This is a genomic window from Telmatospirillum siberiense (assembly GCF_002845745.1).
Classification (GTDB): Bacteria; Pseudomonadota; Alphaproteobacteria; order Rhodospirillales; family Magnetospirillaceae; genus Telmatospirillum; species Telmatospirillum siberiense.
In genome coordinates this window covers 1-56,274 of the sequence record NZ_PIUM01000033.1, presented here as the reverse complement: position 1 = coordinate 56,274, position 56,274 = coordinate 1, and the positions used below count along the sequence as shown (strand labels likewise).

Sequence of the window (56,274 nt, the reverse complement as noted above, 5' to 3'; positions counted from 1 at the left end):
TTCCCCGATCTGAAGACGCTCAAAGGGTGAGGGGGGCTCAATGCGCTAGCTTAACCCTCGCCCCTTGCGGGAGAGGGTGGTCGCTTTAGCGGCCGGGTGAGGGGTGAGCGCGTCCGCGCGACATAAAGACTTGCTTGTTTCTGCACGCTTTTTCCGCGCTCCCGCGCGTAAGTCCCCTCACCCAACTCGCTTCGCTCGTCCCCTCTCCCGCAAGGGGCGAGGGGAGATTTTTCTTATGCTAGCGCCAATGGGCAGGGACTTTTTAACTTCCCCCGCCCGTTTCCGTCATTTCAAGCCGTTTTCACCGGCCGCATGGTGCGGGCCATGGCGATGGCGGCGATCATGTTGTCGGGGTCGGCGACCCCCTTCCAGGCGATGTCGAAGGCCGTGCCATGGTCGACCGAGGTGCGCAGGATGGGCAGGCCGGCGGTGACGTTGACCGTTTCATGCCGGCCGATCAGCTTGGCCGGAATATGGCCCTGATCATGGAACTGGGCGACCACCAGATCGTATTTTCCGTCCACGGTCTGCTGAAAGACCACGTCGCCGGGGACCGGGCCGGCCACATCGAGGCCCTCGGCCTTGGCCTGGGCGATGGCCGGGACCACGTAGTCGTCATCCTCGCTGCCGTAAAGTCCGCCTTCGCCGCAATGGGGATTGAGGCCGGCGACGGCGATCCGCGGGTGCTCGATGCCGGTGCTTTGCATATGGGCGTGGCCGGCGCGGATGGTCTTCAAGATCGCCTCGACGCGGCAGGCCTCGGCCGCCTTGGCCAGCGACACATGCGTCGAGACATGGATCACCGTCATCTGCGGACAGGCCAGCACGGCGTAGGATTGCTTCACCCCGGTGAAGTGGGCGAGAAGGCCGGCATGTCCGTTGAAGGGATGCCCCGCGGCGCGCAGCGCGGCCTTGTTCATCGAGGCGGTGACGAGAACGTCGATCGCGCCGCCCAAAGCCAGTTCGACGCCCTTCTTGACGCAGCGGTAGGCCGCCTCTCCGGCGTCCGGCGACAGGACGCCGGGCAGGATGGCGTCGCGGTTGGGCGCGTCGATGGCCAGAAGGCGGACGGCGCCCTCGGGCACCGGTTCCGTGCCCTCCGGCACGAAGGCGAGGCCGGCTTTCACCAGCCTGTTCGCCCGCTCCATGAACACCGGATCGCCAATGACCAGGGTCGCCGACTTTTCCTGCGGCGTCATGCGTGCGATCGCCTTGCAAATGACCTCGGGGCCGATTCCCGCGGGATCGCCCATGGTGATGCCGATGCTGTTCATTCCTCTCATCCCGAAAATTCCTTCTCGCCGCCGCTGCCCGCCATCGGAAATCCGTTGACACCGTGCAGACTATCTCACAATTATCACATAAAACATGTTACATTTCTTTCAATAAGATGGTGCGAAATATCTTTCGCGATGTGTCGCCTGTCCGATCCGCCGTGGCGCGGGGCTCCGGACATCAACGGGAATGGACGGTCATGGACGAAAAGACGGACATCTCCAGCCGCTTGGCATTGACCTTCTACGGCGACGATTTCACCGGATCGACCGATGCCATGGAAGCCCTGACCATGGCGGGCATTCCCACCATATTGTTCCTGGCTCCGCCGTCGCTATCCGATCTTGCCCGCTATCCGGGCGTGGCCGCGGTGGGGGTGGCCGGCACCAGCCGCAGCCGCCCGCCGGAATGGATGGATGAGGAACTGCCGGGGGTTTTCCGGCGCCTGAAGGCCCTGGGGGCTCCCTTCTGCCATTATAAGACCTGCTCGACCTTCGATTCCGCGCCCAATGTCGGCAGCATCGGCCGGGCGGCCGAGATCGGCCAGGATGTCTTCGAAGGCCCTGTCCTGGTGGTGGTCGGCGTCGCCCGTCACAAACGTTATGTGATGTTTTCCACCCTGTTCGCCTCGGCGGCCTTTTCCGGCGGCGACGAGGTCTTCCGCATCGATCGTCATCCGACCATGAGCCGTCATCCGGTGACGCCGATGGGGGAAGCCGATCTGCGGCGGCATCTGGGCGCCCAGACGGCCCGCCGGATCGCCGGTTTCGATTTCCGGCGGATGCTGGCCCCCGACGCCGACGCCGCCATGGCGGCCGAATTCGCCTCCGGTGTCGATATTCTGATTCTCGATACCTTCGATTCCGCGACGACCTTGGCCGCCGGCCGCCTGATGGTCCGCCATGCCGAGACGGCGCCGCGATTCCTGGTCGGCTCGTCGGGTGTCGAATACGCCCTGGCGGAGCATTTCGCGGCGACCGGCCGGCCCATGGTCCCCCCGCCCGCCGCTAGGGGGGCCGCGGATAAGCTTCTGGTTCTGTGCGGGAGTTGCTCGCCGATTACCGCCGAACAGATCGGTTGGGCCGAAAGCCGGGGATTCGCCCTGATCGCGCTCGACACGCCGCGACTGATCGCCAGCGGTGGCGGCGACGGTGTCCGCGACGATTTGATCGCCGAGATCGAACGCGCCCTGGCGGGAAGCGCCGGCGTGGTCTTGCATTCGGCTCGCGGGCCCGCCGACGCCCGCATCGCGCCGACCCGCGCCGCGCTGGACCGCCGGGGATTGTCGGGGCAGGACAGCTCGCGGGTTCTCGGCGGCTTTCTGGGCGGGGTGGTTCGCGATGTGCTGGCCAGGGGCGGGCTCGGCCGGATCCTGCTGGCCGGTGGCGACAGTTCGTCCTACGCGGCGGAGGCCATGGGGATCGAGGCCTTGCAAGTCGCCGGACCGCTGTTGCCGGGGGCGCCATTGTGTCGTATTCACGCTCCCGATCCGGCGATCGACGGCGTCGAGGTGGTGCTGAAGGGCGGACAGGCCGGCGGGACGGACGCCTTCGGCCGCGTGATGGCCGGACGATGACGATGGACGGTTCCCTCAACGACAGGCATGACGGTGCGAAGATGACCCCTTCCGAGCGGAGACGCGAAATCGTCAATCTGGTGATGGCCGAAAGGACGGTCCAGCTCGACCAGTTGGCGGACCACTTCGGCGTGAGCCGGATGACCATCCACCGCGACCTCGATCTTCTGGAGGAGCGCGGGTTGCTGCGCAAGGGACGGGGCGGGGCGACGGCCGAAGGCTCGCTGCTTTTCGAAAGCAATTTCCATTATCGCATGCAAACGGAAGTCGCCGAAAAACGCGCCCTGGCCAAGGCGGCCGGCGCCCTGGTGGAACCGGGGAACGTCGTCATGATCGATGACAGCACCACCACCCTGATGCTGGCCGAGGAATTCGAATCCATCGATTTCATCACCATCATCACCAATTCCCTGGCCGTGTGCGAACGTCTGCGGGGGCGCCCCAATATCCACCTGATCCTGACCGGCGGGACCTATAACGACACCTTCCAGGGTTTCTACGGATTGGTTTGCGAACAATCGCTGGCGAAGCTGCGGGCCGACTGGGCGTTCCTTTCGGCATCCTCGGTGATCGGCACGTCGCTTTATCACCAGGACCAGGAGGTGGTGCGCATGAAGCGTGCCTTGATGAGTTCGGCGGAGCGTTCGGTGTTGTTGCTGACCCATTCGAAATTCAAGGCGCGCGCCCTCAACCATTTCGCCGACCTGTCGGAATTCGATCGGGTTTTCATCGGCGCGCAACTGGATGCGCCGGCGGCGCAAAGGCTGCAGCAGGCCAACATCGCGTTCGAGTTGGTTTAAGGCCAAGTCTCGATGAGGATGACTCATCGAGACTTGGCTGGCCCATTGAGGGCCCGCGCCATCGTTGGCGCGAAGCCAAGGGATACGGATGTATCCCGCCCGGCGATTGAGGGCTCGGTGATCGGTTTCGATCACCGAGAGTTGGTATAAGGGCCTGATGAACAGACCCTAAAGGGAGGTACCTCTCATGTTGGCTACGGTAGGAAAACAGCGGCGCCTGTCGCGTCTGATCAATCCTCAGACCGGGCGCGGATTCTGCATCGCCTTCGACCATGCGCTGCAACTGGGGCCGGCACCGGGGCTGACCCATCCGGCGGAGACCTTGCGGATGATGGCCGAGGCCGGCGTCGACGCCGTCATCCTGCCGCTGGGATCGGCCATGCATTTCGGCCGGGAACTGGCCGCGAAGCGCGGGCCGGCGCTGATCCTGCGCCTCGATCAGACCACCATGTGGCGGGAAGGCTCGCCGCTGGCCTACCGTGACGGGCATACCCGCCTGATCGCCTCGGTGGAGGACGCCGTGGCGCTCGGCGCCGAGGCGGTGATCACCTATCTGTTCGTCGCCCCCAACGATCCGGCCCTGGAGACGCGGTCCTTCGAGGACTGCGCCAAGGTCAACGAGGCCGCCCGCAGATACGGCATTCTCCATATCATCGAGACCATGGGGGCGCGCAACGCCCTGGCCAAGGACGTCTTCGATCCCGACTTCGTCGCCTTCCATGCCCGTATCGGCATCGAGATGGGGGCCGACATCGTCAAGACCGACTGGCCGGGCAGCGCCGAAGGGCTGCGGCCCGTCACCGAATCCTCGCCGGTGCCGGTGCTGATCGCCGGCGGCAGCAGCCGCGGTTCCGACATCGGAGTGCTGGAACTGGTGGCCGAGGTGATGGCCGGCGGCGCCGCCGGCATTCTGTTCGGCCGGACCATTTTTCAGGCGAAAAATCCCCCTGCCGTGATGCGGGGCTGCCGGCTGATCATCCATGACGGCCTTTCCGCCGCCCAGGCGGCGCGATCGGTCGGTCTTTGAGGCGTGGCCTCCAAAGGCGGCACCCTATTCGTTCTTTGAGCTTTGACAAGCGGGGTCTCCGGGATTACTGGAGGCCCTGCCGGCATTTTGGCGTTCCGGGGTGCCTCCGCACCCCTTGGCTTCGCGCCAACGCCCCATGCGCTTCGCGCACGTTCCCGATAATTGCCGGTAAGGCCGGCGGGGGCCGGCCCAAGTCTCGATGAGCAGCACTTATCGAGACTTGGTACTAAAAGTAGAGGAGGACTGATGAACCGGTTCGTATTCGCCGATCCCATGAAGTGCATAGGATGCCACACCTGCGAGATAGCCTGCGTCGTGGCCCATGCCGGCGGCGCTTCCGGGGAAACGCCCTGGGCGCAGGATTTCATGCCGCGCCTGAGGGTGGTGAAGTCGGACCGCGTCAGTGCCCCGATCCTTTGCCACCACTGCGAAGACGCCCCCTGTGCCAGGGTGTGCCCCAACGGCGCCATCGTCTATCGCAACAGCTCGGTCCAGGTGATCCAGGACCGGTGCATCGGTTGTAAAACCTGCATGTTGGCCTGCCCATTCGGGGCGATGTCGGTCGTCACGGTGGCGGCGCAAGAGTCGTCCTCCGGCCGGCGGATCAAAACGGAAGCCCGGAAATGCGATCTTTGTGACGGTCGCGAAGAGGGCCCCGCCTGTGTTTCCGTCTGCCCGACCAAGGCCCTCGATGTCATCGATCAGGCGATGATGGATGCCAGCCTGCGCAAGCGCCGGATTTCGTCGGTGACGACGGTGTTGGTTTAAAGCCCGAGCGGAAGCCTTAGGCTCTGGGCCGAAACAATCGCTCCAGAGCCTAAGGGTTTATATGATGCCTGCGCCTCCGGCTTCGGCCGGCTCATGCGCCGCTCGGGCTTCAGGGCTTGGAGCGATCATTTCGCCCCAAGCCCTTAGGCTCTGTGGACATTCATCATGGGGGGCTTAAGGCTACTCTCGTTTCCTCTGGTTCCCCAATGGCTTGAAAGGAACCCCCGGATATTTTGAACCACCAAGACACCAAGTCACCAAGGCGTCTTTCGGATCAGTCGGTGGCGGCCAATCTGCGCCGCAGGCATTCGGCCGACAGCCGATGACAGGACGGGAAAATGCCTGTGGCACACTCCGCCACCTTGGTGACTTGGTGTCTTGGTGGTTCATCAAAAGCCGGAGCGCACAGGAACGATCAAGAGGACGAACCACATCCGGCCAATCGCCAATTGTCCTCAGGCCCTAGGCCAGTTCCGACAACTGGGTGGCCAGCAACCGGGCCTCGTTGATCAGGGCGGCGGTGAGCGGGGGTTGCGGATCCCGGATCGACACCACCATGCCGATCAGGGTGCTCATTTCCGGCGCGACGATGGGAATCGTCCGCAGATGGCCTGGAAAGTCCAGGGGTTCCGCCACGATGCGGGGCATTACCGTCGACCACAGTCCCGTCTTCAGATGGGTGGCGAGTGCGATCAGCGAATTGGATTCCAGGATCGGGTCGACGTGGACGCCGACTTCCTTGAAGATGTGATCGATGATCCGCCGGTTTTGCGTGTCGGGGCTGAGCAGGCAAAGCGGCAGGGTGGCGACTTCTTCCCAGGTTACGCTCTGGCGCTCGCTGAACGGCCCGTTGGGTCCGGTGACCAGATGGTAGCGCTCGCGGTAGAGGGGGATCTCGACGACTCGTCCCACCGGCTCGTTGTCGAGATAGGTAATTCCCGCCTCGGCTTCGAGGTTGTCGAGGCGTGACAACACCTCGGTCGAGGTATGCGAGGAAATCGTCAGTTTGACCCCGGCATGCTGCCTCCAGAAGGCGGCGGTGATCTTCGAGACGATCGGCAGGGCGGTCGGCACGACGGCCAGCCGCAAATGTCCGGTCAGGCCCTGCTTCATCGTCTCGATGTCGGCATGCATGGCCCGCGTATCACCGACGATGCGTCGCGCCCATTCCAGCACGCGCTGGCCTTCGGCGGTGAAGCCGACGAAGCGCGATCCGCGGTCGACCAGGGGAACCCCGAAATGCGCCTCAAGCTGCTTGATCGCCAGCGAAAGATTGGGTTGCGACACGCCACAGATTTGGGCGGCCCGCCCGAAGTGCTTTTCTCGGGCCAGGGCGATCAGGAATTCGAGCTTGTCTTGCATGCTAAAGGTCCATTCGGGTCGGGCTTGCTCAGGCGCACGTCACAAATCCGAGCGTCGCCCGTTCTGGTCGCCGCATCCGAAGCGTATCCGAATGTGCCCCCGGGGAAAGTGTAACATTGCCGTCCAACGCGGCAAAATGCTGCATGGGGAAACATCAGGGGAACGTCGGACCGTCGGCGCCATCGTCGAAATCCGGTCGGAGATCGTCGCTGGCGACGGGCCGGCCCTCCATCGCCGCGAAGACGGCAAGCCGGGAGCGGGCTTCCCGCTCGTCCATCAGCGAAAGAACGAATCCGGAATGGACCACCGCCCAACGGCCGAGCAGATCGGCCCCGGCGGCCGTTTCGTCGGCGACGAGGGCCGCCGAAACCTCGTCCTGTCCGCCGGCCCCCTCGACCAGGACGAGGGATTTCCCGGCATCGAGGATGGCGACGATCTTGACGGGAAGGGCGATGCACATGCGAGGCGTCCTTGAGAAATGGATCGGGTGATCAACTGGGGGAGCTTGGCCTTGACCCCCCTGAGGCGCGGCGTCCGGTCAAACGACTTCCATTTCGACGAAACGCATCCCGTCGCCGCCCACCGTCTTCAGCCGTCCGCCCTTGCAGGCGGGACAGTCGTCCTGCCGGGAGGTGATTTCGACCTCGGCGCCACAATCGAGGCAAACCGCCCGTCCGGGAGGCTGGTCGATATCAAGGACGGCATGTTCCAGAAACGTCTCCCGGCTGATGATGCCGAAGGCGTAGCGTAGCGTGTCGGGATCCAGGCAACTGAGGCGGCCGATTTCCAGGCGGATTCTCTGGACGCGGGCGAAATGCCGGGTATCGCGTTCACTGGCGATACGCTCGAGCAGGGCCTCGCAGATGGTTAGTTCGTGCATGGATGCGGACTCTCCCTCGACGCGTGAGGCGATTTTAAAGTTCCGGCATCCTCGTCGCCAGCGATTTCAGGAACTTCAAAAACGGAGCATTCGTTCGTCGGCCGGCGACCGGTGAACCGGAACCACCAGGGGCGGTGATTCCGGTCCGTCCGTCCTATCCCGCTCAGGCGTAAGCGGGAACCCTGCTGCCTTCCTTGCTCAGGGACCCCTTGAGCTTGGCATATTCCTGCTGGACGTAGTTTTCCGCCCAGGTCTGGTCGGCGATCGCCTCCAGACGCACGGCGCTGAATTTGTACTCCGGCGTTTTCGAGATCGGGTCGACGTGGTGTACCGTCAGTTCGTTGCAGGCGCCGATCCACCATTGATAGGTCATGTAGACCGCGCCGACATTGGTGCGCTCGGTGATGCTGGCCCGTGCGATGACTTTGCCGCGGCGGGAGGCGACCCAGACCAGTTGCTGATCCCGGATGCCCAGTTCCTTGGCGTTTTGCGGATTGATCGTCACATAGCCGGGTTCGTCGGCCAGGGTCTGCAGGGCCACGCAATTGCCGGTCATCGATCGGCAGGAATAATGGCCGACCTCGCGGACGGTGCAGAGGCCCAGAGGATATTCGGCATCGACCTTCTCGAGCGGCGGACGCCACTCCGAGGCGAACAGCAGCGCCTTGCCGCCTTCGCGCTGGAAGACGTTGCCTTCGTAAAGATAGGGAGTGCCGGGGGCGTCGAGCGTGGTGCAGGGCCATTGAATATAGCCCAGGCCATCCAGCTTCTCATAGGTCGCGCCGTAATAGAGCGGGCAAAGCTCGCGCAACTCGTCCCAGATCTCCTTGGTGTCCTTGTATTTCATCGGATAGCCCATCTCCGTCGCCAGCAGACCGAGGATTTCCCAGTCATGCTTGACGTCGCCCTTGGCATCGACGGCCTTGGTGAACCGTTGGAAGCCGCGGTCGGCGCTGGAGAAGACGCCATCATGTTCGCCCCAGGAGGTGGCGGGCAGGACGACGTCGGCGAACATCGCCGTTTTCGTCATGAAAATGTCCTGCACGATCATGAAGTCCAGCTTTTCGAAGGCCTTGCGGACCAGATTCAGATCGGGTTCGGTCTGCGCCGGATCCTCGCCGAAACAATAGAACGCCTTGAGCTTGCCCTCTTCGGCCATGTGCGGCACGTCGGTGATGCTGAGGCCGATCTTGTCCGGCAGGCTCTCGACGCCCCAGGCCTTGGCGAACTTGGCGCGGGCCTCCGGACTGGTGACGCTTTGATAGCCGGGGAAGACGTTGGGCAGGGCACCCATGTCGCAGGCGCCCTGAACGTTGTTCTGGCCGCGCACGGGGCCGACACCGACGTTCGGCCGGCCCAGATTGCCGGTCAGTACCGCCAGGCTGGACAATCCCTTCACCACATCGACGGCCTGACCCCATTGGGTCACGCCCATGCCCCAAAGAATGGTTGCCGACGGCGCCGCGGCATACATGCGCATGGCTTCGCGGATTTCCTTGGCGGACAGGCCGGTGATGGATTCGACGTATTCCGGCGTGTATTTGGCGACGGTGGCCTTGTATTCCTCGAACCCTTCCGAGAAATTCGCCACGTAATCATTGTTGTAGAGGCCTTCCGTGATCAGAACGTTGGCGAAGGCGTTGACCAGGGCCATGTTCGAGCCGTTCTTCATCTGCAGCCACATGTCGGCGATGCGGGCCGTCTCGATGCGGCGCGGATCACAGACGATGATCTGCGCGCCTTTCTCCTTGGCCTTGATGATCCGGCGGGCGACGATCGGATGGCTGTCGGCGGCGTTGTAGCCGAATACCAGGATGCATTTGCTGTCCTCGATCTCGCAGATCGAGTTGCTCATGGCGCCGTTGCCCAGCGTCACCATCAGGCCGGAGACCGACGGGCCGTGGCAGACGCGGGCGCAGCAGTCGACATTGTTGGTGCCGACGACGGCGCGGGCGAATTTCTGCATCACAAAGTTGGACTCGTTGCCGGTGCCGCGTGACGAACCGGTAAGCATGATGGAATCCGGACCATACTTGGCCTTCACCGCGGCGAGTCGGGAGGCGGTGAATTTGATGGCCTCGTCCCAGGAGACCACTTCGAACTCGGCGTCCCGGCTGCGGCGGATCATCGGATGCTTGAGGCGGGGCGTCAGGATCTTGGTGTCATTGATGAAATCCCAGCCGTAATAGCCCTTGAGACAGAGCTCGCCCTCGTTGGTCACCCCGTTCAAGGGTTCGGCGCCGACCACCTTATTGTTTTCGACAAGTAAATTCAGCTTACAGCCAGACCCGCAATAGGGGCACACGGTCATATGCTTTTCCATGGTTTACCTCGCAATCTCAAAAACGAAGGGGTGGTCAAACGGCCAAGGCGTTGCCCACCAAGCTATCGACCGCGCGTTCCTGGCGCAGGCGGAGCGTTTGATCCATTTCGGCCCGGCCCACGGCCTGCAGGGCCTTGGTCGGACAGACGGAAACGCAGGCCGGTCCGCCGTCGCGGCCGATGCACAGATCGCATTTGTGCGCTTGCGCCTTCACTCCGGCCGCGAGCGTGACGCCGGCGAATTGGCGGGTCGCTGGGACCGTGATGACGTTCATCGCGCCAAAGGGGCAGGCGATCATACAGGTTTTGCAGCCGAGGCAGCGTTCCTGATCGACCTGCACACTGTTGTCGCGATAGGAGATGGCGGCGCTCGGACAGGCGTTCACGCAAGGGGCGTCCTCACAGTGATGGCAGGTTACCGTCGTGCTGACGGTCCTGGTTTTGACCACGGTGAGGCGCGGCATGAAGGTGAGGCCGGAAAGCCTCTCGACGCTCGCGTCGCCGGCATGAGCCAGCACGCAGGCGACCTCGCACGTCCGACAGCCGATGCACTTACTCGGTGTTGCAGCGACAAAGCGGTTCATTCCTAGCCTTCCTTCTCCAGATTGGCGCCAGTCATCCACCCGATATCACAAATAATCGTGACGATAAGTGAATCTTATCGCTCAATATTATTTACATATCGGTTTAATAAGGAATTCTGATGTCGTCATATCGTCAGTAAATCGGAAACAAATCTAACATTTAGCAAGTGAGATCATAAAAAAATCACCTTTACTCATTTGTGTCAATTCGTATATCGTTTTGTCTCGTTAACAATGAACCGATGCGTACGCTGAACAACGAAAAACTGCATCTTTATGTATTCTAAAATGACGAAATTCCGCAGTTTTTCAGGAAAAAGTAAGGGCAATAAATCTAGTAATACTTATTTTTTATTGTCCAATAAGTGTTGTTTATCGGATTTTTTTGAGCTGACTATGCGGCAATATGCATGCTCGGAGGTACGGAAATGAACCGCTTCGTCATCGCGGAGCCCCAACACTGTATCGGGTGCAACACCTGCATGGCCGCGTGTACCGCGGTGCATAAGGCCGAGGGCCTGCAGTCCCATCCCCGTCTGACGGTGACGCGGACGATGGAGAGTACCGCCCCCATTCTTTGCCGCCATTGCGAAGACGCGCCCTGCGCGCGCGTCTGTCCGGTCAACGCCATCGTCCACGGCGACCAGGCGATCGTCCTCGACGAGAAGACCTGCATCGGCTGCAAGATGTGCGCGCTGGCCTGTCCCTTCGGTGCGATCACGCCGAGCGGGACGACCACGGCCGGCGTGGCCGGCATCAAGACCGGCACCCCGAATCACTCGGCGGCGTTGAGCCCGCTTCTGGTCTGGGAGATCGGCGTGCGCAGCGTCGCCGTCAAATGCGATCTCTGCGCCTTCAGCCCCGCAGGCCCGGCCTGCGTCAGCGTCTGTCCGACCAAAGCCTTGTTCGCCGTCGATCAGGGAGTTCTCCAGCGGGCCAACCAGGTCAAGCGCCAGGGCGAGGTCGTCTGGCAGCGGCCCGGTATACCCCTGACTATCACCGAGGAGCAGGAATGACCATGATCCCTCTCGTTTCCCTGCACGATCCTCTGCATCTGCTGTTGCTGTCCCTGGCGATTTCCGTCTGCGGCGGCGTGGCCAGCCTTCTGCTCCGCGCCTGTGACGGCGCGGCGATCCGCGTGGCCGGCCTGGCAGGTATCGCGGCCGCCGTCGCCGGGCTTGGCGCCAGCTTGCCGGCGCTGTCGGGCCCGGCGCTGGTCTTCGAGGCCGCCGGTCCCTATCCTTTCGCCCATTTCGTGCTGAGGCTCGATCCCCTGGCCGCTCTCCTGATCGCCGTGATATCGCTCCTCTCTCTGGTGGCGTGGATCTATTCGCTGGCTTATGTCAGGGAATATGCGGGCAAGGGTGTCGGCGCGATGGGATTCTTCATGAATCTCTTCATCGCCTCGATGGTTCTGGTGGTCGCGGCCGACAATGCCTTCTGGTTCATCATCTTCTTCGAGATGATGTCGCTCACCTCCTACTTCCTGGTGATTTTCGACCAGGATGAGGAGGCGGTTTCCGCCGGTTTTCTCTATTTCCTGGTCGCGCACGCCGGTTCGGTGCTGATCATGGCCGCCTTCTTCATCATGGCCAATTATGCGGGTAGCTATGATTTCGCGGCCTTCCGCACGGCCTCGGTGCCGGCGCCGCTGAATTCGGTGGTGTTCTTGCTGGGCTTCCTCGGCTTCGGCGCCAAGGCCGGCATGATTCCGTTGCACATCTGGCTGCCACGAGCCCATCCGGCGGCACCATCCCACGCCTCGGCGCTGATGTCGGGCGTGATGATCAAGATCGGCGTCTTCGGTATCGTCAAGGTCGGCATCGATCTTCTGGGAGCCAGCGGCGGCGTCCTTTGGTGGGGGCTGCTGGTTCTGGTCTTCGGCGCGGTGTCCTCGGTCCTCGGCGTGGTCTATGCGCTGGTCGAGCACGACATCAAGAAGCTGCTGGCCTACCACAGCGTGGAGAACATCGGGATCATCCTGCTGGGCGTCGGGGTCGGCATGATCGGCATCGGCATCGGTCAGCCGATTCTTGCCGTGCTGGGTCTGATGGCCGGTCTCTACCATCTGGTCAACCATGCGATCTTCAAGGGCTTGCTGTTTCTCGGCGCCGGTTCGGTCATCTATCGCCTCCATACCAAGGATATGGAGAAGATGGGCGGCCTGGCCCGCACCATGCCCTGGACGGCCTTCTCCTTCCTGATCGGCGCCCTGGCCATTTCGGCGATCCCGCCGCTCAACGGCTTCGTCTCCGAATGGTACACCTACCAGTCGCTGTTCGCCGCCGCCTTCTCCGGTTCCTGGCTGGTCAAACTGGCCACGCCGATCGCCGCCATGCTGCTGGCCCTGACCGGCGCGCTGGCCGTCATGTGCTTCGTCAAGGCTTATGGCGTGATTTTCTCCGGCCCGTCCCGCCATGCGCATCCCGATGACGTGCGCGAGGTTCCGGCGACGATGGTGATCGGCATGGTCATCCTCGCCATCGCCTGCGTCGTGCTGGGGCTGGCCGCCCCGGTCGTCGCTCCGGTCATCAGCGGCATCGCCGCCGCCACGCTCGGGGCGGCGACGATCACGGTCGCCGACGGCGTTCTGCTGATCCCGGCCGACGCCCATCAGGCCGTACTTTCGACTCCACTGATCGCCGTCATGCTGATCGGCGCGGCCGTGCTGCCGCTGCTTCTCAAGTCCGCACTGTCCGGGAGCCTGCGGCTGCCGGCCCGGCAGGCGGCGGCACCCTGGGCGGCCGGCTACCTGCCGGATGCCCACATGTCGGCGACGGCGGGCGGCTTCGCCCAGCCGATTCGCATGTTCTTCGGACCGCTTTACGAGGTGCGCAAGAGCATTGCCGCCGTTTGGAGCAAGGTGACCTTCGGTTTCGAGCGCTTCATCTCCTTCGCCCGGCGGAGCGAGCCCTGCTGGGATCGCGCCCTGGTCGATCCGGTGGGCGAGGGGGTCGTTGCCTCGGGCCGGCGCCTGCAGGCGATTCAAGGTGGTGATTTCCGTGTCTACTGCCTCTACATCGTCGCCGCGCTGGTCATCCTTCTTGTCCTGACCGTTCGATAGGAGACCCGCCGTGCCTGATCTCAGCCACCTCCTTCTTGCCGTTCTGCAGGCCCTTCTGCTGCTGGCTGCGGCGCCCCTGGTCTCCGGCATGTCGCGTGTCGTGCGCGCCAAGATGCATACCCGCCACGGACCGGGACTGCTGCAGGATTACCGCGATCTGTTCAAGCTGATGCAGCGCCAGGACGTCCGTCCGCCGTCCGCCGGTCCGGTGTTCCGCACCATGCCGATCATCATGATGGCGTGCATGCTGGTCATCGCCACGGGGACGCCGATTCTGACGCGATTTTCGCCGATTTCCGCCTGCGGGGACCTGATCACCACCATCTATCTGTTCGCCCTGGCGCGGTTTTTCTTCGCGCTGTCGGGGATCGATAGCGGCAGTTCCTTCGCCGGTATCGGCGCCAGCCGCGAACTGACCATGGGCGTCCTCGTCGAGCCCGTCATGATGCTGGCCCTGTTCATGGCGGCGCTGCTGGCGGGTTCGACGGATCTCGGCGCCATCGGCGCCGCCGTCGCCAGCGGCCGGGTTCATTCCCTGACGGCGGTCATCGTCGCCGGCCTGGCCTTCGCCTTCGCCGTGTATATCGAACTCGGCAAGTTGCCCTACGACATGGCGGAGGCCGAGCAGGAACTTCAGGAGGGGCCCCTGACGGAATATTCCGGGCCCTCCCTGGCGCTGCTCAAATGGTCGCTGTCGCTGAAGCAGGTCGTGGTCATCGCGTGGTTCGTCGGCGTCTTCCTTCCCTTCGGCAGCTCCCTCGACCTGTCGGTGGGCGGGGTGCTGCTGGGGCTCGTGGCCTTCGCGGTCAAGCTGGTTCTGATTTTCCTCGCCGTCGGCATCGTCGAGAACAGCGTTTCCCGGACCCGCTTCCGCCTGACGCCGCAGCATAGCTGGCTGGGCGTCGGCATCGCCTCGCTTTCCTTCGTCTTCTATTTGGTCGGCTTGTGAGCCGCGAAGGGCAACATGATGATCTCCCTCATCTCAAACACCATGATTACCCTCGCCTTGGCGATCGTCCTTCTGCCCTTCCTCGGGGCGGCGGCGATCGGCTTGGCGCCCCACCGGGCGGGGAAATGGCTGTGCCAGATCTTCGCGGCGGCCACGCTGGCCCTCATGCTCGATCTGGTCGCCCGTTTCGTCGCGGCCGATCATGCGGGCGCCTCGGCCAGCCTCATTGCTCTCGGCCACGCCGAAATCTTCGGGCTGGCCGTCGATAGCGTCAGCGTGCTCATCGCGCTCGCGGTCGTCGCCATAGGCCTCCTCGTCGTGGTCTATTCGGCGGCCTATCTCAACGCCGGCAACCGCGAGCATCCCGATACCGGCCGGAAACGCTATTACGCCTTCCTGTTGTTGTTCATCGGCGCGATGAGCGGCCTGGTTTTCAGCTCGACCATCACCGGCCAGCTCGCCTTCTTCGAAATCACCGGCGCCTGTTCCTGGGCCCTGATCGGCTACTACGAATCGCCCAAGGCGCTGCGATCGGCCGCCAAGGCCCTGATCATCACCCATATCGCCTCGCTGGGTCTTTATGTCGCCGCCGCCCTGTTGTTCGTCGATACCGGTACCTTCGCCCTTTCGGCCATCGCCCAGCTGACCCCTGCCCACAAGGCGGCGGTGCTGCTGACGATCCTGGTCGCCGCCTGGGGCAAGTCGGCGCAATTGCCCATGCATATGTGGCTGCCCGATGCCATGGAGGCGCCGACCCCGGTCAGCGCCTATCTGCATGCGGCGTCGATGGTCAAGGTCGGCGTCTATATCTTCGCCCGCGGCCTGATGGCGGCCGACGGCGTCCCGCATATCGTCGGCTGGGTCGGCGCCACCATGGCCATCATCACGCTGATCTACGGCTTCATCATGTATCTGCCGCAGGTCGATATGAAACGCCTGCTGGCCTATTCGACGATCACTCAGCTTTCTTACATCTTCCTGGGTCTGTCCCTGTCGGTCTTCGGTTCCGACCTGGCCTTCAAGGGAGCGATCGCCCACATCTTCAATCACGCTTTCGCCAAGACCCTGTTCTTCCTGGTCGCCGGTACGCTCAGTTACACCGCCGGGACCCGTATGCTGCCGTCGTTGCGCGGCGTCCTCACCAAGATGCCGATCCTGGGCGTGTCCTTCGTGGTTGCCGCGCTGGCCATTACCGGGGTCCCGCCCTTCAGCGGTTTCTTTAGTAAGTTCGCCATTTTCGGCGGTGGTTTCGCGGTGTCGCAGCAGAACCTTCTGCTGTTGCCGATGGTGGTGATCGCCCTGGCCGAATCCGTCGGCTGCTTCGCCTGGTTCCTCAAATGGATGGGTTATACGGTCCCCGGCAAGCCGTCGGATGCGGTGGCGGCGGCGTCTCCGTTGCCCGCGGGCATGACATTCGTGCTGAGCGTCCTGGTGGTCATGGCCGTCTGTTCCAGCTTCATCGCCGCGTCGTGGCTGGGTTGAGGAGAAAAGGTTATGGTTGGCTTTCAACTGATTAACGGTCTCGCCGGCCTGCTGATCATCACCTCGCTGTTGGTCATCCTGTCGGACCGGCCGGGCAATTCGGCGCGGTTCTACGCGCTGCAGTCCCTGGTCCTGGTGGCGTTGTTCCTGGCGTTGGCCGAGGCAACGGACTCGCACGAACTTTATCTTTGGTCGGCATCGGCCTTCGTGACCAAGGTGGTTCTGGTGCCCCTCATCATGTACCGGGCTTTCAGCAAATTGTCCGATCCCAAGCTTGGCTCCGGCGCGGTTCTCTCTCCGGCGCTTTCCGTGGTGCTGGCCGCCCTGGTGGTCATTCTCTGTTACTCCGTGGTCTCCGGCGTCTCCTTACCGGCGGCGGCGGCCATCAAGCCGGCGCTGGCGGTGTCGCTCGCCCACTTCTTCCTCGGCCTGGCCTGCATCGTTACCCAGCGCAATATCCTGAAACAGGTTTTCGGATACTGCCTGATGGAGAACGGTTCTCATCTGACCCTGGCCCTGCTGGCGGCCAAGGCGCCCGAACTGGTCGAGGTCGGCATCGCCACCGACGCCATCTTCGCCGTGGTGATCATGGCGGTGCTGGGAACGAAGATTTTTCTCACCCTCCATACGCTCGACGCCCGTCAGCTCACGACTTTGAAGGGATGACCAAAATGGTATCCTCGAACCTGCCCCTCCTGATCCTCTGTGGGCCGCTGGCCGTCGCGGTGGTTATCTTCCTGCTGCCCGCCCGCGGGCTTTCCACGAAATGCTTCGAGGCGATTCATCTGGCGTCGACGATCTTCGTGCTCGCCCTTTCGATCACCGTCGCGGGTCATGTGATCGCGGGCGACAGCCTGACCGCCTTCGGCGACTGGTTCTACATCGACTCCCTCGGCTGCATTTTCGTCAGCCTGATCGGCATCGTCGGTTTTCTGACCGGCCTTTATTCGATCGGCTATATCCGCCACGACCTCGAAAGCGGTTTGCTCGATCGCGGCAAGGTGAAACTGTATTACGGCTTCTTCAGCCTGTTTCTGTTCACCATGCTGCTGGCGGCGACCTCCAACAACATCGTCGTCATGTGGGTGGCGATCGAGGCGACGACACTGGGCTCGGCCTTCCTGGTCGGCCTCTACGGCCAGAAGTCCTCTCTCGAAGCCGCCTGGAAATATGTCATCATCTGCACCGTGGGTGTCGCCTTCGGCCTTTATGGCACGGTGCTGGCCTATGCCAACGGCAGCGAGGTTTTGGGCAATTCCGAAGGCGCCATCCTGTGGACGACCCTGGCCGCCCATGCCGCCAGCCTCGATCCGACCCTGGCCAAGCTTTCCTTCGTCTTCGTCCTCATCGGCTTCGGGACCAAGGCCGGTATCTTCCCGATGCATGCCTGGCTGCCCGACGCGCATTCGGAAGCGCCCAGCCCGATTTCCGGCCTGCTGTCCGGCGTCCTCTTGAAATGCGCGATTCTGGTCATCATCCGCTATTACATCATCACCCTGAAGGCGGTCGGCCCGGAATTCCCGCAGACCCTGCTGCTGACGCTGGGCATCCTGTCCATCGCCGTCTCGGCGTTCCTCATCTATGTGCAGCACGATTTCAAGCGCAAGCTGGCCTACCACAGCGTCGAACATATCGGTCTGATCGTGTTGGGTCTCGGCATCGGTGGTCCGCTCGGCATCGGGGGGGCGTTGCTGCACACCGTCAATCACAGCCTGACCAAGGCGCTGCTATTCTGCGGGTCGGGCAATGTCTTGATGAAATACGGCACGCGTGATCTCCAGTCGGTCAAGGGGATCTTGCGGGTGGCGCCGGTGACCGGCCTGCTCATCATGGGCGGGGCTCTCGCCTTGGCCGGATTCCCGCCCTTCAACGTGTTCGTCAGCGAATTCCTGATTTTCGCCGCCGGCGTGAAGCAGGGATATTATGTGCTGATGATCGTCTGCGCCCTGCTGTTCACCATTACCGTTGCCGCCCTTATCCAGATCATCGCCGAATCGGTTCTCGGAAAAAGCCCCGAGTCCATGCCGAAAAGGGACGTCGGCTGGTTGTCGCTGGCCCCGATGGTGATTCTGCTCGCGCTTGTTCTGGCCATGGGTGTCGCCGTCCCGCAACCGGTGTCGCGGTTGCTGCAAAGTGCCACCAACGTCGTCCTCGACGATCATTCCGCGGTGGCCATTACCGCGCCCTGGCAGACGCCGGCCGCGGCCACGCCGCAATCCGGCGTCCAGGGCGGCCCCGTCGCGCTGGTGACCGATACCCCCTCGCACTCGGAGACAAATCCATGACCGCAACCACCGAAACCCGGATCGGTCAGCCCTATCTCGCCGCGTTGCGCAAGAAATTGCCGCACGCGGTATTGGAGGAGCGCTGGCAGACGGACGATCAGGTGACCGTCACCGTCAAGCTGGGGTCACTGCCCGAGGCCGTCGCCACTCTCTATTACGAGCATGACGGCTGGCTCTCGACGATGGTCGGCAATGACGAGCGTTCGCTGAACGGCTGCTTCGCCCTTTATTACGTGCTGTCGATGGAAGGGGCGCAGAAGTGCCATGTCATCGTGCATGCCCTGGTCTCGGCGGATGACTTGGAATTCCCGTCGGTGACCCCGAAAGTGCCGGCGGCCGTCTGGTACGAGCGCGAGGTGCGCGACATGTTCGGCTTGCGGCCCGTGGGCCTGCCGGACGAACGCCGCCTGGTGCTGCCCGACGATTGGCCGGACGGGCTCTATCCATTGCGCAAGGACTCGATGGATTATCGCTTCCGTCCGGAACCGACGGCCGACAACGAGACCTACAAATTCGTCAACGACAGCAAGGTCGAGACGACGGTGGTGCCGCTGGGGCCGTTGCACATCACTTCGGACGAACCCGGCCATTTCCGCCTTTTCGTCGATGGAGAGACGATCGTCGACGCCGACTACCGCATGTTCTACGTGCATCGCGGCATGGAGAAGCTGGCGGAAACCCGCATGGGCTACAACGAGGTGACCTTTCTGGCCGATCGGGTCTGCGGTATCTGCGGCTACGCCCATTCCGTCGCCTATGCCTCGTCCGTCGAGAATGCGCTCGGTATCCGCGTGCCCGATCGCGCCCAGGCCATTCGCGCCATTCTCCTGGAAACAGAACGGATGCACAGCCATCTGCTCAATCTGGGGCTGGTCTGTCATTTCACCGGTTTCGACACCGGCTTCATGCAGTTCTTCCGGGTCCGGGAAAAGGCCATGACCCTGGCCGAGATGCTGACCGGTTCGCGCAAGACCTACGCCATCAACCTGATCGGCGGTGTCCGGCGCGATATCCTTGGCGAACAGCGGCTGACGACCCTGAAGCTGATCGGCGAATTGCGTGCCGAGGTGAAACGGTTGATCGATATCCTGGTCTCGACGCCCAATTTCGAGGGACGCGTGAAGGGGGTGGGGCTTCTCGACCCCCAGGTGGCGCGCGACTATAGCCCGGTCGGGCCGGTGGTGCGCGGCAGCGGGCATCGCCGCGATACCCGTGCCGATCACGCCTTCGCCGGCTACAAGCTGATCGACATGCCGGTTCATACGCAGGCCGGTTGCGATATTCTTTCGCGCACGCTGGTCCGGATCGCGGAATTCTTCGACAGCATCGCCATCATCGAGAAATTGCTGGAAGACACGCCCACGGGACCGATCCTGACCGAGGATTTCGCCTACAAGCCTTACAAGTTCGCCCTGGGCTACACCGAGGCGCCGCGCGGCGAGGATATGCACTGGAGCATGACCGGCGACAACCAGAAGCTCTATCGCTGGCGGTGCCGGGCTTCGACCTACAACAACTGGCCGGTCCTGCGCTACATGCTGCGGGGCAATACGGTGTCCGATGCGCCCCTGATCGTCGGCAGCATCGATCCCTGCTATTCCTGCACCGATCGCGTCACCATCGTCGACGTCAACAAGGCGCGTTCCAAGACCATCGCCTATAAGGAAATGGAACGTTACTGCCGCGAAAGAACGGACTCACCGTTGAAGTAAGGAATTGGGGGCGACTTATGCTTAAATTACTAAGGGAAGTCTTCCGCACAGGTGAGGCTACGCACAAATATCCTTTCGCGCCCCTGGAGGTCGCCAAGGATTTTCGCGGCAAGCCCGAGCATAACGCGGTGTCCTGCATCGCTTGCGCCGCCTGCACCATCGCCTGTCCGCCCAACGCGATTTCCATGGAAACGGACGTCGCGGCGGGAACCCGCACCTGGTCGATCTCCTACGGCCGCTGCATTTTCTGCGGCCGCTGCGAGGAGGCTTGTCCGACGGGGGCGATCGCCCTGTCGCCGGACTTCGAACTGGCCGTCGCCCGCAAGGAGGATCTGACGAAGAGGGCGGTCTTCTCGCTCGCCGCTTGTCCGTCCTGCGGCGAGCCGTTGGCGGCCGCGAAGGAGGTCGCCTATGTTCTGGACATCCTGACGCGGTCCGCCGCTTCGCCGGAGGAGGCGGAACGCGCGCGTTTTCTCGTCTCGACCTGTCCGGCCTGCAAACGCAAACATGATGTCGAGCAACTGGCACGGATCGGTGTCGAACGGCAGATGGAGAACCGGTGATGAGCGCCTTCATTTCCCCGAACGACCTCACGGTGCAACCGGGCGGGCTTTCCATGGCGGCCGATGTTGCCCGCATGAAGGGAAGCCTGCTGAACAACATCCGGCGCTCGGCCTATGTCTACCGGGTCGATTGCGGCGGCTGCAACGGCTGCGAGATCGAGATCTTCGCGGCGATCACGCCGCTTTTCGACGCCGAGCGCTTCGGCATCAAGGTGGTGGCATCGCCCAGGCATGCCGATATCTTGTTATTCACCGGCGCGGTGACGCGGTCCATGCGGATGCCGGCTTTGCGTGCCTATGAGGCGGCGCCCGATCCCAAGATCGTCGTGTCTTACGGCGCCTGCGGCTGCTCGGGAGGGATCTTCCACGATCTCTACTGCGTCTGGGGCGGCACCGACAAGATCGTCCCGGTCGATGTTTATATTCCCGGCTGTCCGCCGACTCCGCCGGCAACCATCTACGGGTTCGCCGTGGCCTTGGGCCTTCTCGAACAGAAGCTGAAGGCCGAAACCCATGTCGAGGCCGAGGGCGAGGCCGCGCCGCTCGCCCATCCGTCCATTCCCTACGATCTGCGTGTCCAACTCGAACGCCAGGCCCGCCAGATGGCCGGCTATCGTCAGGGACGGACCATCGTCGAGGAATTCCTGTCGGTTCTGGAGGCCCGTGACGCCACTCCGGTGGAACGGCGGATCGCCAAGCTGGCCGGCGGCGAGGGCGATCCCCGCCGCGCGGAGATTTTCGCCGAGTTGGCGGGAACCTTTTCGAGGATGCTGACGGGCGGGACACCATGACGGCCGGCATCGTCTTCTACCAGTTGAACGCGAAATTTCTGGAGCGTGCCGAGGACGTTCCGGAAGCGTCGCAGCAGGTCGTCTATTATTCCCTGGCGATCGGTCACCATGTCGGGGTGTTCGACTGTTTCAAGCCGGTGCTGCGATGTTCCAATGCGCTTTACGACGGCATCCTGGCCTCGTTGCCCAGTGACGGCGAGGCCCGGCGCAAGATGGCCGGCCTGCTGCGATTCGGCGAAATCACCGTCGATCGCAGCCATACCGCGATGCTGAGGCCGGCCGTCGCCCAGGCCCGTATCGGGGCCGAGCCCGAAGCGGCAGCCTGGCTCGACGGCTTCGATGCCTCGCTTGCCGCCATCGAACAGGAGCCGGTCATCTATCTGATGGGACGACGCCTGTCATGACGAACGTCATTTTCACCGTCGGCAACGACATGCGGGCCGATGACGGTGCCGGGCCGTTCCTGGCCGCGCTTCTCGAAGCCGACCCGGCCGCCGGCTGGGAGGTGATCGACGGCGGCGCTTCGCCGGAAAACCACACCCATCGGATCAGGGCGTTGTCGCCCAAACGGGTGGTCATCGTCGACGCCGCCGACATGGGACTGGCCCCCGGGGAGGTCCGCCGGATCGACGAGGATTGCGTCGCCCGGCATTTCCTGATTACCACTCATGCCATTCCGCTGAATTTCCTGATCGACAGCTTGCGGGAAACGGTTCCCGAGATCGTCTTTCTGGGAATCCAGCCTCGCGAGATCGTTTTCATGGCGCCGATGACGGACGATGTCCGCCGGGGCGTCGCGGCGTTGCATCGGACTCTGGTGGATGGTGTCGGCATCGACAGCTTTCCGGGTATCGCCGAATAGGGGGCAAGGCCGTCGTTCCGTCGGCGGCCAAGGGGATTCAAGCCAAAAAAACAACGTGGAACGAACAAGGTTTAAGGAGAATTGCTATGGCCATTGGTGAAGCTTCTTCGAAAACGGAGATAACGGGCGTGGATGCCTACACGCCGGCCGAAATGGAAGAAAAGGCCGAAAAGACCGGCATCAAGAAGGCGACCATGCCGGTGCTGCCCAGTTTTCTGCTCGCCGTCATCGCCGGTGGCGCCATCGGGTTGGGGGGCATGTATTTCTGCATCGTGTTGGCCGATTCCAGCCTGTCCTTCGCCGTGCAGCGGGTCCTGGGCGGCTCGGTCTTCGCCCTCGGTCTGGCCCTTGTTCTGGTCGGCGGCGCCGAATTGTTCACCGGCAGCACGCTCACCGTCATGTCCATGGCGAGCGGCCATATCTCCGTCGGCCAGGTCCTGCGCAACTGGGTGGTCGTCTGGTTCGGCAATCTGGTGGGCGCGCTCGGCCTGGTCTTCCTGGTTTTCATGTCTCATCACATGGAAATGAACAATGGTGCCGTCGGCGGCGCCGTCCTCAAGCTGGCCATCGGCAAGATCCAGCCCGATGCGGTCACCATTTTCTTCAAGGGCATCCTTTGCAATCTGATGGTCTGCCTTGCCGTCTGGCTCGCCTATGCCGGCCGCAGCGTCGCCGACAAGATCATCTCGATGATCCTGCCCATCGGCCTGTTCGTCGCCGCCGGTTTCGAGCACTGCGTGGCCAACATGTATTTCCTGCCGATGGCGTGGCTTCTGACGGCGACCGGACATGTTCCGGCCGGCCTCGACGTCTCGGCCATCACCGTTCCGGGCATCCTGCACAACCTGGTATTTGCCACCTTGGGCAATATTTTCGGCGGCAGCGTGATGGTGGGAGGCATGTATTGGCTGATCTATCGCAAGGGGTTGGGTGCCGGAGCGTCGCGGGCGGCGTCTTCCGGCGAGGTCGGCAAGCGATATTCGGCGACGTCGCGGTGATGGAGGAGCGGGTGTCGGTGTTCCCCTTTCGGGAGGGACGCCGCCGCCCGCCAGTCGCGAATTTTTTACGATTTCCCCCATGCATAGGGGCCAGGGTATGAACAAGCAGGGCGCCGCGGCGGCCGACTGGACGGGACTGACCGACGGCTTCGGCCGCAGGATCGACTACCTTCGTGTTTCGGTAACCGACCGCTGTAACTTCCGTTGCGTCTATTGCATGGCCGAGGATGTGACGTTCCTGCCCAAGCGCGACGTCCTGACCCTCGACGAGATGGATCGGCTCTGTTCGGCTTTCGTCGGTCTGGGCGTTCGCCGCCTGCGGCTGACCGGCGGCGAACCGCTGGCTCGCCGGAATGTCGTCGGCCTGATCCAGGGCTTGTCCCGGCATCTCCGGTCGGGGGCGGTGGACGAGATCACCCTGACCACCAACGGCGCCTTGCTGGCCGAACATGCCCGGGCCTTGAAGGGGGCCGGGGTTGAGCGGGTCAATGTCTCGCTGGATACCTTGAATGCGGAAACCTTCCGGGCGATCACCCGGCGCGGCGACCTTGGCCGCGTGCTGGGCGGCATCGAGACGGCCCTGGAGGAAGGGCTCAGGGTCAAGCTCAACTGCGTCGTCATGCGGGGAGTCAACGAACGGGATCTGGAACCGTTGATGCTGTTCGCCCATGGCCGGGGCATGGATCTGACCCTGATCGAGACCATGCCGATCGGGGTCGTCGGTCAGGACCGCAGCGACTTCTATCTGCCGTTGTCGGTCGTCGCCGAGCGTCTGGCCGATCGCTTCACCCTGGATGAAACCAGCGAGCGCCAGGCCGGCCCGGCCCGCTATATGCGGGTCCGCGAGACGGGCGGCCGGCTTGGCTTCGTCACGCCGATGTCGCATGGCTTCTGCGGAGACTGCAACCGTGTCCGGGTGACCTGCACCGGACAGTTGGCCTTGTGTCTGGGCCGTGACGTCTTCATCGATTTGAAGACCCCCTTGCGCGCGTCCGAAGGGGATGATCTTCTGCGTCGTGCGATCGGGGACGCCGTCGCCGCCAAGCCGGTGGGGCACGATTTCGCTCCGGCGCAGCTTGGACGCCCGGTGGTCGTCCATCCGATGAGTATGACGGGAGGCTGAGAATGCAGCAGGCGAACGGGACCGCGGAAGGCCATGCCGGATCCCGCCAGATCGAGGCGGTGCGGTTCGCCGCCGCCGACGGCGGTCCGCGCCGGGAGTTCATCGCCGAAGAGGTCCCCGTCGCTCTCGTCTATAATCGTTTTCCCTTCGCCGTGATGCTGGCCACGCCGGCCGATCTCGAGGATTTCGCCGTCGGCTTTTCTCTGACCGAGGCGGTTGTCGGCGACGCAGCCGAGATTTCCGACGTCAGGACCCGCGAGGAGGAAAGCGGTGTCGAGGTGCATATCGAGATCACCAAGGACCGTTATATGCGGCTGCGCGAGCGTCACCGGCGCAACCTGGTCGCCGGCAGCAGTTGCGGCCTGTGCGGCAGCGACAGTTTCGCCGAGGCCTTGCGCCCCCTCGATCCCCTGCTCTCGATGAGACGTTTCGCCCCCCAGGCGATCAGCCGGGCGATGGCCGAACTGCCGGCCCACCAGATCTTGAACCGGGGGTTGGGGTCGTTGCATGCCGCCGCCTTCGCCACGCCCGACGGGGCTATCGTCGCGGCGCGTGAGGACGTCGGCCGCCACAACGCCCTCGATAAGCTGGTGGGGTTCCTGGCCCGCAACGGTATTGATCGGGAAGCGGGATTCGTCGCCGTCTCCAGCCGCTGCTCCTTCGAAATGGTGCATAAGACGGCGGCGGCCGGGGTGCCCCTGATCGCCTCGATCTCGGCGCCGACCTCGCTGGCCGTCTCCTTCGCCGAGGAAACCGGGATCGGTCTGGCCGCCTTCGCCCGTGACGGGCGATTCAGCCTTTACGCCACGGCGTCGCGAATCGCGGAGTGAATACGCGCCGGAAGGCACGTCGTCGGGGTGGACGAAAAGTTCCGAGGAGTTTGTCATGAGTGACGTCAAAGCGGTTGGCAACGATGTTTTCAAGGCGCCGGACGCCCTGATCTCGGTCGATCGCGCCCTGGCCTTTCTGGCCGGGCAGGTATCGCCGGTGGTCGGCGTCGAGACCGTGCCCCTGGCCGAGGCCTGCGGCCGGATTCTCGCCGAGAATGTCATTTCTCCGATCGATTCTCCGCCCTTTGCCAGCGCCGCCATGGATGGGTTCGCCTTCCGTCACGCCGATCTGCCCACCGCCGGCGCGGAAGCGACGTTCCGGGTGAGCGCCCGCATCGCCGCCGGCAGCCGGGAGCGCCTGACCTTCGGCGCGGGCGAGGCGGCGCGCATCTTCACCGGCGCTCCGGTGCCGGCGGAATTCGACACCGTGGTCATGCAGGAAAACTGCCGTGTCGAGGCCACCGCCGCGGGCGAGGTGGTCCACATCCCGGCGACAGGCACACCGGTCGGCAAGCATGTTCGCCAGATCGGCGAGGATATCCGCTCGGGCGCCGTCGTTCTGCGGTCCGGGCATCGGCTGCGGCCCCAGGATGTCGCCATGGCGGCCACCGTGGGCAGAACCGGACTTGCCGTCCATCATCGGCTCAAAGTGGGTGTTTTTTCGACCGGCGACGAGGTGATCGAGCCCGGTCAGCCGCTGCCGCCCGGCGGCATTTATTCCTCCAATCGTTTTTCGCTGATCGCCCTGGCCCGTGGTCTGGGCTGCGAGGTCGGCGACCTGGGGAACCTGCCCGATCGCTTCGACGCCACCCGCCAGGCCCTGGCCGAGGCCTCGGGCCGCTACGATCTGCTGATCACGGCGGGCGGCGTGTCGGCCGGCGGCGAGGATCATGTGCGGCCCGTCGTCGAATCCTTAGGCGTCATTCATCTGTGGCGGCTGGCCATCAAGCCGGGCAAGCCGACGGCGTTGGGGCATGTCGGCAAGGCGGCCTTCATCGGGCTGTCGGGTTATCCGGTGGCGGCCCAGGTCACCTTCATGATTCTGGCCCGTCCGGTGATCTTGCGCCTGTCCGGGGCGCTGGCCGAACCGATGTCGCCCTGGCGCTTTCCCGTTCCGGCGGCGGTGGATTTCGTCAAGACTCACGGCCGCCGCGAATTCCTGCGTGTCCGACTGGAGGCCGGCCCCGACGGCCGCCCGCGGGCGAGACCGCACGCTTCCCAGGAATCGAGCGCCGTCGCCTCGCTGGTGGACGGTCAGGGATTGGTCGAGATGAAAGAGGATGTGCGGTTCGTCAAGGCCGGAGACCTGGTGGATTTCATCCCCTATCCGACGGTGCAGTGGTAGGCGTTCTGACCGATGGCGGGGGGCGCCTAAGGGCTTGGGGCGAAGTTATCGCTCTTCCGGTATTTTGGTTTGGCGATTCAATCAAAAGACGTCATGCCCGGCCTTGAGCCACGGCTGTCCAGCATGGATTTTCCCCTCGATATTCAGGGAAAATTACGCCCGGTTTATCTACCAAAGGCCGTCATGCCCGTGCTTGAGCCGGGCATCCACGTGCCCGAACAAATCCCCCGCCTTTGCGCCCGTTCACTGCAACTGCTCTTTGCGGGCGGCCTCGCAGGCTTGCCGGTGGGCGTGGCGCCAGCCTGAAATATCGGCGGGCCAGAGGGTTGGGCGCGCCGTGATGTCGACGCTGCCGGGCAGCGGAAAGGTGATGCCGGTTCGCGCCTGGATCTCGGCGATGCTGGCCACCCAGCGACCCAGGTCGCCTTTGGCGATATAGCGCTGCGGCATCAGGAAGCCGATGGCCTGACCTTCGGCCGGATCGTAAATCACCTTGAAAAAGGCGATGGGAACGGCGACGCCGCTGGCGCCGATGGAAGGGGGGGAGGGGGTCAGGACCGGTCCCGAAAAAATGATCACCGAGCCGCGTGTCCAGGCCCAGGCCCGCACGGTCTGTTCCAGCCTTTCCCAGCCCTCGCGGTTGAGACCCGGCAGTTGCGGCACCGCATTGACCATGCTGAAACTGTCGTAGGTCTGCTGCAGGTCCCAGGTGAAATCCTCGGCCGGGGCCTGATGGCCGCGATCGAAGCCCGACCGCCGGTAGTCGTCCGGTTCGGCCCGCCGCCCCGCCGGGAGGGCCCCCTCGGCGTGAAATTCGCCGGACAGTTTTACGCAGCCCAGGGTGTGCAAGGTGGTCAGCCGATAGGCGACCCAGCGGGGGATCAGCAGATCGTCGTCATGCAAGGCGGCATAGCCGGCATGGCAGACCGGCGTCACATGCGCCCCGGCGGCCAGCAACGGATGTCCGGTTTCGGAAAGGACGGGGCAGTCGGCGGCAAATGCCGGCTGGCCGAGCAATAATGCCAAGGCAAGGATGAACAGTCGGACCATTGTCGCCTCTTTATCGGGAACTCAGCCTAACACATCGACTAGTCTTCATCCATGCCTGGGAGGGCTCCGAACTCGGGTTTCGATTTTGTCAACATCGGCGTCATGGCCGTGCTCGTCTGCGCCCATCTGAGTTCATCTGTGTTTATCTGTGCTCCTTTTGACAAGTCCCCGGTCCCGGACCGGGCCTTCGGGAGCAGCTCGATTGGCCCCGGGATAACCCGCCGGAATCGATCATAAGGAAACACGGATCAGCTCCGATGAACGAAGATTTGGAAAAGCATCTTGTGCCGGTGTGGCGAATTGGCGATAACGGTCGCGATCCGCGAGCCAAGGCAGGGACGGCGTAATTCGCGGGCTTTTCACGATCGTGGTGGGGTGATCGCGCAATTTCGTGAAGGCGCGTTCCGTCATGTCGTCCGTCCAACGGCCCCCGGCCCTGTTTCTGCACAGCGCCTTTCGTTCCGGCAGCACCTGGTTCTGGAACCGTTTCCGCAAGGCGGCCGGCACCTGCGCCTATTACGAACCCTTCAACGAGGTGCTGGCCTCGCTCGATCCGCAGATGGTGGCCGACCATCGGCCGGACACCTGGCCGGCCGGGCATCCCGCGCTCGACGCCCCCTATTACGCAGAATATGCGCCGCTTCTGCGGCCGGACGGCGGGGTTCGCGGTTATCAGCGGCGTTTCGCCTATCAAAGCTATTTCGATGACGGAAGGGACGAGGACCAACTCCGCTATTTCGCCCTGCTGACCGACCATGCGGGGCGTTCCGGTCTGGTGCCGGTGTTGGGTTTCTGCCGGTCATTGGCCAGATTGCCCTGGCTGCGCCGCCATTGTCCCGGCCTGCATCTGGTGACGTGGCGCAATCCCTGGGACCAGTGGGCGTCCTACCATCATCTGGCCTTGTCTCACCAGTCCTCCTATTTCGAGTTCCGTGCCTTTCTCATCGCCAGTTTCGGCAGATGCCATGAACGGTATCGCGATTTTTTCGCCGATTTATATCTGCCGCCCTTGCTGGCCTATACCTCGGGCGACAACGAGGCGTTTCTCGATTTCTTCTTCCGGGCCAGCCATGTCGATCATCGCTTCCGCATCTTCCTGCGGGTTTTCATGTTCGACATGCTGAATGCGTTGCCCCATGCCGATGTCGTCGTCGATCTCGATCGGATGAGTGCCGAGGCGCCATATCGTCAAGCCATGACGGAAAGCCTGCGGATACGAACCGGCCTTCCCGACCTCCGCTTCGACGATTGCGCCCTACCGCGCCACGGCTGGCTGGATGACGGGGCCTATCTGTCCGGTTTGGATGACGCCCTGGACTTTCTCGGCGATTGGGAAAAGCGCGCGTCGGCGGCGGGCATCGGCCCCGCCGCGATAGACGATCTCAAGGGCCGGTTGACGCAGTGCCGGAACGATATGGCGGCGGCGGCCCGGGCCGGCGGAACGTCGGGAGAGTTGGTGCCCGGCCAGAGCGATCTCGATCGCTATACCCTCTGTCAGGTTTTGTTCGCCATCGGCCTCATGGTGCGGCCCGGCGGATCGCCGGAGGATGGGCTTGCCCACCTCCGGTCGGTTTTCGGCGCGGATTTTTGTTCGCTGCGCGACGATCTGCTGCGGGCTTTGGATCTTGTCGAGGGGTTGAGCGAGCCGTCCCGCCAGGAGACGCAGCGACTGGCCGCTCGACAGCTCGGACGGATGCTGACCGGCGAAGAGGTGGGCCCGCAGGGCATTTGAGCGCGCCGTCAGCGTTTCCGCGATTTCCCCCGGGGGGCCGATCGCGGCGCCCCGGGTTTGGGGGCCGGACCGTCCTCTCCGGCCTGGTCGGAGAGGACGGACAGGGGCCATGTCCGCCGGCATTTGGTGCACCAACCGACGGTTCGTCCGTTTTCCGATACCAGTTCGAAGACATGCAGCACCGACGCCGCCGGGCAAATCGCGCGGAAAGTCTGTCCCATCGGCTAACCTGCCGTCCTCGCGCTCCCATTGGCCGCCTTGCGGGGGCGGTCCTTGGCGGGGGCTTTGCTTTTCCATTGCGGCTTGGCGGCCGGACGGTTGGGGCCGGCGCGGTCTTTCCGGCGTGCCGGCCCGGCCGTCCGCGGTTCGCTGCTCTGTTCGGGCTCGCCGGCCAGCGCCTCGATGCGGGTGTCCGGGCGTTCGACCTGGCGGACGGCGGCGGTGAAGCGTTCGGCCACCCCCTCCTCGATTTCGAAGGCCGTCTCCTGGTCGAAAATGCGGATCGTCCCGATTTCCCTCTTGGTGATTCCGCCCTGCCGGCAGATGAGGGGGATCAGCCAACGCGGATCGGCGTTCTGCTTCCGTCCGATATTGAGGCGGAACCAGGAATGGTTGGCTGCCGGCCGGACGGGCCGCCGATCCTCGGCGCGAATCTCCGCGAGGTCTTCGGCCGCCGGCAAGCCCGAGCGGTAAAGCCGGACGAGGGCGGCGGCGATGGTTTCCGCCGGATGTTCGGCCATCAGCCGCTGGGCCATGGCCAGATCTTCCGCGTCGGGTGTCTCGGTAAGGCAGGGGCTGCTCAGCAGGCGGTCCCTGTCGAGGGCGCGGATGTCCGATGCCGAGGGGGCGTCGCTCCAGGCGGCGGTGACGCCGGCCGTCTGTAAAAGACGCTCGGCCTTGCGCCGCCGCGACGACGGCACCAGAAGCGCGCTCACGCCCTTGCGGCCGGCGCGTCCCGTGCGGCCGCTGCGATGCTGCAGGGTCTCGCCGTTCTGCGGCAATTCGGCGTGGATCACCAGGCCCAGGTTGGGCAGATCGATGCCGCGCGCCGCCACGTCGGTGGCCACGCAGACCCGCGCCCGGCCGTCGCGCAGGGCCTGCAGCGCCTGGTTCCGTTCATTCTGGCCCAACTCGCCGGACAGCGCGACGGCCGGAAAACCGCGTTCGCCCAGGTCGCTTTGCAAACGGCGGACGGATTCGCGCGTGTTGCAGAAGACCATGGCCGTGGGTGAATCGAAAAATCGCAGAAGATTGACCACCGAGGGTGCCGTCTGGTCCGCCGCCACGCGGATGGCCCGGTATTCGATGTCGGCATGGCCCCGCTGTCCGGCGGCCACATTGATGCGTTTGGCGTTTCGCTGATAGCGGCCGGCCAGGGCGGCGATGGCTGCCGGCAGGGTCGCCGAGAACAAAAGGGTGTGCCGTTCGGCCGGCGTCGCTTCCAGGATGAACTCCAGATCCTCGCGGAAACCCAGGTCCAGCATTTCGTCGGCTTCGTCGAGAACCACGGCTTTCAGGCTGGCGACATGCAGACGGCCGCGTTCAAGATGGTCGCGGATGCGGCCGGGGGTCCCCACCACGATATGCGCGCCACGGGCCAGGACCCGCTGTTCGCTCCGGGGATCCATGCCGCCCACGGCCGAGGCCACGCGCCCGCCGACCGGACGGTAAAGCCAGTCCAGTTCGCTTTGCACCTGCAGGGCCAACTCGCGGGTCGGCGCCACGATCAGGGCGAGCGGTTCACCCGCCGGCGGCAGTGTGCGTGCCCCCGCCAGCAGCGGCTCGGCGATGGCGAGGCCGTAGGCCACCGTCTTGCCCGATCCGGTCTGCGCCGAAACCAGAAGGTCGCGGCATTCGGCGGCGGCTTCGAGAACGGCGGCCTGCACGGCCGTCGGTTCGATATAGTCGCGCTCGGTCAGCGCCGGGGTAAGCGGGTGATCCGCAGGAAAAACAACCATGTCTGCAACGATACTTTCTCGAAAAGGTAAGCCCGACCTGCGATGCCGGTCGGGCGAGGAAAAAAGGTCACGGGATTGCCATCGTGGGCTTGACGTTCCGCGGTCGGCACCTGCCGCCTTGCGCGTTGCCAAGCCGATCATCGGACCAGCGAACTGGAAATTCCGGCTGGATCGGAAGGCCGGGGCCGCCCGATGGCGCTGATGAGATATCACGAATCCCCCCTGAAGCGTGCGAAAATAATGCACGCCCCGGTAAAACGGCGATTGGGATAGGAATTCTTTAAGTGGCGCGGGACCTCCCGTCATCGGCGCTCGGACAAGAAAACATTCTCTCGAGCCTTATGGGCGAGAGGAATCACACATCTAAAATTTCGTAGTTTTATCAGTGCATAGCCCGCTATCGATAAAACAGTGGCACCGGCGTCCCTGCCGGTGATCCGCCGACAGGCGGACCCTTTCCGGCTTCCGCCGGAACACCGGCAGGGACGCCGGTGCCACTCGTAGGATTGCTTTCGCCACCGAAAAAAATGTGTGAATGCCGGGCGCCGATATCAGAACTCGGCCCGGATCTTGATGAGTCCGGTATGGCTGCGATAGTTCCGGCGCAAATCTCCGTCATATTCCAGACGAAGGGACCGGCCGTCGGACTCCTGCAGGCTCACGCCCGCCGTCACGCGGGCGCCGTCGGCGGCGGGACGGGCCGTGGTGTTGCTATAGCCGCTGCCTCCGATCACCGAGGCGGCGGTGACGATGGGGCTGTTGGTATAGGAATGAACCCAACTCGCCTGCAGATCGCCGGCCAGACTGTTCCATCGGCCGTCGAGGTTGGCTGCCAGTTTCGCTCCCAACTCGCTTTCCACCGCATTGAACCCCTGGCGATTGACCGACCAACTGGCCGCGCCGGCACCGGTTTCGCGGTAGGCGTTGTTTTCCACGCGGACGACTTGCATGCTGCCCACCGGCGTCGCCGTCATGCCCGCGATCGGGACATCATAGCCGCCGCCGATTTTCGCCTGATATTGCCATCCGTGGAATTTGGCCAGGGCGGTTTCGCCGAGATAGTCGATGCCGCGTTTCTGGTCGTAATCGTTATAGGCGACGCCGAGAAGCCCCTGGGCATAGGCGGGGCCGCCATCCGGCCGCCATGTGCCGTAACCGGTCAGTTGATAGCTGTCGAGCGTGGTGCGGTTGCCGGCGCTGTCGGCCTTGCCGCGGGAATAGCTGCGCAGCCAGCTCGCGGCCAAGCCGGTCACCATCTCGTCGGACGGATGAACGTCGGCGCCGAACAGCAGGCCGACCGATGAGGCGGTATAGCCGTCCGCGCCGGTGCTGGTGTCTCGCGTCGCATGTCCTCCCAGGACCTGTCCCCAGAAGGCGCCCCTCATCATGTCCGATCCGGCGGCGGCGCCCTTTTCGGCGCCGTCCAGCGCCGCGAGCTGATGTTGCTCCACAGCGGTGGTGGTCGGCGCCACCGTGCTGCCGCTGGCATTGACCTGCGGGGTGAGCTGCGATGTCCCCAACTGCTTGATGGCATGGGTTTGCTGTGCCGCCGGCAACTGGGCCAGTTGGCTCAGGATGGTCTGGAAGCCGTTTTGCGAACTCCATTGATCGAGCAGCTGGGTGATCGGCCCGTTCGGCGTATTCGTCTGCGTCCAGGAAGACAGGGACACCACCAGATTGTTGCCGATGATGCTCGTCTGATAGGGCAGGGTGGGGCCGCTGACCGTGACGCCCCCGGCCGACAGGCTTCCGGCCGAGACGATGGTGAAGCTTTCGTTCGCCGTGAAGGTGGCGTTGTCGATCGCCGTCAGGGCGACGTGGCCGGATGTCAGATTGGCGGCACCCGAGACCACCAGTTCGCCGTAACTGGATGCCGAGGATACCCCGATGACCAAGGTTCCGGCGCTTGCCTGGAGATAGTTGCCGGCGAGGGTCAGCGCGCGGTTGATTTGCAGGCTGGCATTGTTCTTCACCGTGCCTTGGCCGGACCCCACCGTCATGGCGTCGTTGAGCCACAGCGAGCCCGAGGTGAAGGTCACGCCGGAAGCGACGATGGTGCCGACGCTGTTCGCCGCGTACCCGGTCAAGGTACCGACACTGCCGCCCGATCCGCCGGCGATCGACAGATCCTGGGCGGTCGACGATATATTTCCGGCGATCACGCCGCTGTTGACGATCTGCCCGAGGCTGCCGCCGTTGGACAGGGCGTAGCCTTCACCCGCGATGGTTCCGCTGTTGAACAGCGAGACGATGGTGGCGACGGTGCCGGACGCGCTGGAGATGGCAATGCCGACGGCACCGCTGCCGGCGGCGCTGATCGTGCCGCTGTTGACCAGGGACGAGATCACCGCCCTCCGGTCGTAGACGCCGTAGGCTCCGGCGCCGTCGGCGCTGATGACGCCGCTGTTGATCAATGAGGCGAGCGTGCCCTTGTTGAAAAGTCCGTAAGCCCCGGCGCCGTTGGCGTTGATGGTCCCGCTGTTGTTCAAGGTGTCGAGCAGATGATAATTGCCGATGCCCGAGCTTCCTTCGCCGGTGACGACGATCCTGCCGGTGTTGGTGATGGTCCCGATGGTTCCCGCCGTTCCGTTGTAAACGCCGGTGGCGGACGCTCCGCTGATGGAAATCAGTCCAGTGTTGGTGACGGTGGCGATGGTCTGGTAGTTGGCTATTCCCATGGGATTGGGCGCGATCGAGGTGTTGCTGGCCCCGTCGGTGTTGGGGGTCGTGCCGGTGACGATCAGCGAGCCGTTGTTGATGAGGCTGCCGATGGAGCCGTTGTTCGCGATGTCCTGACCGCGGTCGCTGGTGGCGAGAATCGTCCCGCCGGCATTATTGATGACGGTGGTGATGGTGTATTCGTTATCGATGCCCCGCCGTACCGTTGCGATCAGTCCGCTGTTGGAGACCGTGCCGGTGAGTGCCCCGATGTCGATGCCGCCGCTGCCGGTCCCGGTCGACTGGATCGTCGCGCCCGCCGCGTTGATGATGGCGCCGATTGTCGAGACGCCCGATCCGTTCATCAGGAACAGGCCCTCGGAGGTGCCGGTGATGACACCGCCATTGGTCAGGGTTCCCACCGATACCGTCGAGGTGACGCCATCCGTCGTTCCCGAGATGGTTCCGCCGCTACCGATGCTAAGGTTGCCGCTGGTCCAATTGAAGGTGCCGGAACAATTTCCTAAAATATAATAAGTGGAGTTGCTGAGCGTTGCGCATGTCGTAGCCAAAGCCGCTTGGGGGGATAGATACATTCCCAATACGCCAGTGGCGAGAATGGCAATTTTCGACGTGTCGCCAGGAATTTTATGTAAGAAACATCGATTGTTCATTTCCAGAATCCCCACATTTTGGAAATTTTATCAATTTTATCAGTTTTGATTTCCGCGAAAGCCGTTTTTCCCAGAGTCTTTTGTGCTGCTTGCCACTATGGGAAAATGATAGGTTCTTAAGCCTAATATAAAATCAGGGATTGTCTAAGCGGGATCGCGTTTTATCGGTTTTTATCTGAAGTGCTGGGTTTGGGCAGCGCGCCATCCGGCCTGTTTCGGCCAGGAGCAAGGTGGGGGAGATCCGGTAGGCGGGGAGGGGTGGGATGGATTGCCGATGCGATAATCCCCGATATTTGTAGTGTATTTACAATAACCATAGAAAGATGCGGGTTATCGTAAAAAAGGGCGTGTCGTCTTCGGAAAGGGCGGGCGAGGTGCCCGTTCAGGTCCCCCATCGCGTGGCCGGCACGGCGAAAAGTGCCGGCGCGCGAGGAGAAGACATGGTTTCCTTACGCCGCGACGAGGACGGCCACTTCGACACCATAACCAACGATAACGGCCCCGACGACGGCGAGGACATACAGGAATTCGCGAGCTTTCGACATTTTCATCATCCTTACATGTAGTTTTTTTACAACACGAGATGGACTATACGCCGTTCCCCGAATTCCGGATATGCAATTTCATCGACCCCCACCCATCACTCTTGCAAAGCCATAGTTTTGCTGTCGGTTTTCGGGGCGGGCTTCGTATCCGTTGCCCGGGGCCCTTCCCCCGTTCCCGCCGTTGATGAGGGAAAGGGCGAGGGGTAAAACGAATGACCCTGCTTTTTTAAGGAATTCCGTCGTGCCCCGGAGGGGGCTTGCGGTAAGGTCATCCGGAAGGAGTCTGAACGGCATGCCTAGTCTGGTTTCGATCGTGGCCTCGTTGTTCGGTGCGCTTGTCATCTGGTCGGGGACTTTGGGGACGTGTCGGGCCGAGGTTCTGATCACGGAACAGGAGGCGCGGCTACCCAACGATCTCCAGGGCGAGGCCGAGGTGCGATCGATCACGCGGGCGCCGACGATCGCTTTTGTCGCTCCCGGAAACACGGCGGCGACACAGGTGCCCTTTCCCCTGGTCATCCGTCTCTCTCCGCACGGCGGGGCGAGGATAGATCCCGCTTCGGTGCGGGTGACCTATCTGAAATTGCCGAACATCGATCTGACGGATCGCTTGCGTCCTTATCTCAGCCCAACGGGAATCGCCATGCCCGAGGCCATCGTGCCGGCGGGGACTCATGTCTTGAAGGTCGATGTCACGGACAGCGACGGTCGCCGGGCATCGGCGCGGATTTACGTCACGGCGGAAAGTTCTCCGAAGTGATGGGCTCGCATATGGAGCGGGGTTGTTCATTTATGTGAAGGGAAAACCATGTCTGTCTTGGAGACGCGCAAAGCCGAAGCCGGCGTCAACGATCTATTCATCGACCGCTGGTCGCCGCGCGCTTATGCGGCGGATGAAATACCCGATTCCGATCTGTTCACTGTTCTCGAAGCGGCCCGGTGGGCCCCGTCCGCCCGCAACGCCCAGCCATGGCGTTTCGTCTACGCCAGGCGCGGGGCCGCGGGTTTCCAGGGGATGGTCGCAAGCATGGCGGCTTACAATCAGCAGTGGGCACCCAAGGCGTCCGCCCTCATCGCGCTGTTGTCGGCGAAGGTCTATCCCTTCGGCGACAAGACCGAGCCCAATGGCTATCACTCGTTCGATGCCGGGGCGGCCTGGGTAAACCTCAGCCTTCAGGCCAATCTGCTCGGCTGGCGCACGCGGGCCATCGGCGCCTTCGACAAGGCCCGGGCGGCCGAGGCTTTGAAGGTCCCCGAGACCTATGCGGTCGAGGTGATCATCGCCATCGGCAAGCCTGGCGATCCGGAGATGCTTCCCGCCGATCTGCGCAGCAAGGAATCGCCGACCACGCGCCTGCCCCTGCGGGAGCTGATTAGCGACGGGGTGTTCAAGTTCTGAGGCCCGTCGTCAGTTACCGGGAATATCGTGGTGGGAGCGAACGACGGAGACTTGTTCGGGGGCGTGGATGCCCGGCTCAAGCCTGGGCATGCCGTCTTTTGATTGAATCGCGAAACCAAAATACCGGAAGTGCGGTAGCTGACGGCAAGCCTTAAAGCCAAGGGCTTGAAAAACAAGCCTAGGACAATGGGAAACCGGTTGCCCCCAGGGGCAGAGCCAGTGCCCGTTGCAGTCGTTCGGCCAACTCCGCCAGCGCGTCGTCGGTAAAGGCGGGGGCGGCGAGTGTGATGCCGGCGGGTCGGCCGCCGGGGCGGAACCCTGCGGGCACCGCCACCGCCGCCAGATCCAGCATGTTGACAAAATTGGTATAGCGGCCCAAAGCCGCGTTGCGGCCCAGAGGGTCCTCCTCCATTTCGGTGATGGTCCAAAGCGTGGGAGTGGTCGGCAGCACCAGGAGGTCGGTCCCGTCCAGGGATTGCTCGGCTTGGCGGCGCAGCCATTGCAATCGATGCAGGCACTGAAACGCCTGTACTCCTGAGACCTCCGCCGCCCCGGCCAGCACGGCGCGGGTCTCCGGGTGAAGCCGGTTGGAGTGCTCGGTGACGAATGGTCCGCAGGAGGCCGCCCGTTCGGCTAGGAAAGCTCCCTTGAACAGCAGTTCGTTGAGTTCCAGGAACGGCGCATAGTCGATTTCGACAACCTTTCCACCCAGTCGCTCCAATGTCGCCAACGCGCGATGGAACAGGCCGCGATTGGCGTCATCCCCCAGGAATTCGAGATGGCGGGTTCGCGGAACGGCCATCCGGAAGCGCGTCGGCAAAGGAAGGTGGGGCCGAGGTCTGCGCGACCAGGGATCCTCCTCGTCGAACCCTTCGGCCACCCGGCGAACCAGAGTGGCGTCCGCCACCGTCAATGCGAACACCGACAGGCAGTCAAGACTGCGCACGGTGCCCACCGAGCCGCGCAGGCTGATCAGGCCGCGCGTCGGTTTGACTCCCACCACATTGTTGAATGACGCCGGAACGCGCCCCGAACCGCCCGTATCGCTGCCGATGGCGAAGGACACCAGTCCGGCAGCCACGGAAACCGCCGCGCCCGCGCTGGATCCACCGGGGATGCAGGCGGGATCGAAGGGGTTGCGGGCGATGCCATAGGGGCTGCGCGTCCCGACGATGCCGGTGGCGAACTGGTCCAGATTGGTCTTGCCGATCAAGATCGCTCCGGCTCGCCGCAGGCGTTCGACGACCGGACTTGAGACACTGGGCCGATAGGCAAAATCGGGGCATGCCGCCGTGGTCGGCAATCCCTCCACGTCAATGCAGTCCTTGACGCTGAAGGGAAGGCCGAACAGGGGGCGGGCGTCGCGTCCGGCGGGTGGAATGGCCTCAAGCGCCCTGGCCCGGTCCAGCGCCTCGCCGCGATCGACGAGGGTAATCCAGACACCGTCGTCGCCGCTGACGGCAATGCGGTCGAAAACCTCGGCCACGACTCCGGACGGGGTGAGGTCGTCGCTCCGATAGGCTTCGGACAGCCGCGCAATATCGAGGCTGAACGTCACGACGAGGTCTCCCGGGTCCGCTCGGCGCCATACCAGGGCAACAGCAGCGCCACGATCCGGTTGAACAGCAGATCCGAGGCAAAGCCCAGAACGCCCAGGACCACCAGTCCCACGAACATCTGGTCGACGCGGAACACCATCTGTGACATTTGGATCAGATAGCCGACGCCGAATACGGCTCCGGTCAGTTCGGCCGCCACCAGGATCATCAAAGCGACAGCCAGGCTGATGCGCAGGCCGGCGATGATGAAGGGCAACGCGCTGGGGATGATCACGAACGCGGTCATTCGCCAGCCCCGCGCCCCCAGGCTGGCACCGGCACGGATCAGGAGTTCGTTGGCGTCGCGCACCCCGATGAAGGTGTTGACCCAGGTCGGGAAGAAGACCCCCCAGGCGATCAGGAAGATCTTCGAGCCCTCGCCGATTCCGAACCAGAATACCGCCAGCGGTACGAAGGCCAGGGCCGGAATGGCACGGGCCATCTGGACCAGCGGATAGATCGTGTCGCTGAAGCGCGGCAGCCGCGCCATGGTCAGACCGAGAAGGACTCCCAGCGCTCCACCGGTGGCGAAACCCGCCGCCGAACGCCAAAGACTGGCCACCAGATGGAACAGGAGTTGTCCGCTGGTGGAAAGCGCCCAGGCGGCCTGGATCACCGTGGTGGGGGCGGGGAGCATGACGGTGTTGACCAGGCCGGAACGGCTGAGCGCTTCCCACCCGATGAAGAACAGGGTCGTGCCGGCGATACCCAGCGATACCGACAGGCGCCGTCCTCTCCGTGCCGTCAAGCTCACTTTTGCACGGCTTTGAGCTGCAAGCGTGCCGCCTCCAGTGGCCCCGACACCACCACAGTGTTGAAGTCGGGAAGCTTGGCATCGGGACGGACCAGATTGTTGGCGCTGGCCCAGCGCGCCTGGTTCTCCAGTTCGGCCACCAGGGATTGTCGGTCGAGATCGATGTCGAGGTGCAGGTTGGGCCACAGGGCACGGGCGATTGCCGGATCCAGCTTGACCTTTTCGGCGACGATCCGGATGGCTTCTTCCGGGTTTTCCTTGGCCACGCGGTCGGCGGTGATCAGCGCTTTCAAAGCATTGACCACCAATTCCGGCTTTTCGTCCAGGGTGGATTGCAGCGCGATGATACTGGAATAGGTGTTGTAGAGCCCCGGGGTGCGGATGACGTGAAAGCCGCCGCCGGGCAGGGCGGCCGCTTGGCTCTGGTGCGGTTCCGTCCAGATGAAGGCGTCTATGGCGCCGTTGGACAGGCTGCTGACGAAATCGCCGGGATTGAGGCTGATGGCGGTGACATCCGAGAACTTCAGGCCGGCCTTGTCCAAAAGCTTGAAGAGATAATAGTGGGAATTGGTGCCCTGGGCGTAACCGATCTTGCGGCCCTTGAGATCCTGGATGCTCCGGATGTCCTTGGCCGCCACCACGTCGAAGCATTCATAGCGGTTCATGGTGGCGACGATCCGTACCGGCAGGTTATTGACGCTGGCGAACATGACCGGTGTTTCGGCGGCGGTGCCCAGGATCACATGACCCCCGGTCAGGGCGTCCAGGACCAGACGCCCCGAAGCGAATAGGGTACTTTTGGCCGTCAATCCCTGGTCGTCCCACAATTTCTTTTCGTCGGCGACGAAGAAGGGCACCCATGCAATGGACAGCCCTTCGCCGATGGCGATGTCCTCTGCATGCAGAGGCGCGATTGACAGCGGAGACAGCGCCAGGGCCGCGATCAGGGCGCTGATGGCGCGGCGCAGTTGATGCCTGAAAATCATTATGAGCGGTCTCCTTTGGCGGTCTTGGGCAATGTGAAGGGGTGGACCCGTTCGAAAGCGCGCGCCGCCCTTAGGACCAGAGAATCTCCGTGCAGGCGAGGACCGACGATCTGCAATCCGACCGGCAGCCCGGCAGCCGTCGTTCCCGCCGGAATCGAGATGGCTGGCTGCTTGGTGAGGTTGAACGGATAGGTGAAAAACCCCCGCCCGGGTGTTTCGTCGACACCGGGCGCGGAGTTGGCGGTGGTGGGGGTGATCAGTAGATCCCAATCATGGTGAAAGCCCTCCAGGAGCCGGCCGAGGGCCGCGCGTTCGTCCTGAAGTCCGAGATAGGCGCCGAGGTCGATCTTGCGTCCGGCGTCGGCCATGGCCCTCAGGTTCGGGCCGATACGGTCGCGGTCTTCCGGAGTGAAGCTGTCGACCAGCCTCGCCGCGCCGGCGGCGGACAGGCCGTAATAAACGTCGAAGGGATCGGTGAAGCCGGGAGAGGCTTGCTCCACCGTCGCGCCCAGGGAGCGGAATACGTCGGTCGCTTCGGCGATGATGGTCGCCACCTCGGCATTCACTCGGGCATATCCCAGATCGGGGCTGAAGGCGATGCGCAGTCCCGTGACGCCACCCTCCAGGCCCAGGCGCCAGTCTCGGCCGTCATGGGGTTGGGAGAGCCAGTCCCTGTGATCGGGGCGGGCGATGCCGTTCAGGATCAGGGCAACGTCCGCGACCGAACGGGCGAGGGGACCGACATGAAAAAGGGAGCCGCGGAACGACGCGGGATAGCCCGGCACCAGTCCAAAACTGGGTTTGAATCCGACGAGGCCGGTGAAGGATGCCGGCTGGCGGATGGACCCGCCGCCATCGGTGCCGATCTGGATCGGTCCGAATCCCAGGGCCGCCGCGGCCGCCGATCCGCCGCTGCTGCCGCCGGGCGTCCTCGCCGTGTTCCAGGGGTTGCGGGTCACGCCGTGACGCTGTGTGTCGGTCGCGCCCTTGGCGCCGAATTCCGCCGTCGTGGTCTTGCCGAGCAGTATCGCGCCCTGTTCGCGCAGGCGCGCGACGGCGGGGGCGTCCTCGGCCCAGGGCTGTTCCGCATGGACCGCGAGGCTGCCGCGCAATGTGGGCCAGCCTCGGGTGAGCAGCAGGTCCTTGATCGCCGCGGGGACGCCATCGACCGGGCCGAGGGGGGTGCCCTGCGCCCAGCGTCGTTCGGATTGCCGGGCTGTTTCCAGGACCTCGTCCGCCGGGGCCAGGAAGGCGAAAGCGTTGACCTTGGGATTTTCCGCCAGGATGTGGTCGAGTATGGCCCTGGTCACCTCGACCGGTGACAATTGCCGGGTGCCGTAAGCGGCGACGAGTTCGGTCGCGCTCAAATGGGGGAGGTCGGTGCCGCTCGACATAATCCATTTCCTTCTAGAATACTAGAATAGTGGATTATTGAAGAAAGACTCTTTCCTCTCCCAGCAATTAATTGCCATCAGGGCTCAATATCCGACGGCACCCGAAGGAGGCGCGGGCGGAGCGGATGCAAGAGGGACTGTGCGCCGGGTCAACCCCAGATGCGTGATCCGAAGGGCTGCATGGTGCTGCCCTCGTAGGCGATGCCGGGATCGCGGTCGCGGGACAGCAGTAGCGGGCCGTCGAGATCGACGAAGCGGGCCTGCGGCGTCAGCAGGAAGGCCGGGGCCATGGCGAGAGAGGTTCCCAGCATGCAGCCCACCATGATGTCGAGGCCCGCCTCGCGGACGGCGTTGGCCACCGCCAGGGCCTCGGTCAGGCCGCCGGTCTTGTCCAGCTTGATATTGACCGCCTGATAGCGGTTGCGCATGGCCGCCAGACCGTCGCGGCCGTGGAAGCTTTCGTCGGCGCAAAAGGCGATGGGGCTTTTCACCGTCTCCAGGAAGGCATCCTGTCCGGCCGGCAGCGGCTGTTCGATCAGCGCCACGCCGGCTTTTTCGCAGGCGGCGAGGTTGACGGCGAAAACCTCCGGCGTCCAGGCCTCGTTGGCGTCGGCGATCAGGGTGGCCGCGGGGGCGGCGGCGCGGACGGCGGCGATGCGGCGGTCGTCGCCGGCACCGCCCAGCTTGATTTTCAAGAGGGGGCGTCCGGCGGCCTTTTCCGCCGCCGCCGCCATGGAATCGGGGGAACCCAGGCTCAGGGTGAAGGCGGTGGTCACCGGCTTCGGGGCGGCGATGCCGGCCAGGTTCCAGACCCGGTGGCCCGATGCCTTGGCCTCGAAATCCCAAAAAGCGGCGTCCAATGCGTTGCGGGCCGCCCCGGCCGGCATGCGCGCCGCGAGATCGCGCCGGGTCAGGCCGCCGGCGATCAGCGGCGCCATCGCCTCGATGGCCGCCGCGACGCCTTCCACCGTTTCACCATAGCGGGCGTAGGGGACGCATTCGCCGTGCCCCCGCACCGTTCCATCATCCAGCGTGGCGACCACCACCACCGCCTCGGTGCGACTGCCGCGTGAAATGGTAAAGCCGCCGGCGATCGGCCAATGTTCGGTGACGACGCTCAAAATGGGCGTGGGCATGGAAAGCCTCTCTCAAAGCTTGTCGTCGCGGGGCGAAAGTGAAGCAATCCGGAGGCTATAGCGGTTTGCGATCATATTGGATCATCGTTTTTTCCGTCACCCCCGGACTTGATCCGGGGGTCCATGGATTGCCGGGTCAAGCCCGGCAATGACGAAAAGGTAAGTGACCCAACGTGGTCGCAAATCGCTCTAGTGGGCCCGTGAAAGCCGGATCGCTTCGCCTGCGCCCGCAACGAGACGGGGTGTTACGAAAATTTCGCCTGCAAGGCGTCGACCAGGCCGCCGACGCCGAAACGGATCGGATCGGTGGCCGGCAGGCCATGGTCGCGGGCCAGCCCGTCGAGATAGGCGCGCGCCGTCGCCTCGTCATAAGCCTTGGTGTTGACGGCGATGCCGAGCGGTCGGATGCCCGGGCTGGTCACCTGGCCGCAGCGGACGGTCAGGTCGATCACCTCGGCGATCGAGGGCAGGGGGCGTTCGACGCCCCGCATCTTGGTCCGTGTCGGTTCGTGGCAGACGACGAAGGCGTCGGGCTGGGCGCCGTGCAGCAATCCCATGGTGACTCCGGCGAAGGAGGGATGGAACAGCGATCCCTGGCCCTCGATCAGGTCCCAATGATCGGGTTCGGCGGCGGGCGACAGCCATTCGGCGGCTCCGGCGATGAAATCGGCAACCACCGCGTCGAGGGCGACGCCGCGTCCCGAAATGAACACGCCGGTCTGGCCGGTGGCGCGGAAGTCGGCCTTCATGCCACGGGCGCGCATTTCCTTTTCCAGGGCGAGCGCGGTGTATTTCTTGCCCACCGAGCAATCGGTGCCGACGGTCAGAACGCGCCGGCCTGAACGCTTCACCCCTTTGCCGGTGGCGAAATGCTGATCCGAATGGCGCACGTCGAACAATTGCCGGCCGTAACGCTGGGCGGCCTCGGCGATGGCGGGGACGCTGCCCAGGCGGGTGTGCAATCCGCTGGCGACGTCCATGCCGGCTTCAAGGGCCTGGACGACGACGCCGATCCAATGATCGGGCAGCACGCCGCCGGCATTGACTACGCCCAGCACCAGGGTGCGGACGCCCTTGGCTTTGGCCTCGGCGATGGTCAGGTCGGGGATGGAGAGATCGGCTTTGCAGCCGGTCAGGCGCAATTGTCCAACGCACCATTCGGGGCGCCAATCGGCGATTCCGGCGGCCGTCTTGGCGGCCAATTGATCCGGCACGTCGCCGAGAAACATGAGATAGGGCTGGGGAATGTTCATGGCAGGTCCTCTGGAACCGATGCGATTGATGGCGTGGTCCACATCATGAAACGGCCCGGCGCCGCCGGCCAATGCAACTTTTGCATTGGGATTTCTTGCGTCTTCGGTGGGGTGGCGGCTCGGTGGCGAGATGTGAAAAACAAAGGATGCACGCCGATGGGTCTCGATGAGCGCGGAGGGACGCCGTCGCGCCGCCGGCGATTTTCACTCTTGGGCAACGCCTGCCAGGGAAGGGATCGGAATGCCTGTGGTGTCATTTTCATCCGCGTTCATCGGGGCCCGCCGGCGTTCATCCGTGATCCAAAAAAACGCAATTGCCGGCTATTTTTTCAGCAAAAGCACATATTATAGGCAATAATGAAGAAAGATCAAAAATGATGCAAAACTTGCATTGGCAGGCACGCTTTCCTCTGCTTACCATTGGCCTATGCGAAATTCGAATGACCCATATCCTGTCCATAACCTTCGCCGCTCCTCCCGTGGAGGGGCGTGCTGATGGACATCCGCTGGCTGCAGGATTTCCTGGCCGTCGCCGAGACGGGGAACTTCACGCGCGCCGCCGAGCGCCGCAACCTGTCCCAGGCCGCCTTCAGCCGCCGTATCCAGTCCCTCGAATCCTGGTTGGGGGTGGCGCTGATCGACCGCAGCGTATTCCCCACCCGCCTGACGGCCGAGGGCGAGCAGTTCCGTCAGCATGCCGGAGACATCCTGCAACAGGTGATCGAAGCCCGCCACGAGGTCGCCGGCAAGGCGACGCCGGGGCGCGAACATGTCCGCATCGCCCTGCCTTTCGTTCTGGCCACCACGCGGCTTCCGCATTGGTGGAAATCCTGGTCGGACCAGCAGCCGTTAAGTTCGACGGTGGCGCTGGGCAATATTCATGATCTGGTGACCGCTCTCACCGCCGGCAATGCCGACCTGATGTTCTGCTACCTGAGCGACCAGCAACCGATCGAGCTGGATCCCGACCGCTACGACCGGGTGGTGGTCGAAACGGAGATGCTTCGCCCTTACGCCAGTCCGGAACTGCTGGCCCGGGGCTTCGGCTTGCCGGGGACGCCCGAGCGTCCGGTGCCGTTGCTGATGTATTCGGTGGGGGTCTATTTCGCCCGGCTGGTCGATCTGATCTTCGAGACCGCCGACGCCCGCGTGACGGGGACCCGCATCCTGGAAAACGACATGTCCGACGTGCTCCGCGACATGGCCCTGGCCGGCCATGGCGTCGCCTGGCTACCCGACAGCACGGCGCTGGCCGGCACCGGCCGGCTGACGGCGATCGAGGGAGACATGTGGACGCTGCCGCTCAAGGTGGTGGCTTTCAAGGACCGCGCCAACCATCGCCGCTCGGTGTCCCGGCTCTGGGCGCTGCTGGGCGGCGGCGACGGACGCAGATCCGATACCGACTTCGACTCCGAACCTGATTTTCTCATGACCTCAACGATATTAGGAGAACCGTGATGCGCGTGAAACCACTGCTCCTCTGGGTGGTCGCCGGCGCCTTGGCCGCCTCTCCGGCCGCCGCCGAGGATCTGACCGGAACCTTGAAAAAGATCAAGGAGACCGGATCGATCACCCTGGGGTACCGCGAATCGTCCGTGCCCTTCTCCTATCTCGACGACAACCAGAAGCCCGTCGGCTACGCCATGGACATCTGTTACAAGATCGTCGATGCGGTGAAGGCCGATCTCAAGCTGGACAAGCTCGAGGTCAAGCTCAACCCCGTCTCCTCCTCGACCCGTATCCCCCTGATGGCCAACGGCACCATCGACCTGGAGTGCGGCTCGACCACCAACAATGTCGATCGTCAGAAACAGGTGGCCTTCACCAACAGCCACTTCCTGACCGCCAGCCGCTTCGTTTCGAAGAAGGCCAACAAGATTACCGGCATCGAGGGCCTTAAGGGCAAGACCGTTGCTTCGACCTCGGGGACCACCAACATCAAGCAGGTCGTCGAAGCCAATGCCGAGCGTGGCCTGGGGCTGACCGTGCTGCCCTCCAAGGATCATGCCGAAGGCTTCCTGCTGGTGGAAACCGACCGCGCCGCCGCCTTCGTCATGGACGATATCCTGCTGGCCGGCCTGATCGCCGGTTCGAAGGAGCCCGCCGCCTACGAGATCTCGAAGGACAGTTTCTCGCTGCCCGAGCCTTACGGCATCATGCTGCGCAAGGACGATCCCGCCTTCAAAGCCCTGGTCGACAAGGCGACCGCCGATCTCTACAAGAGCCCGGAAGGCGTCAAGATCTATGAAAAGTGGTTCACCCAGCCGATCCCGCCCAAGGGTCTGGTGCTGAACGTGCCGATGGACGCGGCCATGAAAAAGGCCTTCGCCCAACCATCCGATTCGCCGGATCCGGCCTCCTACGTGGCGAACTAAAAGGGGTGTTGTCATGGCCGGGACCGTCCCGGCCATGACGGTGGGACAAGATCTATCTGAACGGCGTTCATGAAACCGCGGCCGCTTCGGGGAAAAAGACGACTATGAACTATCATTGGAACTGGCAGATCTTCTGGGAGCTTTCGCCCGAGGGCACGGGCACCTATCTGGACATGCTGCTCTCCGGGCTGTGGTGGACCATTCTCACCTCGCTGGCCGCCTGGGCGGTGGGACTGGTGGTGGGCTCCGTGGTGGGCATCGCGCGCACCTTGCCGATCCGGCCGTTGCAATGGCTGGCCGGGGCCTATGTCGAGCTTTTCCGCAATATCCCGCTGCTGGTTCAGTTGTTCCTCTGGTATTTCGTCCTGCCCGAACTGTTGCCGCACGGATTGGGCCTGTGGATGAAGCAAATGCCCAACGCCGCCTTCTATTCGGCGGTGGCCGGGGTCGGGTTCTTCACCTCGTCGCGCGTCGCCGAACAGGTGCGGGCGGGCATCGGCGCCCTGCCGCGGGGCCAGTCCATGGCCGGCAAGGCCCTGGGTCTTACCGTCGCCCAGACCTATCGCTATGTGCTGCTGCCGATGGCCTACCGCATCATCTTGCCGCCGCTCACCTCGGAATTCCTCAATACCATCAAGAACACCTCGGTGGCGCTCACCATCGGCCTTCTCGAACTGACGGCGCGGGCGCGCGCCATGCAGGAATTCTCGTTCCAAGTCTTCGAGTCCTTCACCGCCGCCACCATCATGTACATGGTGATCAATATGGTGGTGGTGATCGCCATGCGGACGCTGGAGCGCCGCGTGTCTCTGACCGGTCGCTGAGGGGGAGACGCCGCCGATGTTCGCCAATTTCGACTTCGACGTGATCCGCCGTTCGTTGAGCTATCTGCTCATCGACGGAATGGGATTCACCTTGTTGCTGACCGGCCTCGCCACGCTGCTGGCCGGCATCCTCGGGACCATCCTGGCGGTGATCCGTCTCTCGCCGGTGCCCGTGCTGCCCCGCCTGATCATCGGCTATGTCGAGTTCGTGCGTTCGTTGCCCCTGGTGCTGCTGATTTTCTGGTTCTATTTTCTGGTGCCCTATATCGGTCAGTGGCTGACCGGCGCCGAACGCCCCATCGCCGTGGGCGCCTTTTCCTCGGCGCTGATCACCTTCACCCTGGTCGAGGCGGTCTATTTCAGCGAAATCATGCGGGCCGGTATTCAGTCCATCTCGCGTGGGCAACTGGCTGCCGCCCGCGCCGTGGGTCTCGGCTATATGCAGTCGATGCGCTATGTCGTGCTGCCGCAGGCCTTCCGCAATATGGTGCCGCTGCTGCTCACCCAGACCATCGTGCTTTTCCAGGATACCTCGCTGGTCTATGTGGTCTCCATCACCGACTTTCTGGGGGCCGCCGGTAAGGTCGCCCAGCGTGACGGCCGTCTGGTCGAGATGTATCTTTTCGCCGCCGTCGTCTATTTCATCATGTGCTTCGCCGCCTCGATGCTGGTTCGCCATCTCCAGCGGCGCAACGAATTCGCCCGCTAGTGGCGAATATCTGACGGATGGCGTCCCCGCCAGTCATCAGATATTCGCCACAATTCAATTAGTTGGTCCACTAGGATCGGAAGAGATCGCCCATGTCCGTACCGCCCATGATCGACATCACCCTGGTCAACAAGTTCTATGGAAATTTCCAGGTCCTGACCGATTGCACCACCAAGGTCCGCAAGGGCGAGGTGGTGGTGGTCTGCGGGCCGTCGGGTTCGGGAAAATCCACGCTGATCAAATGCGTCAACGCGCTGGAGCCGTTCCAGAGCGGGCGGATCATCGTCGACGGGGTCGATCTGTCGGATCCCAAGGTCGACCTCAACCGGTTGCGGGCGCGGGTCGGCATGGTCTTCCAGCATTTCGAGCTGTTTCCTCACCTGAGGATCACCGAGAACCTCTGCCTGGCGCAGGAGAAGGTCTTGGGCCGCAGCCACGAGGAGGCCATGGCCAAGACCCTGTCGCTGCTTGAAAGGGTCGGCCTCAAGGATCACGCGGAAAAGCGGCCGGGCCAGTTGTCGGGCGGACAGCAGCAGCGTGTCGCCATCGCCCGGGCCTTGGCCATGGATCCTGTGGCCATGCTGTTCGACGAGCCGACCTCGGCGCTCGATCCGGAAATGATCAAGGAAGTTCTGGACGTGATGATCGAACTGGCGCAGGACGGCATGACCATGATGGTGGTCACCCACGAGATGGGTTTTGCCCGCAAGGTGGCCGACCGCGTGATCTTCATGGACAAGGGCGAGATCGTCGAGGATGTTCCCAAGGACGATTTCTTCGGCAAGCCGCACAGCGACCGCGCCCAGGCCTTCCTATCGAAAATTCTCACTCACTGACGAACAACACCGGGACGATATCATCATGACCTCTATCGCCTATCTGAATGGAGAGTACCTGCCTCTGGACGAGGCTCGCGTGTCGGTCCTCGACCGCGGATTTCTCTTCGCCGACGGCATCTACGAGGTGTCCGCCGTTCTCGACGGTCATCTCGTCGACAATCAATCCCATCTGGCGCGTTTCGAACGTTCCCTGGGCGAGATTTTCCTGCCGCTGCCGGCGCCGATGAGCCGCGTCGAGGAGATCGAGAAGGAATTGATCACGCGCAACGGCGTCAAGGAAGGCGTCGTCTATATGCAGGTGACCCGTGGCGTGGCGCCGCGCGACTTTCACTTTCCCGAGAACGTCAAGCCGACGCTCCTGATGTTCACCCAGGCCAAGACCATCATCGACTCGCCCACCGCCAAGTCCGGCATCAAGGCCAAGACGCTGGAGGACATCCGGTGGGCCCGCCGCGACATCAAGAGCATCGCCCTTCTGGCCCAGGTCCTGGCCAAGCAGGCCGCTCACGAGGCCGGTTGCCAGGAAGCGTGGATGGTTGAGGACGGTTTCGTCACCGAAGGCGGTTCGTCTTCGGTCTTCATCATCACCAAGAACAATGTCCTGGTGACCCGGCCCAATTCCCATGCCCTGCTGCCGGGGTGTACCAGGAAGGCGATCCTGGCGCTGGCCGCCGAGAAGAATATCCGTGTCGAGGAGAGGCCCTTCACCGTGGCCGAGGCTTTGGACGCGGCGGAAGCGTTCTTCACCAGCGCCTCGGCTTTCGTCACGCCGGTGGTGACGATCGATGATCAGGCCATCGGCGACGGAACGCCCGGCCCGACGACGAAGCGCCTGCGCGAGATCTATATCGACTTCGCCCGCGCCTCGCGGTGACGGAGGCGGCCAATCGGGCCGCTCATGTTTCTTACTCCCGGCGAGCCCCTGACGTGGCTCGCCGGTATTACTCCTCCCGTTTCACCGTGAAGCGTTCGAATTCATCGAGGGGCAGTGGCCGGCTGAACAGATAACCCTGATAGTCCCGACAGCCGTTCTCGTCGAGGAACCGGCGTTGCACTTCCGTTTCCACCCCTTCGGCGATCACGGTGAGGCCCAGGCTTTGCGCCAGGAAGACGATGGTCTTGGCGATGGCGGCCGCGTTGGGGTCGGTATGGACGTCGGTGACGAAGGAGCGGTCGATCTTCAACTGGCTCAGGGGCAGGCTTTTCAAATAGGCCAGCGATGAATAGCCGGTGCCGAAATCGTCCAGCGAAAAGCTGAGGCCGTGGTGCTTCATCGCCTGCATTTTCGTGATGGTGTCCTCGATGTCGTCCAGCAGCATGCTTTCGGTCAGTTCCAGCTTCAGCCGGAGGGGATCGGCTCCGCTCTGGCGGACGGTCTCCAGGACGCGGTTGACGAAGTCGGTCTGCCGGAATTGGCCGGCGCTGACATTGACGGCCAGGCTGAGATGGGCCGTTTCGGGCCGTTTCGCCCAGGCGGCCAACTGCTCGCAGGCAGTTTCCAGAACCCAGCGGCCCAGCCCCACGATCATGCCGGTTTCCTCGGCCACCGAAATGAAGTTATCGGGAAACACCAGTCCCCGGGTGGGATGCTGCCAGCGCAACAGCGCCTCGGCGCCGGTCAGCCGGCCGCCGGCGTCCACCTGCGGCTGGTAATGCAGGACGAACTGCTTCTCACGGATGGCCCGGCGCAATTCGGATTCCAGCGCGGTCCGCGCGCTGACCGACGCCTGCATTTCCGGATCGAAGAAACGGATGCCGTTACGTCCGCCGGTCTTCGCCCGATACATGGCGAGGTCGGCTTGTTTCAGGATGTCATGCATGTTCTGCCGGTGGTCGCCGAACAGGGCGACGCCGATGCTGGCGCTGCATTCGTATTCATAGGGGCTGAGCCTGTAAGGCGCATCGAGAGCGGCCAGGATCTTTTCCCCGACGATGCGGGTTTGCGCCGCCGCCTCGGCCCGGTTCTCACTCAGCTCCTCCAGCATGACGACGAATTCGTCGCCTCCCAGGCGGGCCACCGTGTCGGACTCTCTGACGCAGGCGGTCAGCCGTTGGGCCGTCTGCTGCAGCAGCAGGTCGCCCTTGTCGTGACCCAGGGTGTCGTTGATGATCTTGAAATTGTCGAGATCGATGAAGAGCAGCGCCCCCTCCCGCTTGCTGCGCAAGCTGGTGATCAGGGACTGGCTCAACCGTTCCTCGAGGAGCCGCCGGTTGGGCAGGCGGGTCAGGGGATCGTAGAAGGCCAGATGTTCGATCTTGTCGGTATCGGCCTTGTGCTGGGTGATATCGGCGAAAGAGCCGACATAATGGGAAATCTGGCCGGATACGCCTCTGACCGCCGAAATGCTGAGCCATTGGGGGTAGATTTCGCCATTCTTGCGGCGATTCCACAGTTCGCCTTTCCAGGATCCCGTCTCTTCGACGCTGTTCCACAGGGCCTGGTAGAACATCTGGTCATGACGGCCCGACTTGAGCATGCTGGGATTGCGGCCGATCACCTCCTCGGCCGAATAGCCGGTGATTTCGGTAAAGCCCCGGTTGACCCGGAGAATCGCCCCGTCGGGGCCGGTGATGATCATGCCGTGCTGGGCTTCGAAGGCGAGGGCGGCGATGCGGAGTTCCTCCTCTGCCTGGCGGCGTTCGGAAATGTCCCGCGCCGTCAGAATGATTTCGCTGACAGTGCCGTCGGGGCCAAGGACTCCTTGGACCTTCGATTCGACCCAACAAAATTGATCGTCCTTGCGCCGTCGGCGGAAGGTCAGCGTGTGAACCCTGGGCGTCCGTCGGATTTGGGCGATGATGGCCGGCAACTTGTCGGCATCGTCGGGATGGGCGAATTCGACGGCGTGCCGCCCGAGAAGATCGGCCTCGGTCTGTCCGAAAAGCGGCATGCTGGCCGCCGAGACGTAAAGGTAACGCCCTTCGAGATCGAGCAGGGCGATCATGTCCGAGCAATGTTCGGCGAGCCGGCGGCAGCGTGCCTCGGTCTCATCCGGTTTGCTTTCGTTGGGCGCTCCTGCGCCCGGGTTGTCGATGGCCACTGTGATACCCACCACGCAAATCCCCGTTACGGAAAGAGGCTTGCCCGAACGGCCGCCCTTGTTCGTCTGATAACTTATGGTCGAGAGATGATGGGGGGTATCCCCATTTGAGGACGGGGGCGCAACAGGCCCCCTCAGCCCCGGCGGGCGGTCCGATCCGCCGGGGCTTCGGCAATCAGCCGGCGGCGGTTTCCAGTTCGGCCAGGAAACGATCCTTGGCCGCTCTCGGCAGCCAGGTCGATTCGAAGGCGTTGCGCATCAGTTGGGTCACCTCGTCCCGGGTGAGATCCGCCTCGCGCTGCGTACAGAGCAGGTTTTCGGTCATATAGCCCCCGAAATAGGCCGGGTCGTCGGAATTGACCGTCGCCCGGATGCCGAGGTCGAGGAACCGCTTGATCTGCCTGGCCTTGCTGTCGCCGGTGACATAGGCGTTGGAGACCGGACAGATGGTCAGGCCCAGCTTGCGTTCCGCCACCATGGCGATCAGGGTCGGATCGTCCAGCGTATTGACCCCGTGGTCGAGGCGCGACACGCCGATGTCTTCGATGCACTGGCGGATGTGCGCCGTCGTGTCGTCCTGATCCACGTCGCAATGCATGGTCAGCAGATAGCCTTCCTCTCTGGCGCGCTGGAACACCTCGCGGAACTTGAGCGGCGGGTTGTTCTTCTCGTCGGAGTCGAGGCCGACGCCGATGATCCATTCCTTGTAGGGCAGGGACTCGAGCAGGGTCGCCATGGCGAACTCGGCGCTCCAGTCGCGCAGAAAACACATGATCAATTGGCTGCGGATGCCCAGCCGGTTCTCCGCGTCCATCTGCGCCCGGCGGATGCCCCGGATCACCGTGTCGAAGGAGACCCCGCGCGCCGTATGGGCCTGCGGATCGAAGAACATTTCGCTATAGCGGACGTTCTGCGAATGGGCCTTGGCCAGATAGGCCCAGGTCAGGTCGTAGAAATCGGGCTCCTTTCGCAAGACGCGCATGCCGTCGTAATAGATGGCGAGGAAGGACGGCAGATCATGAAAATCGTAGGTGGCGCGCAATTCTCCGGCCGTGGCGAAGGGCAGGGCGATGCCGTTGCGCGCGGCCAGGGCGAATTTCAGTTCCGGTTCCAGCGTGCCTTCCAGATGGACGTGCAGTTCGCATTTCGGCATGCCGGCGATGAAAGCGTCCATCGACGCTGCGGGATGGGTGTGCATGGTGGTTTTTTTCTCCTTCGGCAGGCTTCGCGACGTGCCCGCCATTTTAAAGAAGGCCCGGCCCGGTGGGTATCGAAATGAGAAAATTTTGACGTATCGACACCCGCTTGTCGCAAATTACAGAATTATTCCAGTTTCCATCCGGGAAGAGGAGGCGCATCTTTTCCCGCCGTGACGTGCAATAAAAATCCCGGCCCTTGCGTCTTTCGGCGGGACCGGCCCGTCCAATTGGCCCTCGGCCATGGCGGGAGGAAATTTTAGGAGAGCGATGTCCGCATGACGAAAAGTACGAAGATTTCGCTGATGGCGTCCCGCCTGTTCGGCCTGCTCGCCCTCGGCCTGGGAACCGCCTATTGGCTGGGGTTCGATGTGCCGGTGGTCCTTCACATGAGTTGCGGGCTTTTGGTGGTTCTCGCCCTGTGGGTGCTGGCCGTGCAGACGGGCAGGCGCTCGCTTCCCCTGGCCCTGGGAAGCGGTCTTTGGGGGCTGTTCATTCCGGCTCTCGGCATCGCGCAACTGGTCCTGCCGGTTTATCTGCAGATGGAGGAGGCACAGACCGTGTTGCGCGGGCTGCATGTCGCCGCCGGCCTTGCCACCATCGGGCTTGCCGAACATCTGGCCCGGCGTCTCAAGAAATAGAAAAAGGAGTTCATGGTGTTCTTCGCGTCCTTTTCGAAGCCGGCGGTTCTCGCCGGCGTCCTGCTCGCCTTGACCGCCGCCGCCTCGGGTGCCGCCGCCGCCGATCTGACGGTCGCCGTGACCGGTGTGCGCGAGGCCAAGGAAACGGTCCGCGTCGCGCTTTACGCCGATGCCGAATCCTTTCGCCACGAACCGAAAGCCCTGCAGGTGCTTTCGGTGCCGGCCCGGGAGGGGACGGTGACGGCGGTGTTCCACGACGTTCCCGCCGGCCGCTATGCGGTGCTGGCCTATCATGACGAGGATGGGAACCAGAAACTGAACCTGTTCCTCGGCATGTTTCCCGCCGAGGGCTGGGGGCTGTCCAACGATCCCAGCGTATTCGGCCCGCCGCGTTTCGATGCCTCGGCCTTCGACCTGCCCGAGGCCGGAACGTCCATTTCCGTGCCGCTGCATTACTGAGCGCTTGGACGGAAGGGGTAAAATCGCATAAAGAAGCCTTCCGATTTCCGGAGGGCCGTCTTTATGTCGCGGGCGGCCCGGCCGACGAGCCTTCGCGATGTCTTTAGGAGACGGCCCTTGCTGACGGTGGCCACCCATAGCGGTACCTTTCATGCCGACGACGTTTTCGCCTATGCCATCCTGAAGGCGGCGACGGGCGGAGACCTGACCCTGGTCCGGACCCGCGACGGCGCGGTGCTGGCGCCCGCCGACGTGGTCTTCGACGTCGGCGGCGTTTTCGATGCTGGGGCGCGGCGTTATGATCATCACATGCGCGACAAGCCGCTCAGGACCGACGGCGCGCCTTACAGCTCGGCCGGACTGGTCTGGCGGGATTTCGGCGCCGAGGCCGTGCGCGGCTTGCTTCCGGCCGCCGGGGACGAGGCTGTCCAGTCGGTGTGGCAGGCCCTCGACGCCGGTCTGATCCGCGACGTCGATTTGATGGACAATGGCGCGACGACGCCCATGTCGGGGCATTTTTCGGCTCTGCTCGAAGCGTGGAACCCGACCTTCGCCGAGGAGGGGCGCGACGAGACCGAGGCTTTTCTCGCCGCCGCCGATCTGGCCGGCGCAGTTCTCCTGCGGACCTGCGCGCGGGCCCACGCCGACGTTCTGGCCAGGCGGGAAGTGGCGGAAGCGGCGCGCGCCTCCGAGGATCCCGCCATTCTGGTGCTCGATCGCCGTGTGCCGTGGGAGGAGGCGGTCTTCGCTCTCGGGCTGGCTCAGGTGCTTTACGTGGTGAGGCCGGCCGGGAACGACTGGACCTGCAGCGCGGTTCCGCCGGAAAAGGGCTCCTTCGCCCAGCGTCGGCCGCTTCCCGACGCCTGGGCGGGCTTGCGCGACGAAGCGCTGGCCGCCGTCTCGGGAGTGGCCGACGCCACCTTCTGCCATCCGGCCCGCTTCGTCTGCGGGGCTCGCAGCCGGGAGGGCGCCCTGGCCCTGGCCCGTGGCGCGGTGGCGGGTCGCTGACGGCATGGGTTCTCTCTATGTCGGGGTGGATTTCGGCACCACCAACAGCGCCATCGCACTCGCCGGTACGGATGGCGAGGCCGTCGTCGCGCCCTTCGCCACCGTCGACGGTCCCTCCTCGACGCAGCGTTCGGTGTTGGCGTTCGACGGGGCGCGCCGCGACCCGGCGGGACGGGTGGAGCCGCTGATCGGCCATCGGGCGATCGAGGCCTATCTCAACGGCGACGAGCGCTGCCGTCTCCTGCAATCGTTCAAATCCTATCTGACCAGCCGGGCCTTCACCGGCACCTCCCTTCTCGGGGCAAGCTATTCCCTCGAGGATCTGATCGCGCTGGTCGTCGCCGACCTGCGTGTCCATGCCTCCCAGGTGGCCGGTGTCCCGGTGAGGCGCGTCGTCGCCGGGCGGCCGGTGCGCTTCGTCGCCGAGGACGGGGCGTCCGAGGACGATTTCGCCACCACGCGGCTGCGCGACGCCTTCGGCCGGGCCGGTATCGAGGAGGTGGTTTTCGAATTCGAGCCGATTGCCGCGGCTTGTCATTACGAACGAGGACTGGAGCGCGACGAGACGGTGCTGGTCGCCGATTTCGGCGGCGGGACCAGCGATTTCTGCCTGATCCGCCTGGGGCCGGGGCGCTCCCGTCTGGCCCGCCCCGAGGACGCCATCCTCGGCACCGAGGGTGTCGGGGTGGCCGGTGACGCCTTCGACCGGCGCATCGTGCAGCATGCCCTGGGCGAGCATTTCGGCAAGGGCGCCTCTTTCGAAAGCGCCGGCAAGACGCTGGTGGTGCCGGCCTGGATCTACGGTAAGCTGGAGCGCTGGCATCATATCGGTTTTCTCAATACGCCCTCGACCCTCAGGCTTCTGCGCGAACTTGAAGGCAAGGTCGACCGGCCCGATCAACTCGGCCAGTTGCGGGGATTGGTCGAGCACAATCTGGGCTTTCATCTCTATCGCGCCGTCGAAAAGCTGAAACGCGACCTGTCGGGGGCGGGAGCCGCCGATCTGCTGTTCGATCACGACCCGGTGCGGATCGAGCGGCGTGTCACGCGGGGTGAGTTCGAAAGCTGGATCGCGCCCGAGCTTGCCGCCGTTGAAACCTGTGTCGACGCTCTTCTGTCCGGTTCGGGCATCCGGACCGAGGCGGTGGACCGTGTCTTCCTGACCGGCGGCTCGTCGCTGGTCCCCGCCGTTCGCGACATTTTCGCCCGCCGGTTCGGCCGGGGGAAATTGAGCGCCGGCGGCGAATTCGTCTCGGTGGCCAGCGGCCTGGCGCACCGCGCGCGGGAAATCTTTTCGTCCTGAGCGGGCGTCGCGGCGCCGCGAATAAAACAGTGGCACCGGCCTTATATGAGGGGCGGCGTGTCAACGGGAAAGTTTTTTCTGGAAGAGCTTTCTGGTTCAGGCAAGCATGGGGGTTTGGCCGACCATCGGGTCGGCCATGATGGG

52 protein-coding genes (1 of these 52 only partly in view) are annotated in these 56,274 nt (G+C 63.6%); 33 read left to right on the top strand and 19 right to left on the bottom strand.

Annotation, left to right across the window (positions count from 1 at the left end; genetic code table 11):
• Nucleotides 1–30: the 3' portion of a VOC family protein gene (locus CWS72_RS22135; RefSeq protein WP_101252825.1), read on the top strand. The gene continues 516 nt to the left of window position 1, outside the view; only the last 30 of its 546 coding nucleotides appear in the window; the start codon falls outside the window, past its left edge; its stop codon occupies nt 28–30.
• 260 nt (nt 31–290) lie between these two features.
• On the opposite strand, the gene pdxA is transcribed toward CWS72_RS22135, so the two are convergent.
• Nucleotides 291–1,283, bottom strand: a complete 993-nt coding sequence (gene pdxA / locus CWS72_RS22130) for a 4-hydroxythreonine-4-phosphate dehydrogenase PdxA (RefSeq protein ID WP_101252824.1) — start codon at nt 1,281–1,283, stop codon at nt 291–293.
• A gap of 191 nt (nt 1,284–1,474) precedes the next feature.
• Between pdxA and CWS72_RS22125 the strand changes: the two genes are divergently transcribed.
• The 4 genes from CWS72_RS22125 (at nt 1,475) to CWS72_RS22110 (ending at nt 5,446) form a co-directional block, all read left to right on the top strand.
• A complete protein-coding gene (locus tag CWS72_RS22125; RefSeq protein ID WP_158240776.1) occupies nt 1,475–2,851 on the top strand; it encodes a four-carbon acid sugar kinase family protein in 1,377 nt (458 codons plus the stop codon).
• Between the two features lie 2 nt (nt 2,852–2,853).
• On the top strand, nt 2,854–3,651 hold the full coding sequence (locus tag CWS72_RS22120; RefSeq protein ID WP_158240775.1) for a DeoR/GlpR family DNA-binding transcription regulator: 798 nt from the start codon (nt 2,854–2,856) through the stop codon (nt 3,649–3,651).
• 187 nt (nt 3,652–3,838) lie between these two features.
• Nucleotides 3,839–4,678 (top strand): class I fructose-bisphosphate aldolase, encoded by an 840-nt coding sequence (locus tag CWS72_RS22115; protein WP_101252821.1) that lies wholly within the window; start codon nt 3,839–3,841, stop codon nt 4,676–4,678.
• 246 nt (nt 4,679–4,924) lie between these two features.
• Nucleotides 4,925–5,446 (top strand): 4Fe-4S dicluster domain-containing protein, encoded by a 522-nt coding sequence (locus CWS72_RS22110; protein WP_101252820.1) that lies wholly within the window; start codon nt 4,925–4,927, stop codon nt 5,444–5,446.
• A 462-nt stretch (nt 5,447–5,908) separates the two neighbouring features.
• On the opposite strand, the gene CWS72_RS22105 is transcribed toward CWS72_RS22110, so the two are convergent.
• The 5 genes from CWS72_RS22105 to CWS72_RS22085 form a co-directional block, all read right to left on the bottom strand.
• Entirely contained in the window at nt 5,909–6,808 is a 900-nt protein-coding gene (locus tag CWS72_RS22105) for a LysR family transcriptional regulator (protein ID WP_101252819.1), read from the bottom strand.
• Between the two features lie 154 nt (nt 6,809–6,962).
• Nucleotides 6,963–7,268, bottom strand: coding sequence for a HypC/HybG/HupF family hydrogenase formation chaperone (hypC, locus tag CWS72_RS22100; protein ID WP_101252818.1), 306 nt, complete (start codon nt 7,266–7,268; stop codon nt 6,963–6,965).
• Nucleotides 7,269–7,346: 78 nt separating this feature from the next.
• On the bottom strand, nt 7,347–7,688 hold the full coding sequence (gene hypA / locus CWS72_RS22095; RefSeq protein WP_101252817.1) for a hydrogenase maturation nickel metallochaperone HypA: 342 nt from the start codon (nt 7,686–7,688) through the stop codon (nt 7,347–7,349).
• A 163-nt stretch (nt 7,689–7,851) separates the two neighbouring features.
• Nucleotides 7,852–9,999 (bottom strand): formate dehydrogenase subunit alpha, encoded by a 2,148-nt coding sequence (fdhF, locus tag CWS72_RS22090; protein WP_241911849.1) that lies wholly within the window; start codon nt 9,997–9,999, stop codon nt 7,852–7,854.
• A 46-nt stretch (nt 10,000–10,045) separates the two neighbouring features.
• Nucleotides 10,046–10,594, bottom strand: a complete 549-nt coding sequence (locus CWS72_RS22085) for a 4Fe-4S dicluster domain-containing protein (RefSeq protein WP_101252815.1) — start codon at nt 10,592–10,594, stop codon at nt 10,046–10,048.
• A 428-nt stretch (nt 10,595–11,022) separates the two neighbouring features.
• Here CWS72_RS22085 and CWS72_RS22080 point away from each other — a divergent pair, with 428 nt between their 5' ends.
• From CWS72_RS22080 to CWS72_RS22010, 15 genes are all read left to right on the top strand, one after another.
• Nucleotides 11,023–11,610 carry a 4Fe-4S dicluster domain-containing protein gene (locus tag CWS72_RS22080; RefSeq protein ID WP_101252839.1) on the top strand — a complete coding sequence of 196 codons (588 nt, stop codon included), beginning with the start codon at nt 11,023–11,025 and terminating at the stop codon, nt 11,608–11,610.
• The gene (gene hyfB / locus CWS72_RS22075; RefSeq protein WP_241911848.1) at nt 11,607–13,658 is read left to right on the top strand and encodes a hydrogenase 4 subunit B; all 2,052 of its coding nucleotides are present in this window, start codon (nt 11,607–11,609) and stop codon (nt 13,656–13,658) included. The genes CWS72_RS22080 and hyfB overlap by 4 nt, the downstream gene beginning before the upstream one ends.
• A 10-nt stretch (nt 13,659–13,668) precedes the next feature.
• On the top strand, nt 13,669–14,607 hold the full coding sequence (locus CWS72_RS22070; protein ID WP_101252814.1) for a respiratory chain complex I subunit 1 family protein: 939 nt from the start codon (nt 13,669–13,671) through the stop codon (nt 14,605–14,607).
• A gap of 15 nt (nt 14,608–14,622) precedes the next feature.
• Nucleotides 14,623–16,089 carry a hydrogenase 4 subunit D gene (locus tag CWS72_RS22065; protein ID WP_274540615.1) on the top strand — a complete coding sequence of 489 codons (1,467 nt, stop codon included), beginning with the start codon at nt 14,623–14,625 and terminating at the stop codon, nt 16,087–16,089.
• A gap of 12 nt (nt 16,090–16,101) precedes the next feature.
• Nucleotides 16,102–16,755 (top strand): hydrogenase 4 membrane subunit, encoded by a 654-nt coding sequence (gene hyfE / locus CWS72_RS22060; RefSeq protein ID WP_101252813.1) that lies wholly within the window; start codon nt 16,102–16,104, stop codon nt 16,753–16,755.
• Between the two features lie 5 nt (nt 16,756–16,760).
• Nucleotides 16,761–18,374, top strand: a complete 1,614-nt coding sequence (locus tag CWS72_RS22055; protein ID WP_241911847.1) for a hydrogenase 4 subunit F — start codon at nt 16,761–16,763, stop codon at nt 18,372–18,374.
• Complete coding sequence (locus CWS72_RS22050; protein ID WP_101252811.1) at nt 18,371–20,086, top strand: hydrogenase large subunit; 1,716 nt, start codon at nt 18,371–18,373, stop codon at nt 20,084–20,086. The genes CWS72_RS22055 and CWS72_RS22050 overlap by 4 nt, the downstream gene beginning before the upstream one ends.
• 17 nt (nt 20,087–20,103) lie before the next feature.
• On the top strand, nt 20,104–20,649 hold the full coding sequence (locus CWS72_RS22045; protein WP_101252810.1) for a formate hydrogenlyase complex iron-sulfur subunit: 546 nt from the start codon (nt 20,104–20,106) through the stop codon (nt 20,647–20,649).
• Entirely contained in the window at nt 20,649–21,440 is a 792-nt protein-coding gene (locus CWS72_RS22040) for an NADH-quinone oxidoreductase subunit B family protein (RefSeq protein WP_101252809.1), read from the top strand. The genes CWS72_RS22045 and CWS72_RS22040 overlap by 1 nt, the downstream gene beginning before the upstream one ends.
• Nucleotides 21,437–21,844 (top strand): formate hydrogenlyase maturation HycH family protein, encoded by a 408-nt coding sequence (locus tag CWS72_RS22035; RefSeq protein ID WP_101252808.1) that lies wholly within the window; start codon nt 21,437–21,439, stop codon nt 21,842–21,844. The genes CWS72_RS22040 and CWS72_RS22035 overlap by 4 nt, the downstream gene beginning before the upstream one ends.
• Nucleotides 21,841–22,302 carry a hydrogenase maturation peptidase HycI gene (gene hycI, locus CWS72_RS22030; protein WP_101252807.1) on the top strand — a complete coding sequence of 154 codons (462 nt, stop codon included), beginning with the start codon at nt 21,841–21,843 and terminating at the stop codon, nt 22,300–22,302. The genes CWS72_RS22035 and hycI overlap by 4 nt, the downstream gene beginning before the upstream one ends.
• Before the next feature lie 86 nt (nt 22,303–22,388).
• The gene (locus tag CWS72_RS22025; protein ID WP_101252806.1) at nt 22,389–23,300 is read left to right on the top strand and encodes a formate/nitrite transporter family protein; all 912 of its coding nucleotides are present in this window, start codon (nt 22,389–22,391) and stop codon (nt 23,298–23,300) included.
• Nucleotides 23,301–23,397: 97 nt separating this feature from the next.
• Nucleotides 23,398–24,423, top strand: a complete 1,026-nt coding sequence (gene moaA, locus CWS72_RS22020) for a GTP 3',8-cyclase MoaA (RefSeq protein WP_101252805.1) — start codon at nt 23,398–23,400, stop codon at nt 24,421–24,423.
• Nucleotides 24,424–24,425: 2 nt separating this feature from the next.
• The gene (gene fdhD / locus CWS72_RS22015; RefSeq protein WP_101252804.1) at nt 24,426–25,253 is read left to right on the top strand and encodes a formate dehydrogenase accessory sulfurtransferase FdhD; all 828 of its coding nucleotides are present in this window, start codon (nt 24,426–24,428) and stop codon (nt 25,251–25,253) included.
• A 55-nt stretch (nt 25,254–25,308) separates the two neighbouring features.
• Nucleotides 25,309–26,598, top strand: a complete 1,290-nt coding sequence (locus CWS72_RS22010) for a molybdopterin molybdotransferase MoeA (RefSeq protein WP_101252803.1) — start codon at nt 25,309–25,311, stop codon at nt 26,596–26,598.
• 243 nt (nt 26,599–26,841) lie between these two features.
• Here CWS72_RS22010 and CWS72_RS22005 read toward each other — a convergent pair whose 3' ends face one another.
• Both CWS72_RS22005 and CWS72_RS27525 read right to left on the bottom strand, forming a co-directional pair.
• The gene (locus CWS72_RS22005) at nt 26,842–27,648 is read right to left on the bottom strand and encodes a DNA/RNA non-specific endonuclease (RefSeq protein ID WP_101252802.1); all 807 of its coding nucleotides are present in this window, start codon (nt 27,646–27,648) and stop codon (nt 26,842–26,844) included.
• A gap of 231 nt (nt 27,649–27,879) precedes the next feature.
• Nucleotides 27,880–28,059, bottom strand: coding sequence for a hypothetical protein (locus tag CWS72_RS27525; RefSeq protein ID WP_146002836.1), 180 nt, complete (start codon nt 28,057–28,059; stop codon nt 27,880–27,882).
• Between CWS72_RS27525 and CWS72_RS22000 the strand changes: the two genes are divergently transcribed.
• Entirely contained in the window at nt 28,058–29,380 is a 1,323-nt protein-coding gene (locus CWS72_RS22000) for a hypothetical protein (RefSeq protein ID WP_146002835.1), read from the top strand. The two genes, CWS72_RS27525 and CWS72_RS22000, sit on opposite strands and share 2 nt — an antisense overlap.
• 8 nt (nt 29,381–29,388) lie before the next feature.
• Here CWS72_RS22000 and CWS72_RS21995 read toward each other — a convergent pair whose 3' ends face one another.
• The 3 genes from CWS72_RS21995 to CWS72_RS21985 all read right to left on the bottom strand — a co-directional run bounded on the left by CWS72_RS21995 (nt 29,389) and on the right by CWS72_RS21985 (nt 34,592).
• Entirely contained in the window at nt 29,389–29,601 is a 213-nt protein-coding gene (locus CWS72_RS21995; protein ID WP_101252800.1) for a hypothetical protein, read from the bottom strand.
• Nucleotides 29,602–29,604: 3 nt separating this feature from the next.
• On the bottom strand, nt 29,605–31,338 hold the full coding sequence (locus tag CWS72_RS21990) for a DEAD/DEAH box helicase (protein ID WP_101252799.1): 1,734 nt from the start codon (nt 31,336–31,338) through the stop codon (nt 29,605–29,607).
• A gap of 551 nt (nt 31,339–31,889) precedes the next feature.
• Nucleotides 31,890–34,592 carry an autotransporter outer membrane beta-barrel domain-containing protein gene (locus CWS72_RS21985; RefSeq protein ID WP_158240774.1) on the bottom strand — a complete coding sequence of 901 codons (2,703 nt, stop codon included), beginning with the start codon at nt 34,590–34,592 and terminating at the stop codon, nt 31,890–31,892.
• Between the two features lie 915 nt (nt 34,593–35,507).
• Here CWS72_RS21985 and CWS72_RS21975 point away from each other — a divergent pair.
• The gene (locus CWS72_RS21975) at nt 35,508–35,975 is read left to right on the top strand and encodes a hypothetical protein (RefSeq protein ID WP_101252796.1); all 468 of its coding nucleotides are present in this window, start codon (nt 35,508–35,510) and stop codon (nt 35,973–35,975) included.
• Between the two features lie 48 nt (nt 35,976–36,023).
• On the top strand, nt 36,024–36,614 hold the full coding sequence (locus CWS72_RS21970; protein WP_101252795.1) for a nitroreductase family protein: 591 nt from the start codon (nt 36,024–36,026) through the stop codon (nt 36,612–36,614).
• 178 nt (nt 36,615–36,792) lie between these two features.
• Here CWS72_RS21970 and atzF read toward each other — a convergent pair whose 3' ends face one another.
• The 6 genes from atzF to dgcN form a co-directional block, all read right to left on the bottom strand.
• Nucleotides 36,793–38,172 carry an allophanate hydrolase gene (atzF, locus tag CWS72_RS21965; RefSeq protein WP_101252794.1) on the bottom strand — a complete coding sequence of 460 codons (1,380 nt, stop codon included), beginning with the start codon at nt 38,170–38,172 and terminating at the stop codon, nt 36,793–36,795.
• On the bottom strand, nt 38,169–38,960 hold the full coding sequence (locus CWS72_RS21960) for an ABC transporter permease (protein ID WP_199175878.1): 792 nt from the start codon (nt 38,958–38,960) through the stop codon (nt 38,169–38,171). The genes atzF and CWS72_RS21960 overlap by 4 nt, the downstream gene beginning before the upstream one ends.
• Nucleotides 38,961–38,962: 2 nt before the next feature.
• On the bottom strand, nt 38,963–39,952 hold the full coding sequence (locus CWS72_RS21955; protein ID WP_101252793.1) for an ABC transporter substrate-binding protein: 990 nt from the start codon (nt 39,950–39,952) through the stop codon (nt 38,963–38,965).
• The gene (locus CWS72_RS21950; RefSeq protein ID WP_101252792.1) at nt 39,952–41,346 is read right to left on the bottom strand and encodes an amidase; all 1,395 of its coding nucleotides are present in this window, start codon (nt 41,344–41,346) and stop codon (nt 39,952–39,954) included. Before CWS72_RS21950 ends, CWS72_RS21955 begins: the two co-directional genes overlap by 1 nt.
• Nucleotides 41,347–41,495: 149 nt before the next feature.
• Nucleotides 41,496–42,482: an N-acetyl-D-Glu racemase DgcA gene (gene dgcA / locus CWS72_RS21945; RefSeq protein ID WP_101252791.1), complete on the bottom strand. Its 987-nt coding sequence runs from the start codon at nt 42,480–42,482 to the stop codon at nt 41,496–41,498.
• A 245-nt stretch (nt 42,483–42,727) separates the two neighbouring features.
• The gene (dgcN, locus tag CWS72_RS21940) at nt 42,728–43,735 is read right to left on the bottom strand and encodes an N-acetyltransferase DgcN (protein ID WP_101252835.1); all 1,008 of its coding nucleotides are present in this window, start codon (nt 43,733–43,735) and stop codon (nt 42,728–42,730) included.
• Nucleotides 43,736–44,230: 495 nt separating this feature from the next.
• On the opposite strand from dgcN, the gene CWS72_RS21935 reads away from it, so the two are divergent.
• From CWS72_RS21935 to CWS72_RS21910, 6 genes are all read left to right on the top strand, one after another.
• Complete coding sequence (locus tag CWS72_RS21935) at nt 44,231–45,193, top strand: LysR family transcriptional regulator (RefSeq protein WP_101252790.1); 963 nt, start codon at nt 44,231–44,233, stop codon at nt 45,191–45,193.
• Nucleotides 45,193–46,110, top strand: a complete 918-nt coding sequence (locus tag CWS72_RS21930) for an amino acid ABC transporter substrate-binding protein (RefSeq protein ID WP_101252789.1) — start codon at nt 45,193–45,195, stop codon at nt 46,108–46,110. The genes CWS72_RS21935 and CWS72_RS21930 overlap by 1 nt, the downstream gene beginning before the upstream one ends.
• Before the next feature lie 104 nt (nt 46,111–46,214).
• Entirely contained in the window at nt 46,215–46,934 is a 720-nt protein-coding gene (locus CWS72_RS21925) for an amino acid ABC transporter permease (RefSeq protein WP_101252788.1), read from the top strand.
• 16 nt (nt 46,935–46,950) lie between these two features.
• Nucleotides 46,951–47,643 (top strand): amino acid ABC transporter permease, encoded by a 693-nt coding sequence (locus tag CWS72_RS21920; RefSeq protein ID WP_101252787.1) that lies wholly within the window; start codon nt 46,951–46,953, stop codon nt 47,641–47,643.
• Nucleotides 47,644–47,735: 92 nt separating this feature from the next.
• Nucleotides 47,736–48,479, top strand: coding sequence for an amino acid ABC transporter ATP-binding protein (locus tag CWS72_RS21915; protein ID WP_420824082.1), 744 nt, complete (start codon nt 47,736–47,738; stop codon nt 48,477–48,479).
• Between the two features lie 25 nt (nt 48,480–48,504).
• On the top strand, nt 48,505–49,356 hold the full coding sequence (locus tag CWS72_RS21910) for a D-amino-acid transaminase (RefSeq protein ID WP_101252785.1): 852 nt from the start codon (nt 48,505–48,507) through the stop codon (nt 49,354–49,356).
• Nucleotides 49,357–49,423: 67 nt separating this feature from the next.
• Here the strand turns inward: CWS72_RS21910 and CWS72_RS21905 are convergent, their stop codons facing one another.
• Nucleotides 49,424–51,535 carry a putative bifunctional diguanylate cyclase/phosphodiesterase gene (locus CWS72_RS21905; protein WP_146002834.1) on the bottom strand — a complete coding sequence of 704 codons (2,112 nt, stop codon included), beginning with the start codon at nt 51,533–51,535 and terminating at the stop codon, nt 49,424–49,426.
• Nucleotides 51,536–51,698: 163 nt separating this feature from the next.
• Nucleotides 51,699–52,721, bottom strand: a complete 1,023-nt coding sequence (add, locus tag CWS72_RS21900; RefSeq protein ID WP_199175876.1) for an adenosine deaminase — start codon at nt 52,719–52,721, stop codon at nt 51,699–51,701.
• A gap of 276 nt (nt 52,722–52,997) precedes the next feature.
• Here add and CWS72_RS21895 point away from each other — a divergent pair, with 276 nt between their 5' ends.
• From CWS72_RS21895 to CWS72_RS21880, 4 genes are all read left to right on the top strand, one after another.
• Nucleotides 52,998–53,360 carry a hypothetical protein gene (locus CWS72_RS21895; RefSeq protein WP_101252783.1) on the top strand — a complete coding sequence of 121 codons (363 nt, stop codon included), beginning with the start codon at nt 52,998–53,000 and terminating at the stop codon, nt 53,358–53,360.
• Nucleotides 53,361–53,372: 12 nt separating this feature from the next.
• Entirely contained in the window at nt 53,373–53,819 is a 447-nt protein-coding gene (locus CWS72_RS21890; RefSeq protein ID WP_101252782.1) for a DUF2141 domain-containing protein, read from the top strand.
• A gap of 126 nt (nt 53,820–53,945) precedes the next feature.
• Nucleotides 53,946–54,827, top strand: coding sequence for an MYG1 family protein (locus CWS72_RS21885; protein ID WP_241911850.1), 882 nt, complete (start codon nt 53,946–53,948; stop codon nt 54,825–54,827).
• Between the two features lie 4 nt (nt 54,828–54,831).
• Nucleotides 54,832–56,130: an Hsp70 family protein gene (locus CWS72_RS21880; protein ID WP_101252833.1), complete on the top strand. Its 1,299-nt coding sequence runs from the start codon at nt 54,832–54,834 to the stop codon at nt 56,128–56,130.
• Nucleotides 56,131–56,274: the final 144 nt, after the last annotated feature.

What these genes read in the sequence shown, in the direction of transcription:
- pdxA (WP_101252824.1), bottom strand. Translation starts at nt 1,283, where the DNA reads ATGAGAGGAATGAACAGCATCGGCATCACCATGGGCGATCCCGCGGGA.
- CWS72_RS22125 (WP_158240776.1), top strand. Translation starts at nt 1,475, where the DNA reads ATGGACGAAAAGACGGACATCTCCAGCCGCTTGGCATTGACCTTCTAC.
- CWS72_RS22120 (WP_158240775.1), top strand. Translation starts at nt 2,854, where the DNA reads ATGGACGGTTCCCTCAACGACAGGCATGACGGTGCGAAGATGACCCCT.
- CWS72_RS22115 (WP_101252821.1), top strand. Translation starts at nt 3,839, where the DNA reads ATGTTGGCTACGGTAGGAAAACAGCGGCGCCTGTCGCGTCTGATCAAT.
- CWS72_RS22110 (WP_101252820.1), top strand. Translation starts at nt 4,925, where the DNA reads ATGAACCGGTTCGTATTCGCCGATCCCATGAAGTGCATAGGATGCCAC.
- CWS72_RS22105 (WP_101252819.1), bottom strand. Translation starts at nt 6,808, where the DNA reads ATGCAAGACAAGCTCGAATTCCTGATCGCCCTGGCCCGAGAAAAGCAC.
- hypC (WP_101252818.1), bottom strand. Translation starts at nt 7,268, where the DNA reads ATGTGCATCGCCCTTCCCGTCAAGATCGTCGCCATCCTCGATGCCGGG.
- hypA (WP_101252817.1), bottom strand. Translation starts at nt 7,688, where the DNA reads ATGCACGAACTAACCATCTGCGAGGCCCTGCTCGAGCGTATCGCCAGT.
- fdhF (WP_241911849.1), bottom strand. Translation starts at nt 9,999, where the DNA reads ATGACCGTGTGCCCCTATTGCGGGTCTGGCTGTAAGCTGAATTTACTT.
- CWS72_RS22085 (WP_101252815.1), bottom strand. Translation starts at nt 10,594, where the DNA reads ATGAACCGCTTTGTCGCTGCAACACCGAGTAAGTGCATCGGCTGTCGG.
- CWS72_RS22080 (WP_101252839.1), top strand. Translation starts at nt 11,023, where the DNA reads ATGAACCGCTTCGTCATCGCGGAGCCCCAACACTGTATCGGGTGCAAC.
- hyfB (WP_241911848.1), top strand. Translation starts at nt 11,607, where the DNA reads ATGACCATGATCCCTCTCGTTTCCCTGCACGATCCTCTGCATCTGCTG.
- CWS72_RS22065 (WP_274540615.1), top strand. Translation starts at nt 14,623, where the DNA reads ATGATGATCTCCCTCATCTCAAACACCATGATTACCCTCGCCTTGGCG.
- hyfE (WP_101252813.1), top strand. Translation starts at nt 16,102, where the DNA reads ATGGTTGGCTTTCAACTGATTAACGGTCTCGCCGGCCTGCTGATCATC.
- CWS72_RS22055 (WP_241911847.1), top strand. Translation starts at nt 16,761, where the DNA reads ATGGTATCCTCGAACCTGCCCCTCCTGATCCTCTGTGGGCCGCTGGCC.
- CWS72_RS22050 (WP_101252811.1), top strand. Translation starts at nt 18,371, where the DNA reads ATGACCGCAACCACCGAAACCCGGATCGGTCAGCCCTATCTCGCCGCG.
- CWS72_RS22045 (WP_101252810.1), top strand. Translation starts at nt 20,104, where the DNA reads ATGCTTAAATTACTAAGGGAAGTCTTCCGCACAGGTGAGGCTACGCAC.
- CWS72_RS22040 (WP_101252809.1), top strand. Translation starts at nt 20,649, where the DNA reads ATGAGCGCCTTCATTTCCCCGAACGACCTCACGGTGCAACCGGGCGGG.
- CWS72_RS22035 (WP_101252808.1), top strand. Translation starts at nt 21,437, where the DNA reads ATGACGGCCGGCATCGTCTTCTACCAGTTGAACGCGAAATTTCTGGAG.
- hycI (WP_101252807.1), top strand. Translation starts at nt 21,841, where the DNA reads ATGACGAACGTCATTTTCACCGTCGGCAACGACATGCGGGCCGATGAC.
- CWS72_RS22025 (WP_101252806.1), top strand. Translation starts at nt 22,389, where the DNA reads ATGGCCATTGGTGAAGCTTCTTCGAAAACGGAGATAACGGGCGTGGAT.
- moaA (WP_101252805.1), top strand. Translation starts at nt 23,398, where the DNA reads ATGAACAAGCAGGGCGCCGCGGCGGCCGACTGGACGGGACTGACCGAC.
- fdhD (WP_101252804.1), top strand. Translation starts at nt 24,426, where the DNA reads ATGCAGCAGGCGAACGGGACCGCGGAAGGCCATGCCGGATCCCGCCAG.
- CWS72_RS22010 (WP_101252803.1), top strand. Translation starts at nt 25,309, where the DNA reads ATGAGTGACGTCAAAGCGGTTGGCAACGATGTTTTCAAGGCGCCGGAC.
- CWS72_RS22005 (WP_101252802.1), bottom strand. Translation starts at nt 27,648, where the DNA reads ATGGTCCGACTGTTCATCCTTGCCTTGGCATTATTGCTCGGCCAGCCG.
- CWS72_RS22000 (WP_146002835.1), top strand. Translation starts at nt 28,058, where the DNA reads ATGTCGTCCGTCCAACGGCCCCCGGCCCTGTTTCTGCACAGCGCCTTT.
- CWS72_RS27525 (WP_146002836.1), bottom strand. Translation starts at nt 28,059, where the DNA reads ATGACGGAACGCGCCTTCACGAAATTGCGCGATCACCCCACCACGATC.
- CWS72_RS21995 (WP_101252800.1), bottom strand. Translation starts at nt 29,601, where the DNA reads ATGGGACAGACTTTCCGCGCGATTTGCCCGGCGGCGTCGGTGCTGCAT.
- CWS72_RS21990 (WP_101252799.1), bottom strand. Translation starts at nt 31,338, where the DNA reads ATGGTTGTTTTTCCTGCGGATCACCCGCTTACCCCGGCGCTGACCGAG.
- CWS72_RS21985 (WP_158240774.1), bottom strand. Translation starts at nt 34,592, where the DNA reads ATGTATCTATCCCCCCAAGCGGCTTTGGCTACGACATGCGCAACGCTC.
- CWS72_RS21975 (WP_101252796.1), top strand. Translation starts at nt 35,508, where the DNA reads ATGCCTAGTCTGGTTTCGATCGTGGCCTCGTTGTTCGGTGCGCTTGTC.
- CWS72_RS21970 (WP_101252795.1), top strand. Translation starts at nt 36,024, where the DNA reads ATGTCTGTCTTGGAGACGCGCAAAGCCGAAGCCGGCGTCAACGATCTA.
- CWS72_RS21955 (WP_101252793.1), bottom strand. Translation starts at nt 39,952, where the DNA reads ATGATTTTCAGGCATCAACTGCGCCGCGCCATCAGCGCCCTGATCGCG.
- CWS72_RS21950 (WP_101252792.1), bottom strand. Translation starts at nt 41,346, where the DNA reads ATGTCGAGCGGCACCGACCTCCCCCATTTGAGCGCGACCGAACTCGTC.
- dgcA (WP_101252791.1), bottom strand. Translation starts at nt 42,482, where the DNA reads ATGCCCACGCCCATTTTGAGCGTCGTCACCGAACATTGGCCGATCGCC.
- dgcN (WP_101252835.1), bottom strand. Translation starts at nt 43,735, where the DNA reads ATGAACATTCCCCAGCCCTATCTCATGTTTCTCGGCGACGTGCCGGAT.
- CWS72_RS21935 (WP_101252790.1), top strand. Translation starts at nt 44,231, where the DNA reads ATGGACATCCGCTGGCTGCAGGATTTCCTGGCCGTCGCCGAGACGGGG.
- CWS72_RS21930 (WP_101252789.1), top strand. Translation starts at nt 45,193, where the DNA reads ATGCGCGTGAAACCACTGCTCCTCTGGGTGGTCGCCGGCGCCTTGGCC.
- CWS72_RS21925 (WP_101252788.1), top strand. Translation starts at nt 46,215, where the DNA reads ATGAACTATCATTGGAACTGGCAGATCTTCTGGGAGCTTTCGCCCGAG.
- CWS72_RS21920 (WP_101252787.1), top strand. Translation starts at nt 46,951, where the DNA reads ATGTTCGCCAATTTCGACTTCGACGTGATCCGCCGTTCGTTGAGCTAT.
- CWS72_RS21915 (WP_420824082.1), top strand. Translation starts at nt 47,736, where the DNA reads ATGTCCGTACCGCCCATGATCGACATCACCCTGGTCAACAAGTTCTAT.
- CWS72_RS21910 (WP_101252785.1), top strand. Translation starts at nt 48,505, where the DNA reads ATGACCTCTATCGCCTATCTGAATGGAGAGTACCTGCCTCTGGACGAG.
- add (WP_199175876.1), bottom strand. Translation starts at nt 52,721, where the DNA reads ATGCACACCCATCCCGCAGCGTCGATGGACGCTTTCATCGCCGGCATG.
- CWS72_RS21895 (WP_101252783.1), top strand. Translation starts at nt 52,998, where the DNA reads ATGACGAAAAGTACGAAGATTTCGCTGATGGCGTCCCGCCTGTTCGGC.
- CWS72_RS21890 (WP_101252782.1), top strand. Translation starts at nt 53,373, where the DNA reads ATGGTGTTCTTCGCGTCCTTTTCGAAGCCGGCGGTTCTCGCCGGCGTC.
- CWS72_RS21880 (WP_101252833.1), top strand. Translation starts at nt 54,832, where the DNA reads ATGGGTTCTCTCTATGTCGGGGTGGATTTCGGCACCACCAACAGCGCC.